The organism is Mesorhizobium silamurunense, from assembly GCF_014843905.1.
Classification (GTDB): domain Bacteria; phylum Pseudomonadota; class Alphaproteobacteria; order Rhizobiales; family Rhizobiaceae; genus Mesorhizobium; species Mesorhizobium silamurunense.
In genome coordinates, this window is sequence record NZ_LPVS01000102.1 from 55,112 (window position 1) to 103,320 (window position 48,209).

General features: G+C 64.1%; 55 protein-coding genes (1 of these 55 cut by a window edge). 29 read left to right on the forward strand and 26 right to left on the reverse strand.

Annotation, left to right across the window (positions count from 1 at the left end; all coding sequences use genetic code 11):
- The 3 genes from AU465_RS30240 to AU465_RS30250 all read left to right on the forward strand — a co-directional run.
- A protein-coding gene (locus tag AU465_RS30240; protein ID WP_059188911.1) for a response regulator crosses the window boundary here: on the forward strand, nt 1-286 show its 3' portion. 434 nt of this gene lie to the left of the window's left edge; 286 of the gene's 720 nt are visible here — the last part of the coding sequence; its start codon lies off the left edge, out of view; it ends in the stop codon at nt 284-286.
- A gap of 50 nt (nt 287-336) precedes the next feature.
- The gene (locus AU465_RS30245) at nt 337-1,752 is read left to right on the forward strand and encodes an ATP-binding protein (protein WP_192256200.1); all 1,416 of its coding nucleotides are present in this window, start codon (nt 337-339) and stop codon (nt 1,750-1,752) included.
- A 203-nt stretch (nt 1,753-1,955) separates the two neighbouring features.
- The gene (locus AU465_RS30250) at nt 1,956-3,020 is read left to right on the forward strand and encodes a glycosyltransferase family 4 protein (RefSeq protein WP_192256201.1); all 1,065 of its coding nucleotides are present in this window, start codon (nt 1,956-1,958) and stop codon (nt 3,018-3,020) included.
- Here the strand turns inward: AU465_RS30250 and AU465_RS30255 are convergent.
- The 3 genes from AU465_RS30255 to AU465_RS30265 form a co-directional block, all read right to left on the reverse strand.
- Nucleotides 3,012-3,371, reverse strand: coding sequence for a tRNA-binding protein (locus tag AU465_RS30255; protein ID WP_192256203.1), 360 nt, complete (start codon nt 3,369-3,371; stop codon nt 3,012-3,014). The genes AU465_RS30250 and AU465_RS30255 overlap by 9 nt on opposite strands.
- Before the next feature lie 18 nt (nt 3,372-3,389).
- A complete protein-coding gene (locus AU465_RS30260) occupies nt 3,390-3,890 on the reverse strand; it encodes a type III secretion system chaperone family protein (protein ID WP_192256205.1) in 501 nt (166 codons plus the stop codon).
- Nucleotides 3,891-4,205: 315 nt separating this feature from the next.
- Entirely contained in the window at nt 4,206-4,508 is a 303-nt protein-coding gene (locus AU465_RS30265) for an accessory factor UbiK family protein (RefSeq protein ID WP_126098780.1), read from the reverse strand.
- 130 nt (nt 4,509-4,638) lie between these two features.
- Here AU465_RS30265 and lgt point away from each other — a divergent pair, with 130 nt between their 5' ends.
- The 6 genes from lgt to AU465_RS30295 all read left to right on the forward strand — a co-directional run bounded on the left by lgt (nt 4,639) and on the right by AU465_RS30295 (nt 10,369).
- A complete protein-coding gene (gene lgt, locus AU465_RS30270; RefSeq protein WP_192256207.1) occupies nt 4,639-5,493 on the forward strand; it encodes a prolipoprotein diacylglyceryl transferase in 855 nt (284 codons plus the stop codon).
- Nucleotides 5,490-6,557: a class I SAM-dependent methyltransferase gene (locus tag AU465_RS30275; protein ID WP_192256209.1), complete on the forward strand. Its 1,068-nt coding sequence runs from the start codon at nt 5,490-5,492 to the stop codon at nt 6,555-6,557. The genes lgt and AU465_RS30275 overlap by 4 nt, the downstream gene beginning before the upstream one ends.
- Before the next feature lie 105 nt (nt 6,558-6,662).
- Nucleotides 6,663-7,451 (forward strand): peptidoglycan editing factor PgeF, encoded by a 789-nt coding sequence (gene pgeF / locus AU465_RS30280; RefSeq protein WP_192256211.1) that lies wholly within the window; start codon nt 6,663-6,665, stop codon nt 7,449-7,451.
- Nucleotides 7,451-8,602 carry a M24 family metallopeptidase gene (locus tag AU465_RS30285; RefSeq protein ID WP_192256213.1) on the forward strand — a complete coding sequence of 384 codons (1,152 nt, stop codon included), beginning with the start codon at nt 7,451-7,453 and terminating at the stop codon, nt 8,600-8,602. The genes pgeF and AU465_RS30285 overlap by 1 nt, the downstream gene beginning before the upstream one ends.
- Nucleotides 8,603-8,656: 54 nt before the next feature.
- A complete protein-coding gene (locus AU465_RS30290; protein ID WP_192256215.1) occupies nt 8,657-9,268 on the forward strand; it encodes a hypothetical protein in 612 nt (203 codons plus the stop codon).
- A gap of 165 nt (nt 9,269-9,433) precedes the next feature.
- Nucleotides 9,434-10,369, forward strand: coding sequence for a ribose-phosphate pyrophosphokinase (locus AU465_RS30295; protein ID WP_149790843.1), 936 nt, complete (start codon nt 9,434-9,436; stop codon nt 10,367-10,369).
- Here the strand turns inward: AU465_RS30295 and AU465_RS30300 are convergent.
- Nucleotides 10,366-11,250 (reverse strand): AraC family transcriptional regulator, encoded by an 885-nt coding sequence (locus AU465_RS30300; RefSeq protein ID WP_192256217.1) that lies wholly within the window; start codon nt 11,248-11,250, stop codon nt 10,366-10,368. The genes AU465_RS30295 and AU465_RS30300 overlap by 4 nt on opposite strands.
- A 128-nt stretch (nt 11,251-11,378) precedes the next feature.
- On the opposite strand from AU465_RS30300, the gene AU465_RS30305 reads away from it, so the two are divergent.
- Nucleotides 11,379-12,611 carry an MFS transporter gene (locus AU465_RS30305; protein ID WP_192256219.1) on the forward strand — a complete coding sequence of 411 codons (1,233 nt, stop codon included), beginning with the start codon at nt 11,379-11,381 and terminating at the stop codon, nt 12,609-12,611.
- A 31-nt stretch (nt 12,612-12,642) separates the two neighbouring features.
- On the opposite strand, the gene AU465_RS30310 is transcribed toward AU465_RS30305, so the two are convergent.
- Nucleotides 12,643-13,236, reverse strand: a complete 594-nt coding sequence (locus AU465_RS30310) for a TetR/AcrR family transcriptional regulator (RefSeq protein ID WP_192256221.1) — start codon at nt 13,234-13,236, stop codon at nt 12,643-12,645.
- A gap of 95 nt (nt 13,237-13,331) precedes the next feature.
- On the opposite strand from AU465_RS30310, the gene AU465_RS30315 reads away from it, so the two are divergent.
- Nucleotides 13,332-13,826 carry a cupin domain-containing protein gene (locus AU465_RS30315; protein ID WP_192256223.1) on the forward strand — a complete coding sequence of 165 codons (495 nt, stop codon included), beginning with the start codon at nt 13,332-13,334 and terminating at the stop codon, nt 13,824-13,826.
- 127 nt (nt 13,827-13,953) lie between these two features.
- Here the strand turns inward: AU465_RS30315 and AU465_RS30320 are convergent, their stop codons facing one another.
- On the reverse strand, nt 13,954-14,817 hold the full coding sequence (locus AU465_RS30320; protein ID WP_192256225.1) for an alpha/beta fold hydrolase: 864 nt from the start codon (nt 14,815-14,817) through the stop codon (nt 13,954-13,956).
- Nucleotides 14,818-14,964: 147 nt separating this feature from the next.
- Between AU465_RS30320 and AU465_RS30325 the strand changes: the two genes are divergently transcribed.
- The gene (locus AU465_RS30325) at nt 14,965-15,408 is read left to right on the forward strand and encodes a MarR family winged helix-turn-helix transcriptional regulator (protein WP_192256227.1); all 444 of its coding nucleotides are present in this window, start codon (nt 14,965-14,967) and stop codon (nt 15,406-15,408) included.
- A 53-nt stretch (nt 15,409-15,461) separates the two neighbouring features.
- On the opposite strand, the gene AU465_RS30330 is transcribed toward AU465_RS30325, so the two are convergent.
- The 6 genes from AU465_RS30330 to AU465_RS30355 form a co-directional block, all read right to left on the reverse strand.
- Nucleotides 15,462-16,223 carry an ABC transporter ATP-binding protein gene (locus AU465_RS30330; RefSeq protein WP_192256229.1) on the reverse strand — a complete coding sequence of 254 codons (762 nt, stop codon included), beginning with the start codon at nt 16,221-16,223 and terminating at the stop codon, nt 15,462-15,464.
- Between the two features lie 17 nt (nt 16,224-16,240).
- On the reverse strand, nt 16,241-17,239 hold the full coding sequence (locus AU465_RS30335; RefSeq protein ID WP_192256231.1) for an ABC transporter substrate-binding protein: 999 nt from the start codon (nt 17,237-17,239) through the stop codon (nt 16,241-16,243).
- A gap of 47 nt (nt 17,240-17,286) precedes the next feature.
- The gene (locus AU465_RS30340; RefSeq protein ID WP_192256233.1) at nt 17,287-18,135 is read right to left on the reverse strand and encodes an ABC transporter permease; all 849 of its coding nucleotides are present in this window, start codon (nt 18,133-18,135) and stop codon (nt 17,287-17,289) included.
- Between the two features lie 25 nt (nt 18,136-18,160).
- Nucleotides 18,161-19,525, reverse strand: a complete 1,365-nt coding sequence (locus AU465_RS30345; protein WP_192256235.1) for an LLM class flavin-dependent oxidoreductase — start codon at nt 19,523-19,525, stop codon at nt 18,161-18,163.
- Between the two features lie 37 nt (nt 19,526-19,562).
- A complete protein-coding gene (msuE, locus tag AU465_RS30350; protein ID WP_192256237.1) occupies nt 19,563-20,120 on the reverse strand; it encodes an FMN reductase in 558 nt (185 codons plus the stop codon).
- Between the two features lie 247 nt (nt 20,121-20,367).
- Nucleotides 20,368-21,021 carry a glutathione S-transferase family protein gene (locus tag AU465_RS30355; protein WP_192256239.1) on the reverse strand — a complete coding sequence of 218 codons (654 nt, stop codon included), beginning with the start codon at nt 21,019-21,021 and terminating at the stop codon, nt 20,368-20,370.
- Between the two features lie 406 nt (nt 21,022-21,427).
- Here AU465_RS30355 and AU465_RS30360 point away from each other — a divergent pair, with 406 nt between their 5' ends.
- The 6 genes from AU465_RS30360 to AU465_RS30385 all read left to right on the forward strand — a co-directional run bounded on the left by AU465_RS30360 (nt 21,428) and on the right by AU465_RS30385 (nt 26,309).
- Entirely contained in the window at nt 21,428-22,072 is a 645-nt protein-coding gene (locus AU465_RS30360; protein WP_192256241.1) for a 50S ribosomal protein L25/general stress protein Ctc, read from the forward strand.
- 20 nt (nt 22,073-22,092) lie between these two features.
- A complete protein-coding gene (gene pth, locus AU465_RS30365) occupies nt 22,093-22,815 on the forward strand; it encodes an aminoacyl-tRNA hydrolase (protein ID WP_192256243.1) in 723 nt (240 codons plus the stop codon).
- A 197-nt stretch (nt 22,816-23,012) separates the two neighbouring features.
- Nucleotides 23,013-24,116 (forward strand): redox-regulated ATPase YchF, encoded by a 1,104-nt coding sequence (gene ychF / locus AU465_RS30370; RefSeq protein WP_192256245.1) that lies wholly within the window; start codon nt 23,013-23,015, stop codon nt 24,114-24,116.
- 174 nt (nt 24,117-24,290) lie between these two features.
- Nucleotides 24,291-25,265: a magnesium/cobalt transporter CorA gene (corA, locus tag AU465_RS30375; RefSeq protein ID WP_192256247.1), complete on the forward strand. Its 975-nt coding sequence runs from the start codon at nt 24,291-24,293 to the stop codon at nt 25,263-25,265.
- A gap of 115 nt (nt 25,266-25,380) precedes the next feature.
- Nucleotides 25,381-25,842 (forward strand): MaoC family dehydratase, encoded by a 462-nt coding sequence (locus AU465_RS30380; RefSeq protein WP_192256249.1) that lies wholly within the window; start codon nt 25,381-25,383, stop codon nt 25,840-25,842.
- The gene (locus tag AU465_RS30385) at nt 25,839-26,309 is read left to right on the forward strand and encodes a MaoC family dehydratase (RefSeq protein WP_192256251.1); all 471 of its coding nucleotides are present in this window, start codon (nt 25,839-25,841) and stop codon (nt 26,307-26,309) included. The genes AU465_RS30380 and AU465_RS30385 overlap by 4 nt, the downstream gene beginning before the upstream one ends.
- 44 nt (nt 26,310-26,353) lie before the next feature.
- On the opposite strand, the gene AU465_RS30390 is transcribed toward AU465_RS30385, so the two are convergent.
- The 5 genes from AU465_RS30390 to petA form a co-directional block, all read right to left on the reverse strand.
- The gene (locus tag AU465_RS30390) at nt 26,354-26,899 is read right to left on the reverse strand and encodes an adenine phosphoribosyltransferase (RefSeq protein ID WP_192256252.1); all 546 of its coding nucleotides are present in this window, start codon (nt 26,897-26,899) and stop codon (nt 26,354-26,356) included.
- Nucleotides 26,900-27,167: 268 nt separating this feature from the next.
- The gene (locus AU465_RS30395) at nt 27,168-27,863 is read right to left on the reverse strand and encodes an acid phosphatase (RefSeq protein ID WP_192256254.1); all 696 of its coding nucleotides are present in this window, start codon (nt 27,861-27,863) and stop codon (nt 27,168-27,170) included.
- A gap of 140 nt (nt 27,864-28,003) precedes the next feature.
- On the reverse strand, nt 28,004-28,861 hold the full coding sequence (locus tag AU465_RS30400) for a cytochrome c1 (RefSeq protein ID WP_192256256.1): 858 nt from the start codon (nt 28,859-28,861) through the stop codon (nt 28,004-28,006).
- A gap of 29 nt (nt 28,862-28,890) precedes the next feature.
- The gene (locus AU465_RS30405; protein ID WP_192256258.1) at nt 28,891-30,195 is read right to left on the reverse strand and encodes a cytochrome b; all 1,305 of its coding nucleotides are present in this window, start codon (nt 30,193-30,195) and stop codon (nt 28,891-28,893) included.
- Nucleotides 30,196-30,211: 16 nt separating this feature from the next.
- Nucleotides 30,212-30,772 (reverse strand): ubiquinol-cytochrome c reductase iron-sulfur subunit, encoded by a 561-nt coding sequence (gene petA / locus AU465_RS30410; RefSeq protein WP_192256260.1) that lies wholly within the window; start codon nt 30,770-30,772, stop codon nt 30,212-30,214.
- Between the two features lie 312 nt (nt 30,773-31,084).
- On the opposite strand from petA, the gene AU465_RS30415 reads away from it, so the two are divergent.
- Nucleotides 31,085-31,429, forward strand: coding sequence for a cupin domain-containing protein (locus AU465_RS30415; protein ID WP_192256295.1), 345 nt, complete (start codon nt 31,085-31,087; stop codon nt 31,427-31,429).
- A gap of 16 nt (nt 31,430-31,445) precedes the next feature.
- Here the strand turns inward: AU465_RS30415 and AU465_RS30420 are convergent, their stop codons facing one another.
- Genes AU465_RS30420 through AU465_RS36850 form a run of 4 tightly spaced genes read right to left on the reverse strand, consistent with a single transcriptional unit; the run spans nt 31,446 to nt 35,951 of the window.
- Nucleotides 31,446-31,757, reverse strand: a complete 312-nt coding sequence (locus tag AU465_RS30420) for a DUF6665 family protein (protein ID WP_192256262.1) — start codon at nt 31,755-31,757, stop codon at nt 31,446-31,448.
- 9 nt (nt 31,758-31,766) lie between these two features.
- Nucleotides 31,767-33,650, reverse strand: a complete 1,884-nt coding sequence (locus AU465_RS30425) for an ABC transporter ATP-binding protein (RefSeq protein WP_192256264.1) — start codon at nt 33,648-33,650, stop codon at nt 31,767-31,769.
- Nucleotides 33,647-35,527, reverse strand: coding sequence for an ABC transporter ATP-binding protein (locus AU465_RS30430; RefSeq protein WP_192256266.1), 1,881 nt, complete (start codon nt 35,525-35,527; stop codon nt 33,647-33,649). Before AU465_RS30430 ends, AU465_RS30425 begins: the two co-directional genes overlap by 4 nt.
- Nucleotides 35,528-35,552: 25 nt before the next feature.
- Nucleotides 35,553-35,951 carry a hypothetical protein gene (locus AU465_RS36850; RefSeq protein WP_246506556.1) on the reverse strand — a complete coding sequence of 133 codons (399 nt, stop codon included), beginning with the start codon at nt 35,949-35,951 and terminating at the stop codon, nt 35,553-35,555.
- Between the two features lie 485 nt (nt 35,952-36,436).
- Between AU465_RS36850 and AU465_RS30440 the strand changes: the two genes are divergently transcribed.
- A complete protein-coding gene (locus AU465_RS30440) occupies nt 36,437-36,895 on the forward strand; it encodes a tRNA (cytidine(34)-2'-O)-methyltransferase (protein WP_192256268.1) in 459 nt (152 codons plus the stop codon).
- Nucleotides 36,896-37,169: 274 nt separating this feature from the next.
- Complete coding sequence (soxR, locus tag AU465_RS30445; RefSeq protein WP_192256270.1) at nt 37,170-37,613, forward strand: redox-sensitive transcriptional activator SoxR; 444 nt, start codon at nt 37,170-37,172, stop codon at nt 37,611-37,613.
- Nucleotides 37,614-37,616: 3 nt separating this feature from the next.
- Here the strand turns inward: soxR and AU465_RS30450 are convergent, their stop codons facing one another.
- Entirely contained in the window at nt 37,617-37,874 is a 258-nt protein-coding gene (locus tag AU465_RS30450) for a hypothetical protein (RefSeq protein WP_192256272.1), read from the reverse strand.
- 121 nt (nt 37,875-37,995) lie between these two features.
- Between AU465_RS30450 and hemF the strand changes: the two genes are divergently transcribed.
- Together hemF and AU465_RS30460 are read left to right on the forward strand one after the other, a co-directional pair.
- Nucleotides 37,996-38,910 (forward strand): oxygen-dependent coproporphyrinogen oxidase, encoded by a 915-nt coding sequence (gene hemF, locus AU465_RS30455; RefSeq protein ID WP_192256274.1) that lies wholly within the window; start codon nt 37,996-37,998, stop codon nt 38,908-38,910.
- A gap of 242 nt (nt 38,911-39,152) precedes the next feature.
- Nucleotides 39,153-39,407 (forward strand): DUF1344 domain-containing protein, encoded by a 255-nt coding sequence (locus AU465_RS30460; protein WP_192256276.1) that lies wholly within the window; start codon nt 39,153-39,155, stop codon nt 39,405-39,407.
- On the opposite strand, the gene AU465_RS30465 is transcribed toward AU465_RS30460, so the two are convergent.
- A complete protein-coding gene (locus AU465_RS30465; protein ID WP_192256278.1) occupies nt 39,397-39,726 on the reverse strand; it encodes a hypothetical protein in 330 nt (109 codons plus the stop codon). The genes AU465_RS30460 and AU465_RS30465 overlap by 11 nt on opposite strands.
- Here AU465_RS30465 and AU465_RS30470 point away from each other — a divergent pair.
- The 3 genes from AU465_RS30470 to AU465_RS30480 all read left to right on the forward strand — a co-directional run bounded on the left by AU465_RS30470 (nt 39,725) and on the right by AU465_RS30480 (nt 41,831).
- On the forward strand, nt 39,725-39,910 hold the full coding sequence (locus AU465_RS30470) for a DUF1059 domain-containing protein (RefSeq protein ID WP_059188453.1): 186 nt from the start codon (nt 39,725-39,727) through the stop codon (nt 39,908-39,910). The genes AU465_RS30465 and AU465_RS30470 overlap by 2 nt on opposite strands.
- A gap of 273 nt (nt 39,911-40,183) precedes the next feature.
- Complete coding sequence (locus AU465_RS30475) at nt 40,184-40,762, forward strand: hypothetical protein (protein ID WP_192256280.1); 579 nt, start codon at nt 40,184-40,186, stop codon at nt 40,760-40,762.
- Between the two features lie 88 nt (nt 40,763-40,850).
- Entirely contained in the window at nt 40,851-41,831 is a 981-nt protein-coding gene (locus AU465_RS30480) for a S8 family serine peptidase (protein ID WP_192256282.1), read from the forward strand.
- Between the two features lie 28 nt (nt 41,832-41,859).
- On the opposite strand, the gene AU465_RS30485 is transcribed toward AU465_RS30480, so the two are convergent.
- Genes AU465_RS30485 through AU465_RS30495 form a run of 3 tightly spaced genes read right to left on the reverse strand, consistent with a single transcriptional unit; the run spans nt 41,860 to nt 44,386 of the window.
- The gene (locus AU465_RS30485) at nt 41,860-43,128 is read right to left on the reverse strand and encodes a CCA tRNA nucleotidyltransferase (protein ID WP_192256284.1); all 1,269 of its coding nucleotides are present in this window, start codon (nt 43,126-43,128) and stop codon (nt 41,860-41,862) included.
- Nucleotides 43,125-43,757: a CoA pyrophosphatase gene (locus AU465_RS30490; protein ID WP_192256286.1), complete on the reverse strand. Its 633-nt coding sequence runs from the start codon at nt 43,755-43,757 to the stop codon at nt 43,125-43,127. Before AU465_RS30490 ends, AU465_RS30485 begins: the two co-directional genes overlap by 4 nt.
- The gene (locus tag AU465_RS30495) at nt 43,757-44,386 is read right to left on the reverse strand and encodes a DUF1285 domain-containing protein (RefSeq protein ID WP_192256296.1); all 630 of its coding nucleotides are present in this window, start codon (nt 44,384-44,386) and stop codon (nt 43,757-43,759) included. Before AU465_RS30495 ends, AU465_RS30490 begins: the two co-directional genes overlap by 1 nt.
- Before the next feature lie 154 nt (nt 44,387-44,540).
- Between AU465_RS30495 and AU465_RS30500 the strand changes: the two genes are divergently transcribed.
- The 3 genes from AU465_RS30500 to AU465_RS30510 form a co-directional block, all read left to right on the forward strand.
- A complete protein-coding gene (locus AU465_RS30500; protein WP_192256288.1) occupies nt 44,541-45,545 on the forward strand; it encodes an AAA family ATPase in 1,005 nt (334 codons plus the stop codon).
- On the forward strand, nt 45,545-46,513 hold the full coding sequence (locus tag AU465_RS30505; protein ID WP_192256290.1) for a DUF58 domain-containing protein: 969 nt from the start codon (nt 45,545-45,547) through the stop codon (nt 46,511-46,513). Before AU465_RS30500 ends, AU465_RS30505 begins: the two co-directional genes overlap by 1 nt.
- The coding region (locus AU465_RS30510; RefSeq protein WP_192256291.1) for a BatA domain-containing protein at nt 46,510-48,209 on the forward strand (1,700 nt) is incomplete at its 3' end. The genes AU465_RS30505 and AU465_RS30510, both read left to right, overlap by 4 nt.

Below are 48,209 nucleotides of genomic sequence, written 5' to 3' on the forward strand. Positions count from 1 at the left end.
GCTCGTCTTCGGCCCTTACACGTTCCAGATCGCCAAGCGCGAGCTGAAGCGCGGCGGCGAAGCGTTGAAGCTGACCGACCGCGAGCAGGAGATCCTGGCGATCTTCGCCGCGCGGGCCGGAGAGACGATACCTCGCCATGAACTTGTCGGCGACGAATCGGATGTCGGCGAGCGTACCATCGATGTCCAGATCAACCGGCTGCGCCGCAAGATCGAGCGCGATCCGTCCAATCCGGTGTGGCTGCAGACCGTGCGCGGTATTGGGTATCGGCTCAGCGTGGAATAAATTACTCTCGAAGGCCCTTTGCTGAACGGCCATCGACGAGCGGAAGGCGAATGGCGACCACGCAACTGGAAAAGCCCAAGGGCGGCGGCCTCGGCGATCTCGCGATGCGGACTCTGAGGGCGATGCCGCGCGCCTGGAACCGCTTCTGGCGCCTGGTCGCGCTCTACATGCCGAAGCGGCTTTATGCGCGCTCCCTCATCATCGTCATCGCGCCGATGATCCTCCTGCAGTCGGTCGTCGCCTTCGTCTTCATGGAGCGCCACTGGCAGACGGTCACCCAGCGCCTGTCGCAGGCCACTATCGCCGACATCGCCGCCATCATCGACATGATGGAAACCTTCCCGCACGACGCCGATTACGCCAACATCATCCGCATCGCCCAGGACCGCATGCAGCTGAAAGTGGATCTGCTCCCGCCCGATCCGCTGCCGCCCCCAGGGCCGAAGCCGTTCTTCTCCATCCTCGACACGGCCCTGTCGTCGGAGATCACCAGGCAGATCAACCGCCCCTTCTGGATCGACACGGTCGGCAACTCCAACGTCGTCGAGGTCCGTGTCCAGCTCGAAGGCAAGGTCTTGCGCGTCTTCGTGCGCCGCAGCCAGGCCTATGCCTCGAACACCCATATCTTCCTGATCTGGATGGTCGGCACCTCGCTGGTGCTGTTGATGATCGCCATTCCCTTCCTGCGCAACCAGATCAGGCCGATCCTGACCCTGGCCGAAGCCGCCGAGAGCTTCGGCAAGGGGCGGCCGATGCCGCGTGATTTCCGGCCGCGCGGCGCGGAGGAAGTGCGCCGTGCCGGCTTCGCCTTCATCCAGATGCGCGAGCGCATCGAGCGCCAGATCGAGCAGCGCACCGCCATGCTGACCGGCGTCAGCCATGACCTCAGGACCATTCTAACCCGCTTCAAGCTGCAGCTGGCGCTGGCCGGCGGCAAGTCGGAAACCAAAGCCGCCCTCAACCAGGACATCGACGACATGCAATCGATGCTGGAGGGCTATCTTTCCTTTGCCCGCGGAGAGGCGGCGGAAGGCACCGGCCGCTTCGATCTCGATGCCTATTTCCAGAAGCTTGGCGAGGAAGCGCAGCTGCGCAAATGCAAGCTGTCGACGACACTGACCGGCGATCCGACCGTGCATGTGCGGCCGAACGCCTTTGCCAGGCTGATGTCCAACGTCATCGGCAACGCCTTCCGCTATGCCAAGACGGTCGAGGTTCATGCCAACCACGGCCGCGGCTCGCTCACCGTCACCATCGACGACGACGGTCCGGGGATTGCCCCCGACAAGCGCGAAGAGGTGTTCAAGCCGTTCCTGCGGCTCGACGAGGCGCGCAACCTCGACGCCAGCGGCACAGGTCTCGGCCTGTCGATCGCGCGCGACATTGCCCGCAGCCATGGCGGCGACATCACGCTTGAAGACAGCCCGCTCGGCGGCCTGCGCGCAGTGATCAAAGTTCCTGCCTAAATCGGGAAAGACGGGGTTCATCCGCCCGTCATGAAACCATGGTCAAGAGCGCGCATGAAGCGCGCGACCTTTATCGATTCGGCCATGCCGCCCCGCTTCGATCCCGCGCCTGCCCGGGTGCGCTGGAGCGAAGCGCGAGCTGCCGCTTGGTTGCCGTTCCGCCACCGCGCTGGCGCGCTCAAGAATCTCTCCGAAGGATCGTCATGCGGATCCTGATGGTCACCGATGCATGGCGGCCGCAGGTCAACGGCGTGGTCCACACGCTGGAGCGGCTGACCGAAACGTTGAAATCCTACGACGTCCAGGTCGATTTCCTGACGCCGAACATCTTCCGCACCTTGCCGCTGCCGACCTATCCGGACATCCGCCTCGCGTTGACGACCCCAGGTCATGTCGCGCGCCTGATCGATGCACGCAAGGCCGACCATATCCACATCGTCACCGAAGGACCGCTGGGCATCATGGCGCGCCGCTATTGCCGCAAGGCCGGGCGCCCCTTCACCACCAGCTATCACACGCGCTTTCCCGAATATCTCAGCGCCCGCCTGCCGGTGCCGGAGAGCTGGGCCTATAACTGGCTGCGCGACTTCCACAATTCCGGACAGGGCACGCTGGTCGCCACACAGTCGCTGGCGGACGACCTTGCCTCGCGCGGCTTCAACAAGCTGAGACCCTGGACGCGCGGCGTCGACACCGATCATTTCCGGCCGGATAAGCGCAAGGACACGGATTTCCCGCGCCCGGTCTTCCTCTGCGTCGGCCGCGTCGCGATCGAAAAGAACCTGACCGCCTTCCTCGACCTCGACCTCCCCGGCAGCAAGGTGGTGGTCGGCGAAGGACCGGAACTGACAAAGCTCAAGGCCCGCTATCCGAACGCGCATTTCCTCGGCCACCGCCCGAACGACGAACTGGCGGAAATCTATGCCTCGGCCGACGTCTTCGTCTTCCCGAGCCGCACCGACACGTTCGGCAACGTCATCATCGAGGCTTTGGCCAGCGGCACGCCGGTGGCCGCCTATCCGGTGACGGGACCGATCGACATCGTCGGCGACGGCGTTGGCGGGGTCGTGTCCGAGGATCTGGGCGAGGCCGCGCTCAAGGCGCTTCATATCGACCGCGCGGAGGCGCGCCAGCGCGCCATGCGCTACAGCTGGAAGGCCTGCGCCGAGATGTTCCTCGACGTGGTCGAGGAAGCGCTGGGGATGCCGCGCAAGCGCGCCGATCAGGATGTGGTGACGTCAGGCCGGCCCAGGCTCGTCCTAGAATAAGCGTCCGCCGTCCGGCACCGTGCGCTCGATGGCGCCGAGCACGACGGCGCCCTCTTCATCTGGAAAGCCCAGCGTCAGAACTTCCGACATAAAGGGGCCGATCTGGCGCGGCGGGAAATTGACCACCGCGAACACCTGCCGGCCGATCAGCGTCTCCGGCGTATAATATTTGGTAATCTGCGCCGATGACTTCTTCACCCCGATGGCCGGGCCGAAATCGATCTTCAATTTGATCGCCGGCTTGCGCGCTTCCGGGAAAGGCTCGGCTTCGACAATCGTGCCGGCCCGGATGTCGACGCGGTCGAAATCGGCAAAACCGATCTCGGGCTTGCGCTCGCTGCTGGAACTCATCGATGGTATTGGCTTCGCTCAGGCGTTTCCATGGGTCTCAAAGAGCACGCTGGACAACGCGTCCTTGGCCGATGTACCCGACCAGACGACGAACTGGAAGGCCTGGAAATAGCATTCGCAGGCTTCGAGTGCCGAGGACAAAAGCACCTCGACCTGCTGGCTCGAAGGCTCGACCCCGCCGGCAAGCAGCAGCGACTGGCGGAACATGATCGCGCCTTCCTGCTCCCAGAGGTCGAAATGGCCGAACAGCATCTGTTCGTTGATCAGCGACAGGAGCCGCATCACTTCGAGTGCGCGCGTCTCCGGCACCTTGATGTCGAAGGCACAGGCCAGGTGCAGCGCCTCGAAATCCTCCATCCAGGAGAAGGAGACGTGATAGTCGGTCCAGCTGCCGGCCACCGAAATCGAAATCTCATCGTCGCCGGCGCGTTCGAAGGACCAGTCATTGTTGTGGGCCACCTGCTCGATGACATCCACCGGGTGGATTTCGCGGGACAATTCGAGTTCGAGAAGTTCCATGGATGCTTCCTGTGTTCAGGGGAGCGCCACACGCTCCGCGGGGCACACACGACGAACAATCTTGTCTAGAACTCGGACGGCCAGGAACTTCTCAAACGCAAAGACCCCAGACCGGACCCACCGCCCGGCGCATGATCCCTGCTCCGAATCATGCAACAAATTCAGTCTATTGATCGGGAGTCGCGTGAACAGCCCAATTTTTCGCACTGCGTCATTCGCATGTGGAAAGGCGCTGTCAAAAAGATTCATGCAACGCCGGTAAGCGATTCACGGCAAAGCGATTTTTCGGATCGCGCTTTGTGGAAAAGTTTACGATTATTTTTTTGATCGAGGCTTCGCCGCGGCCGCCGGTGCGGCCTGACCGGTCAATTCGGCGAGCTTCGCCTCGAGCGCCTCGACACGCGCCGCAAGCTGGATGTTGTCTTCCCTGGCCTTCACCGCCATTTCGCGCGCCGCCTCGAACTCCTCGCGCTGCACCACATCCATGGAGTTGAGCAGGCGCTCGGCCTGGCTGCGGAAAGCAGTCTCCATCTCGCGTCGAACGCCCTGCGCGGCCCCCGCTGCATCCGTCATCAGCTTGGCGAATTCATCGAGAATGCGGTTCGGTCCGTTCGACATGGCAGATCCTCGCTTCGTCGTTTTGACGTAGTGGCGCGCAAGGCGGAATGCAAGCGAAGCTTGCCTTGACCCCGCCAAAACCCTGCCGCATGGTCCGCGCCCTAACGCGACCGTGCTCGGGAGACCCTGTTTGAGCGAATATTTCCTGCTGCCGCTGGCCTCCCTGCCCTTCCCCAATATCGATCCGGTCATCGTCAATATCGGACCGCTGGCGGTGCATTGGTATGGCGTCGGCTACATCGTCGGCATCCTCTTTGCCTGGTGGTACGCCAAGCGGCTCGCCACCAACACCGGCCTTTGGCCGGACGGCAAGCTGCCGATGAAGCCGGAGGACCTCGACGATTTCATCGTCTGGGCGGCCATCGGCGTGGTGCTCGGCGGGCGGACCGGTTACGTGCTCTTCTACGACCTGCCGCGCTACATCGCGCATCCGCTCGACATTTTTGCGGTCTGGCAGGGTGGCATGTCGTTCCACGGCGGGCTGCTCGGCGTCATCCTCGCCATGACCTTGTTCTCGCTCAAGCGCGGCATCCACACCTGGACGCTGTTCGATGTCGTCTCTGCCGGCGTGCCGGTCGGCCTTGGGCTGGTGCGAGTGGCCAATTTCATCAATGCCGAACTCTGGGGCCGGCCGTCGGACGTGCCCTGGGCGATCGAATTCCCCAATGGCGGCCCGTTTACCCGCCATCCCAGCCAGCTCTATGAAGCCCTGCTCGAAGGTCTCGTCCTGTTCCTGGTGCTGCGCTTCCTCACCCATTCGCGGCTGAAGCTGAGAACACCGCGCTTCGTCGGCGGCGCCTTCATCTGCGGCTATGGCCTGTCGCGCATCTTCGTCGAGTTCTTCCGCGAGCCCGACCAGCAGCTCGGCTACCTGCTCGGCACCAACTGGCTGACCATGGGCATGATCCTGTCCTCGCCGATGGTGCTCGCCGGCATCTGGGCGATGGCGACGGCAAAGCCGATGACGCAAACGCAGCCGGCATGACCCGGCTGAAGGAGCGCATCGTCAGCCTGATCGGCGCCGTGGGGCCGATCCCGGTCAGCGAGTATATGGCGCTTTGCCTGTTCGACCCCGAGGACGGCTACTACACGACGCGCGAGCCCTTCGGCGCCGCCGGCGACTTCGTCACAGCGCCGGAGATCAGCCAGATGTTCGGCGAGCTCGTCGCCGTCTGGCTTTACCAGGCCTGGCAGGGCGCTGGCCGGCCGCTCCCCGTGATCTTCGCCGAAATCGGTCCCGGTCGCGGCACCCTGATGAAGGACATGCTGCGCGCCTGGGCGCGGCTCGATCCGGCCTTTGCCGCCGGCGCTTCCTTCGCCATGATCGAGACCAGTCCGCGCCTGGCCAAAATCCAGCAAGCGACGCTCGCCGGGCAGAGTTCAGCCCTGAGCTGGCACCAGACCATCGACACGCTGCCGCAGCAGCCGATGTTCATCGTCGGCAACGAGCTGTTCGACGCGGTGCCGATCCGCCAGTTCGTCTATGTCGGTTCGGGCTGGCGCGAACGCATGGTCGGGCTCGACGATGCCGACAATCTCCACTTCTTCGCCGGCGCTGGCTCTATCGACCCGGCGCTGCTGCCGTCGGGCGTGGCGGGCGCGCCGCAAGGCACGATCGTCGAGGTGGCGCCGGCCCGTGCTGCGCTGATGGCGGCGATTGCCGAGCGCATCGCCGGCCATGGCGGCGCCGGGCTGTTCATCGACTATGGCCATCTTCAGCCCGGCATCGGCGACACATTGCAGGCCCTGCGCAGGCACGATCACGAAGACGTGCTGGCCAATCCCGGCGAGGCCGATCTCACCGCGCATGTCGATTTCGCGGCCCTGGCCGCAAGCGCCCGCGCGCACGGCCTCGACGCGGAACTGACCACGCAGGGCGAATTCCTGCTCGGCATGGGCCTGCTCGAGCGCGCCGGCGCACTCGGCGCCAAGGCCGACGACGGCGAGCGGCAGACGATTTCCGAGGCCGTCGAACGCCTCGCCGGCCCCGATGCAATGGGTAAGCTGTTCAAGGTGATGACGATCAAGCCGGCGGCGAAAACGGGCTGACATCTGCAGCCAGTCCGTGCAAGCTGGTCCCGCCACTTGCCCGAGCTTCGCCCCTTGCTGAACTTCACCTTGACGAAACGGCCTGCGCGGACAACAAACCCATCCATGCTGAATCAGACCAGACCCGATCCAGTACGCTCGCCTCTGCTTGAGAAGGCGCAAGGCATACGCCACGGCTATTTCACCCGCGTCGGCGGCGTGTCCGGCGGCATCTACCATGGCCTCAACATCGGCACAGGCTCCAGTGACGATCAAACACTGGTCGCCGAGAACCGTCGCCGTGTTGCCGACTGGATGGGCGTGCCGGCGGATCATCTCCTCACCGCGCACCAGGTCCATTCCCCCGATGTGGTCATCGCCAGGGAGCCTTTCGCAAGCCCTCGCCCCAAGGCCGATGCCATCGTCACCGATCGGCCAGGCGTCGCCGTCGGCGCCTCGACGGCCGATTGCGGCCCGGTCCTGTTCGCCGACGCTGAAGCCCGCGTCGTCGGCGCGGCACACGCCGGTTGGAAAGGCGCCTTCACCGGCGTGCTCGAAAACACGGTTGCCGCGATGGAAGGCCTCGGCGCCCGCCGCGAGCGCATCGTCGCCGTGCTTGGCCCTTCCATCGGACCCGACAATTACGAGGTCGGGCCCGAATTCGTCGCCCGCTTCGTCGAAGCCGATGCAGGCAATCAGCGCTATTTCAGGCCGTCGGCCAGTCCCGGCCACTCGATGTTCGACCTCAACCAATATACGGTCGACCGGCTGCTAAGCGCCGGCGTGACCGCCGAGGGCCTCGGCCGCTGCACTTACGCGGAAGAAGATCTTTTCTATTCCTACCGGCGCACCACTCACCGCAAGGAAGCGGATTATGGGCGCCAGGTTTCGGCAATCGTTCTGGAGAAAGAGTAATGGCGCTGCATTTCGAACGTTCGGAATTCGACGCGCGGCGCGACCGGCTGCTGATCGAGATGGCCGAGAAGAAGCTCGACGCCGTGCTTTTGTTCGCGCAGGAGAGCATGTACTGGCTGACCGGCTACGACACCTTCGGCTTCTGCTTCTTCCAGTGCCTGGTGGTTAAGGCCGACGGCTCGATGGTGCTGCTCACCCGCTCGGCCGATTTGAGACAAGCGCGCCACACCTCGACCATCGAGAATATCGTGCTGTGGACCGACCGCGACGGCGCCAACCCCGCGATCGACCTGCGCAACCTGCTCAACGACCTCGATCTGCTCGGCGCCCGCATCGGCGTCGAATACGACACGCATGGCCTGACCGCCTACAATGGCCGCCGCGTGGATGAACAGCTACAGACCTTCGGCCAGATCGCCGATGCGTCCGGCATCGTCGGCCGGCTGCGGCTCTTCAAGAGCCCGGCTGAAGTCGCCAAGGCGGAAAAGGCGGCAAGCCTTTCCGACGATGCGCTCGATGCCGCTTTGCCGCTGATCAAGCAGGGCGGCGACGAGGGCCTTATCCTTGCCGCCATGCAAGGTGCCGTTTTTGCCGGCGGCGGCGACTATCCAGCCAACGAGTACATCATCGGTTCCGGCGCCGATGCCTTGCTTTGCCGCTACAAGGCCGGGCGCCGCAAGCTTACCAAGAACGACCAGCTGACGCTCGAATGGGCGGGCGTCTTCCATCACTACCACGCTCCGATGATGCGCACGGTGTTGACCGGCAAGGTCTCGAAGCGCCACCAGGAACTGTTCGATGCTGCCCGCGCCGCGCTGCTTGCGGTCGAGAAGGCGATGATGCCGGGCAACACCTTCGGTGATGTCTTCGATGCGCATGCCCGCACGCTCGAAGCGCATAGTCTGACCAAGCACCGGCTGAATGCCTGCGGCTACTCGGTCGGCGCCCGCTTCACGCCATCCTGGATGGATATGCCGATGTTCTACCAGGGCAATCCGGAGCCGATCGCGCCCAGCATGACGCTGTTCGCGCACATGATCATCATGGATTCAGAAACCGAAACGGCGATGACGCTTGGCCGCACCTACCTCACCACGGAATCGGCGCCGAAGCCGCTCTCCCGCCATGATCTCGACTTGATCGTACAGTGAATCCATAATGGTTGGTTCACGCGGGCGCGTCGCCACCAGGGAGTGTTCGGGCAAATGAGACGATCGCAGGTGACGACCGTGTCATTGCTTGCGGCGCTGGCGCTTGCCGCTTGCACCAACGCCAAGGACGTTCTCGATCCTTCCGCCGTCAAGCCGCCGGCTAATTCGGCCCAGGCTTTGCCGGCCACCCAGGGCACATCGGCCACTACCTCCCCGACCACGACCTCGCCAGCCCCCGCGGCGACGGCGGCCGCTTCGACATCCGCCACGCCGGCCCAGACCGCCGCCATCGCCAAGACCCGGCTGCAGGTGGCGCCGATCGTCGGGGCCTCCGTGGAGGCCGCGGCACCCTTGACAGCGGAACTGCAGGTGCGCGCCAGGCAGCGCGGCGTGACGCTCGTCGGCAGCACCGACCAGACGGCGACGCATGTGCTGAAAGGTTATTTTTCGACGATGTCCGAGGGCAAGGACACCACCGTCATCTATGTCTGGGACATCTACGACCCATCGGGCAACCGCCTGCATCGCATCAATGGCCAGCAGAAGGCGCCTTCCGTCGGCAGCGGCGAGGGTTGGCCGGCGGTCGCGCCGGCGACCATGCAGGCGATCGCCGATCAGACGATCGACCAGTTCACCGCCTGGCTCGGCAGCGGTGGCGCCGGCTAGTGCGATCTGTTGTGTTGCCGGCTTGCGATGCCGACGGCCTTTGTTGCGCCTTGTCGAAGGATTCCCGATCACGAGGCTTGCAATACCGGCGCGGGCCGCTAAAAGCCCGCTTAAAAGGCTCATGAGAGTCTGTCGGGTCTCTCCATCCTTCACCAGGAACGGTGCATGAAGCTTTTCGCGGGCAATTCCAATAGGGTGCTGGCCGAAGCGGTCGCTCGCTATCTCAACATCCCGCTGGGTAAGGCCAGCGTCAGGCGCTTCGCCGATCAGGAGATCTTCGTCGAGATCCAGGAGAACGTGCGCGGCGAGGATGTCTTCATCCTGCAGTCGACCTCCTATCCGACCAACGACCACCTGATGGAACTGCTCATCATGATGGACGCCTTCATGCGCTCCTCGGCAAGGCGCATCACGGCGGTCATCCCCTATTTCGGCTATGCCAGGCAGGACCGCCGCGCCTCCGGCCGCACGCCGATCTCGGCCAAGCTGGTCGCCAACATGATCACCCGGGCCGGCGCCGACCGTGTGCTGACGCTCGACCTGCATGCCGGCCAGATCCAGGGCTTCTTCGACATCCCGACCGACAATCTGTTCTCGGTGCCGGTGATGGCCCGCGACGTGAAGGCGAAATACAAGCAGCTCGGCAACGTCGTCGTCGTGTCACCCGACATCGGCGGCGTGGTGCGGGCGCGCGCGCTGGCCAAGCGCTTCGACGCTCAGCTCGCCATCGTCGACAAGCGCCGTGAACGCCCCGGCGAATCCGAGGTCATGAACATCATCGGCGCCGTGGCCGGCAAGGACTGCCTCTTGATCGACGACATCGTCGATTCCGGCGGCACGCTCTGCAACGCTGCCGACGCCCTGCTCGCCAACGGTGCCACCAGCGTCACCGCCTATATCACCCATGGCGTGCTCTCAGGCGGCGCCGTCACCCGCATCGCCGGCTCGAAGCTGCAGGAACTGGTGATCACCGATTCCATCCAGCCGAGCCAGGCCGTGCTCGACGCGCCCAACATCCGCGTCATCTCGATAGCCGACCTGATGGGCGAAGCCATTTCGCGCACGGCGACCGAGGAATCGGTCTCGAGCCTTTTCGACTAGAGCGCGGCGCCGCTGGCCTGAACTGAACCGGTCAGGCGCTTGCTGCCTTCGCCAGCCTCACGCGCGCCGCGCATATAACCGCGTGGCGAGGCCCCAAGCATGCGCTTGAACATGGTGATGAAGGCCGGCACGCTGTCGTAGCCGAGGTCGAGCGCCACCCTGGTGATCGGCTCGCCATCGGCAAGCCTGGGCAGCGCGGCGAACAGGCAGGCCTGCTGGCGCCATGTCGACAGCGACAGTCCGGTCTGGCGATGGAAGGCGCGGGTGAAGGAGCGCCGGCTCATGCCCGCGGCATCCGCCCATTCGTCGATCGTGGCATGCGGCGAAGGTGACGCCACGAAGCGCCGGCAGAGCGCCGCGAGCTTCGGGTCCGACGGGAAAGGCAGGCCAAGCGGCCGCTCCGGCAGGTTCGGGATCTCGTGCAGCAGAAGCCCCATGATCAGTCCCGCGCGCCCTTCGAGCTCGCCGCCCTGCGGCAGCTTCTCCGATTCCACGATCAGGCTGTGCATCAGCTCCGTGATGCCGACGACGCGTAAGCCCTCCGGCAAGCCGGGAATAGCATCCGGCATGACATAGACCGAGCGCATCGAGACATCGCCCAGCATCTCGACGGAATGCTCGATGCCGGCCGGTATCCACATCGCATGGTCGGGCGGGACCATCCAGCGGCCGTGCCTAGTCGTCACCAGCACCACGCCGACCAGCGCGTGCAGCAACTGGCTGCGGCTGTGGCGGTGCCGCGGCACGTGGTAACCGTCGGGATATTCGGTCGGCAACGCGACCGCCGGCCCGACAGCCTGCTCCAGCCATTGCCAGCGGCTTTCGTGCAGCCGGCCGAGCTCGGCGGCGTCGCCCCTGAAGATTTCCCGGCCATGCGGCATCGGATGTGGCCCACTTGCGAAACTATTGGACCAAACCACGAAAGAAGTCGCCATTCAAGTACATTATAAGGCGAGCGTCCTATCAGACTGCCTGCGGTTCGCCGCCAAAAAGACCACGGAGCATTGCCTTGACCGATACGACAGCCACCTCCGTCGCCGCACCGGCGACGGCAAGCAACATCTCGGTGCAAGCCACGGCCTTCACCGTCATTCTTGCGGTGAGCTTCTGCCACTGCGTCAACGACATCATGCAGTCGCTGCTTTCGGCTATCTATCCGCTGCTTAAGGACAATTACGGTCTCGATTTCTGGCAGATCGGCCTTTTGACCTTCACCTTCCAGGTTACGGCTTCGCTGCTGCAGCCGGTGATCGGCATGGTCACCGACAAGCGGCCGATGCCCTATTCCTTGCCTTGGGGCATGGCCTCGTCGCTGGTCGGGCTGGTGGTGCTCGCTCATGCCGGCCATTACTGGCTGCTCCTGATCGGCGCCTCGCTGATCGGCATCGGCTCGGCGATCTTCCATCCGGAATCCTCGCGCATCGCCCGCTTCGCCTCCGGCGGCCGCTTCGGCCTGGCGCAATCGCTGTTCCAGGTCGGCGGCAATTTCGGCCAGGCGATGGGACCGCTGCTCGCCGCCTTCATCGTCGTGCCTTTCGGCCAGACCAGCATCTCCTGGTTCGCCGTCGGCTCGCTGATCGGCATCATCGTTCTGTGGCAGGTCGGCGGCTGGTACAGCCGGCTGCGCGCCACGATGGCCACCCGCAAGCAGGCGGCCCACGTCTCGCCCTTCCCGCGCAGCAAGGTCATGTGGGCATTGGCGGTGCTGACGCTGCTGGTGCTGACCAAGAACGCCTATATCGCCTCGCTCTCCAGCTACTACACCTTCTACGCCATCCATAAGTTCGGCGTTTCGGTGCAGATGTCGCAGGTGATGCTGTTCCTGTTCCTCGGCGCCTCGGCGCTTGGCATCCTGCTCGGCGGCCCGTTCGGCGACCGCTACGGCCAGAAGGCGATGATCTGGTTCTCGATCGTCGGCGTGCTGCCGTTCACCCTGGCGCTGCCTTACGCCAATCTGGAATGGACGATGGTGCTCACCGTGCTGATCGGCCTGATCCTGTCGTCGGCCTTCTCCAACATCGTCGTCTTCGCGCAGGAGCTGGTCCCCGGCCGCGTCGGCATGATCGCCGGCATCTTCTTCGGCTTCGCCTTCGGCATGGGCGGCATCGCCGCGGCGGTGCTCGGCATCATCGCCGACGTGAAGGGCATCGACTTCGTCTACCAGATCTGCTCGTACCTGCCCTTCCTCGGCCTGCTCACCGTGTTCTTGCCGAACATGAGGGAAGCCCGGAAGGCTGGATAGGCAAAGTCTTTGGCTGGCGGGCAGGTTAGCGCTAGGCCGTCGCCGCCAACTCGATCAGCCCTGCCGCGAGTTCCGCCGCCTCGTCGTCGTTGCCGACCGAAGCGAGCGCTCGCCATGTGTGGAAATTGATGACTGCGCGTACTGCGGCATTCACGTATCTCTGCCGCTCGCCACTGGTCGCGGTTGTTTCCGCCAGAATCCGGTGGACGGCATCGATGTACCGTCCGAGCCCTTGATCGAGGATTTGCTTGAGGGCCGGTCGCAACTCCGCGTCCCGCAGAACGTTGGCCGTCATCGGCTCCGTCTCCCGATACCATGCGTAAAGGTCTTGCAAAACGCGGCGCCGGCGCATGGGCAGTTCCTTGATCGCCAGCCACACCGCCGGGTCAGGCGCCGGATGAAGTGTACGCCAGTGAGATGAGCAAGCGGCAAGCAGCGACTGCTCGTCGGGGAAATGGTCATAGACGGTTACCCGCTGCACACCGGCGCGACTGGCGATTTCGCTGATCTGCGTCGCCGCCGGTCCGACGGTGCGATGGAGTTCGATCGTCGCATCCAGAATCGATTGCCGCGTCTCCGCTGCGCGCTCGGCACGCTTCTTCTGCTGGTATTTTCGCGTGCTCATAATTTCGCCTTACATCATGTTAGATGAAACTTGACAGCTTTCATGTGGTCATGCATTATCAGCTTACAACGTGTAAGATGAAAAGGAAAAGCGAAATGGAAACCGCTCGCAGCGTGCTCGGCTCCGATGAGGGCCAGCTCGTACATCTCTTTGCTCTTGGTGCTCGCTACATGATTGATGGCGACACGACCAATCGGGCATTCAGTCTCGTCGAACATCGATTGCCGGCGCGAGCTCTCGGCGCACCATTACACACGCACCGCAACGAGGACGAATACTCCTACATCCTTGAAGGCCGCATCGGACTGCAGCTTGGCGAGGACCTATTGGTGGCCGGACCGGGAGACCTGGTCATGAAGCCGCGCGGCATCCCGCACGCCTTTTGGAACGCCGGTGACGAGGAGGCGCGCCTGCTCGAGTTGATATCGCCAGCCGGGTTCGAAGGATATTTTCGCGAACTGGCACCGCTGCTGGCCGCTCAGCCTATGGACGAGGCTGCAATCGGCGAGATTGTCGCCCGCTATCAACTCGATATCGACTTCAGCAGCATCCCCGTCCTCGCCGAGCGGCACGGGCTGCGTCTCGGATAGATCGGATTCATCCGCTCGCATGAAGGAAGCGCGGAAGGCCTAGGCTGAAGCTGCAATCCGATGAACCTGAGTTTCCTATGAGAAAGCACCCGCCCCGGGGCGGGTGCTTTGTTTTTGCCTATGGAACCTAAGCCTTGAAGAAGGCAAAGAGGTCGGCGTTGATCACGTCGGCGTGGGTCGTGGCCATGCCGTGCGGAAAACCCTTGTACACCTTGAGCTCACCCTTCTTGAGCAGCTTGATCGAAAGCAGCGCCGAATCCGCGATCGGAACGATCTGGTCGTCGTCGCCATGCATGACCAGCACCGGCACATCGATCTTCTTCAGGTCCTCGGAGAAGTCAGTCTCGGAGAACGCCTTGATGCAGTCGTAATGCGCCTTGGCGCCGCCCATCATGCCTTGGCGCCACCAATTGTCGATCACGCCCTCCGACACCGTCGCGCCCGGACGGTTGAAGCCGTAGAACGGACCGGCCGGAACGTCGCGGAAGAACTGGGCGCGGTTGGCAGTCAGCGCCGCGCGGAAACCGTCGAACACCCCGATCGGCAGGCCGCCGGGATTGGCATCGGTCTTGAGCATGATCGGCGGCACTGCGCCGATCAGCACGGCCTTGGCGACGCGGCCGCCGGAACCATACTGGGCGACATAGCGCGCCACCTCGCCGCCGCCGGTCGAATGCCCGACATGGATGGCGTCCTTGAGGTCGAGATGCGCGGTCAGCGCCGCCACGTCGGCGGCATAGGTGTCCATCTCGTTGCCGGTGTCGGTCTGGCTGGAGCGGCCATGTCCGCGGCGGTCATGCGCGATGGCGCGATAGCCCTTGGACAGGAAGAACAGCATCTGGGCGTCCCAGTCGTCGCTGCTCAACGGCCAGCCATGGTGGAAGACGATCGGCTGACCGGTCCCCCAGTCCTTGTAGAAGATCTGCGTTCCGTCCTTGGTGGTGATCGTGCCGCTGCCGGAGCCGGCCTTGGTCTGCGAAGCTTCAGTCATCTCCATCTCCTATGTAATTTTCGCCATAAATAATATCGCGATAAGGATATGCGTAACGTCTTCGAGCTCGCTTGTCCATAAAATATGTATCACGATAATATTTTCCGTGGTACATGATCGGTGCTCAGTCGGCAAAAGGAACGCGTCGTGCCTCTTCCCTTGGACAATCAGCTCTGTTTCACGCTTTACGCCACCAGCATGACAATCAATCGTACCTACAAGCCGATGCTGGACGAGATGGGGATCACGTATCCGCAATATCTGGTGCTGAACGCGCTCAGCGAGGCGGACGGCATATCAGTGGGCAGCATCGCGCACCGGCTCGCCCTGGAATCGAGCACCATTACGCCGCTGGTGAAGCGAATGGAACAGGCTGGCCTGCTCACCCGCCAGCGCAGCCAGACCGATGAGCGTCAGGTGCAGGTCGATCTGACACCCGCCGGACGCAAGCTGCTTGTCCGGTGCAATTGCCTCAACGAGACGCTGATCGAGCGCTCGGGCATGACGCTGGCTGAGCTCGATGCCCTGAACCGGCAAATCCAAACGTTGCGCGATGCGCTGAACAGCGGCGAAACTGCCGACGTCGCCTAAGGTGTGTTGTGTTGAGATTCAGGTAAGGCCGGCACCGCCTGAATTTCAAAGCCTCAATGCAGGCCGAACTCGCGCAGCAATTCCTCGCGGTAGCGCACGAAGCGGCTTTCGCTGCGGTCGCGCGGGCGTGGAAGATCCACATCGATGAGCCGCTCCGCGCCGCCCTTCTCCTTGGGCAGGATCAGCACCCGGTCGGCGAGATAGATCGCCTCTTCCAGGTCATGGGTGACTACGACCATGGTGACGTTCTCCTCATTCCAGATGCGCGCCAGTTCCTCCTGCATGGAGATCTTGGTCATGGCGTCGAGAGCCCCGAGCGGCTCGTCGAGCAGCAGGATCTCGGGCTGCACCGTCAGCGCCCGCGCGATGCCGACGCGCTGCGCCATGCCACCGGAAAGCTGCCTTGGATAGGCATCGGCGAACTCGGCAAGGCCGACCAGCGCGATATAGAAGCGCGCACGCTTCTCGGCTTCCGCCTTGGATACGCCGCGCACTTCGAGGCCGAAAGCGACATTGCCGAGCACGGTCAGCCAGGGCAGCAGGCGCGGCTCCTGGAAGATCACCGCCCGTTCCTCGCCGACGCCCTCGATCTCTCTCCCGTCGATCGCGACGGCGCCGCCATCGGCCCGCTCCAGCCCGGCCAGGATGCGCAGCAGCGTCGTCTTGCCGGAGCCGCTGGCGCCGACGATGACGAGGCATTCGCCGGAGCGGATGTCGAGATTGAGCGAGCGCAGCACCGCAAGCTGGCGCCCGCCGAGGCTGAAGGATTTCGACAGGTCGCGTATCGTGACCTCGCCGCCGCGTGCGATAGCCATGGCGCCAGCCTCCTTGCTCAGTTGGTCTTGGTTTCGCCGGGGCGGTAGAGGATGTCGGCAGCCTTGAGCTTGCCCTTCGGCAAACGGCCGTCACGCTCGAGGATGCTCACCCAGAAGTCGACGTCGCGGTCGGTCACCGCCGCCTTTTCGCGCAAGCCGAAGCCCGTCCAGTAGCGCGCCAGCTCGCCATTCTCGCCGCGTTTGTTGAGGACATCGGCGAGCACCTTGCGCGCCTCGTCCGGATTTTGCCGCGACCAGTCGGCGGCGCGCGCCGACTGTTCGACGAAGTTGCGGGCGGCGTCGGGATTGGCCGCGATGAAATCGCGCCGCAGCACGATGAAACCGCCGGCGATCTCGCCGAGCACATCGGTGTCGTTGAAAACGCCGCGCACGCCGCCATTGCTGACCAGCTGGCCGGCGAAGGTTGCCTGCCAATAGCCGAGGCCCGCGACATCGACCTGGTGCGAGCGCAAGGTCTGCTCGAGCTGCGGCCCCGGCACCACGACGAGCTTTGCGGCGTCCGGCGGCAGGCCGATGCCGTGCAGCGCCTCGCGCACCGTATAGTCGAGATGAGCGCCGAGCGTGTTGACCGAGATCGTCTTGCCGGCAATGTCGGCGATCGATTTGATCGGGCTGTCCTCGAGCACGTAGAAGACGCTTTTGACTTGGCTGTTGATGCCGTTGCTCGGATAGGCGGCGACGAAGTCGTTGCCGCCGGCGATGGAGTTGATCACGGCCGGCGTCGCAGCCGAGCCAAGGTCGACGCTGCCGGAAGCGAGCGCGAAGAGCGACTCCGGGCCGCCCGCGGCATAGCCGACATTCTCGAGCTCGATGCCGAGGCCCTTGAAATAGCCGAGCTCAGCGGCGAGCTCATGCGGGGAGAAGCTGCCGCGGCTGGCGAGATAGCGGATTTTGATGGAAGCGGCTTGCGAGCGCGCGATCGAAGGCAGGCCGGCGGCGATGATGCTGGCGGCAAGCGGGGCACGCAGGAGAAGCGAACGTCGTGTGATGGTCATGGTCCGGCCTTTCATGGTTTCAGGAACGACGGTGAAAGATTGGCGACTTAGCCGACGGTGCTGCTCCAGCGGCAGAGCCGCCGCTGCAGGCTGACCAGCGCCTGGTTGGCGATCAGGCCGAGCGCTGCGAGGATGACGATCGCCGCGAACATCAGCGGGATCTGGAAGTTGTACTGCGCATTCATCACCTGGAAGCCGATGCCCTTGTTGGCGCCGATCATTTCCGAGGCGATGAGCAGCAGCAGCGCGGTGGTGGCGCCGAGCCTCAAGCCGACGAAGATCGAGGGCACGGCGCCCGGCAAAACGACGCGGCGGAATATGGTCAGCCGCCGGGCGCCATAGACCCGCGCCATCTCGAGCAGCTTCGGATCGACCTCCTTGACGCCGCTGATCGTGTTGAGCAGCAGCGGAAACAGCGTCGCCCAGAAGATGACGAAGACCTTAGAGGCCTCGCCCAGTCCGAGCAGAAGGATGAACACCGGGTAGAGCGCCAGCGCCGAGGTCTGGCGGAAGAGCTGCAGGATCGGGTCGAGCGCGGTTTCCACGGCCCGCACCTGGCCCATGACCAGACCGAGCGGGATAGCGACGACGACGGCCGCCGCGAAGGCAAGGCCGGCGCGCTGCAGGCTGATGGCGATATCACCGAGCAGGCTGCCGCCGGCGAGCCCCTTCCACAGCGCTACGACAATCGTGTCGATCGGCGGCAGCACCGCTGCGTTGACCCAGCCGGCGCTCGCCGCCGCCTGCCACAGCGCGAGGAAGCCGAGAAGCACGCCATAGCGCGACAGGATCCGCGCCGAGGCGCGACCGGCCAGCCGCACGGCCTCCGTCCCGAAGCCGTTGCCGCCGTTGCGCCCGCCGATGCCGATTGGACGTTCGATGTGCTGCAAAGTCATCGTCTTGCCTTTCCTTTTCAGGGGATCATTCGGCGGCGAGCACGGTCGAGCGGGCAACCGTCCACGGATTCTCCGGCCGCCTGAGGCCGAGATTTTCGCGCAGCGTCCTGCCTTCGTAGGCGGTGCGGAACAGGCCGCGCCGCTGCAATTCGGGGACCACCAGATCGACGAAATCGTCGAGCGCGCCGGGCAGCCATGGCGGCAGGATGTTGAAGCCGTCGGCGGCTTCGCTGGTGAACCATTCCTCCAGCTGATCGGCGATCTGGGTGGCGCTGCCGATCACCGTGTAATGGCCGCGCGCGGTCGCCACCCACTGATAGAGCTGGCGGATCGTAAAATTGTGCTCGTCGGCGATCTGGCGGATCAGCGCCTGCCGGCTCTTCATGCCTTCGGTTTCTTTGCTCGGCGGCAGCGGCCCGTCGAGCGGATAGTCCCGGAGGTCGAGCGTCTGGCCGGCAAGCGCGTTGAGCAGCGCCACGCCATCTTCCGGCAGGATCAGGTCGTTCAATTGCTGGTATTTGGCGCGGGCTTCCTCTTCGGTGCGGCCGACGAAAGGCGCCACGCCCGGCATGATCAGCACCTGCGTCGGATCGCGGCCGGCCGCCGCCACGCGCGCCTTGATGTCGCGATAGAATTCCTGCGCGGAGGCGAGGTTCTGATGCGCTGTGAAGATTACCTCGGCCGAGGCCGCGGCTAACCCGCGGCCGTCCTCGGACTGGCCTGCCTGCACCACCACGGGGTGCCCTTGCACGGGGCGCGGCACGTTGAGCGGCCCCTTGACGCTGAAATGCTCGCCCTTGTGATTGATGTCGTGCAGTCTGTCCTTGTCGTAGAAGCGGCCGGTCTTCTTGTCGCGGATGAAGGCGTCGTCTTCCCAGCTGTCCCACAGCGCCTTGACGGTTTCGACATGCTCATGCGCCCTTGCATAGCGCTCGGCGTGGCTGGGCTGGACGTCGCGGTTGAAGTTGCGCGCCGTGTCGTCGCCCGCCGAAGTGACGACGTTCCAGCCGGCGCGGCCGTTCGACAGAAGGTCGAGCGAAGCGAATTTGCGGGCGAGCGTGTATGGTTCCTCATAGGTGGTCGAGGCCGTGGCGATGAAGCCGAGATGGGTGGTGAGCGGCGCCAGCGCCGCAAACAGCGTGACCGGCTCGAAACCGGCGATCTTGGCGTTGCCGCCCTCGCGGGCGCCGAGGCCGACCGTCAGATTGTCGGCCAGGAAATAGGCGTCGAACAGGCCGCGCTCGGCGGTCAGCGCGAGCTTTCTGTGGAACTCGAAATTGGTCGCGCCGTCGGCCGGCGAGTCCGGGTGGCGCCAGGCAGCGACATGCTGGCCGCCGCCCGGCAGGAAGGCGCCGAGCTTGATCTGTCTGGGCTGGCTGGGGATGGTCATGGCTGATCCTTCCGTTCGGAAAACGACTGCTTCGGAGTCAGGCGGCGAGGCCGACGCTGCGGGTGGCGCCGACGACTTTGACGACCTCGGCGACGGCCTGGCGGGAACGGGCATGGATGGCTTCCGACACCAGCACGCCATCGGCAAAATCCTTGTCGGAGGCGTAGATCGCGGTCGGTATTGTCAGCGCTTCGAAGAAGCCGAACAGCGGCCGAAGCTGGTGCTCGACGATCAGCGAATGACGCTCGCCGCCGCCGGTCGCTGCCAGAACGACCGGTTTTCCACGCAGTGACGATGGGTCGAGAAGATCGAACAAGTGCTTGAAAAGGCCGGTATAACTGCCTTTGAAGGTGGGCGACCCCGCCACCACCACATCGGCATTGACCAGTTGATCGATGATGGCGCGAGCGGTCGCGTCGAGATCGCCGAGGCGGCGTGCCGCAGGAAAGGATGAACCGAGGTCTTCGATGTCGAAGACTGCCGGGGCCGCACCGATCCGGCCTGCCACCTCGCCGGCAATATGGCTGATGAATGACTTGGTCTTCGACGGTCGGGTCAGGTTGCCGGATATCCCCACCACCAGCTTCTTCGTCATCTCGGCTCTCCTCGTGGCATTTATTCATTAAGACTACCGATTTTATAGAATTAAATGAGCGAGAAGATTTCAAAACGGGCCCGGCAGAGGGATTGAGTTTGCGTCCTTTCGCCGTTCAATGGTTCAGCGGATCCAGAGTCCGGGCCATGCTCGCAACGCCAAGACGGCGCGGCTATCGGCCATTTCCGCTACGGGTCGGCCGGCCGCCTCGGCGGCGATCCCTCAAAAAGGGCGGTTCAAATGGGGCTCAGTCCGGCTCGGCCTCGCTGTTGACCAGTGGCAGTGGCGGCGCTTCCAGCCCATGGAACGGATCGCGCCAGGCATCGATGTCCTCGAGCCGGCGATACCAGCGGCTGATGGACGGATAGTCGTCGAGCGGCAACCTGGCGACATCGTTGAACGCGAGAAACGTCGCCATGCGGAAGTCGGCATAGGAGACGGAATTGCCTACCAGCCACTCCCTTTTCGAAAGCACGACATCGAGGATGGCAGCCGCCATGTGGAACAGCCACAGCCCCTCCTCGACCAGGGCCTTGTCGATCGGTCCCAGCCTCCAGCGCTGTTTCGTGCCACGCTCGAAATGCACCATGTCGCAGGCCCTGGCGAAATTCTCCTTGCCCCAGCTTATCCAACGGATCATCTCTGGCTCGTCATCGCCGCCGCGCCAGAAATCGGAACGCATGTCGCGCGAGAGCCGGCAGGCGATCGCGTCTGTTTCCCACAGGCTCCATCCCGGGCCGACCAGTATCGGCAAGGTCAAATTGGGGTTCAGCGCGCGATAGCGCTCGGCCTGCCCCGGCGCCGTCGGCGAGGCGAATTCAAAGGCGATATCCGCCTTCAGATAGCGCGCCGCCGCGACCGCGAGGCGGGGATTGGGATTGCGGCTGAACAGAAGTTTCATGTCGATCTCCAAAAGTTCTTCGAATGCCTGCCAAGGACGATTGAAACCTGCCCGATGCGACATGACGGGCGCAGACGGAGACCCCGGCGCAACCCGCCATATCCAATTTGCACCGGCCGGTGGCGTCGACTATGCTCTGTCCGTCAGGCCAGATGTTTGCGTAGACCTTGGCTGAGGCTTGCGGTTCAACGGCTTGCGCCCCTCGCCGCCTTCCGCTATAGAGCCGCCACCCGCGTAGACACCCTTGGAGGCAACGCGGAGGAAGGCCGGCCAGGCCTGCATGATCCCCAGACGCATTTGGATCGCCAAACGCATCGGACAGATCGTGCAAGGCCGCGACGGCTTTCGACGTTTACGGACGGGCTTGCCCGCCGCGAACGCTCCATAACACGCGAAAGGAAATGCCATGAGCCACGAGGCTTACGAGCTCAAGGCCGAAGCGCGCGAACAGGTCGGTAAGGGGTCCGCCCGTGCAGTTCGCCGCAACGGTAAAGTGCCTGCAGTTATTTACGGCGACAAGCAGCCCCCCCTGGCGATTGCGCTCAACTACAAGGACGTCTTCTACAAGATCCACGGCGGCGGGTTCCTGACCACGATCGCCACGATCGATGTCGATGGCAAGAAGATCCAGGTACTGCCGAAGGACTTCCAGCTCGATCCGGTCAAGGACTTCCCGGTCCATGTCGACTTCCTGCGCATCGGCAAGGACACCGAGGTCAATGTCGACGTGCCCGTCCACTTCATTAATGAAGAGAAGTCGCCCGGCATCAAGCGCGGCGGCGTGCTCAACATCGTGCGTCACGAAGTCGAGTTCCACTGCCCGGCCAATGCGATCCCGGAATTCATCACCGTCGATCTCACCGGCACCGAAATCGGCGACTCGATCCACATTTCGGCGGTTGCCCTGCCGGCCGGCGTCAAGTCGGTGATCTCCGATCGCGACTTCACCATCGCGACCATTGCCGGTTCCGCGGCAATGAAGCCGGAGACCGAGGAGACTGCCGAAGCAGAAGCGCCTGAAGCTGAGGCCGCTGAGGCCGAAGAGAAGTAATTTTCTGCCTGGAGTCGACGATGCTTGTTTTTGCAGGCCTCGGCAATCCGGGCGCGAAATATCAGAACAACCGGCACAATGTCGGCTTCATGGCGGCGGACGCGATTGCCCGCCGCCATTCCTTTTCGCCCTGGTCGAAGAAATTCCAGGGGCTGATTTCGGAAGGCACGCTCGGCGGCGAGAAGGTCCTTTTGATCAAGCCGCAGACCTTCATGAACCTGTCCGGACAGTCGGTCGGCGAGGCGCTGCGCTTCTACAAGCTCGACGCTGCCGCCCTCACCGTCTTCTACGACGAGATCGACCTTGCCGCAGGCAAGGTCAGGGTCAAGGTGGGCGGCGGCTCCGGCGGCCACAACGGCATCCGTTCGCTCGACCAGCATGTCGGCAACGCCTATCGCCGCGTGCGCATCGGTGTCGGCCATCCCGGCGTCAAGGAGATGGTGCACGGCCATGTGCTCGGCGACTTCGCCAAGGGCGATCGTGAGTGGCTCGATGTTCTGCTCGACGCGATCGCCGATGACGCAGGCTTGCTTGCCAAGGGCGACGACAATTCCTTCATGAACCGCATCACGCTCGCGCTGCGCGACAAGCTCGTCCCGACCGGCGACGACGACCGGCCGCCACCGAAGGCGCCGAAACAGCAGAGCCACATCCGCCAAGCACGCCCGCAGCAGCCGCCGGCGAAGGTTCCCGAAAGTGGACCGATGGCCGCCATGCTGAAGAAGCTGTTCGGCAAGGACTAATGCATGTCGCCCAACAGTGCGCAGCGGTTTTGGGAGAACGACATGCATCAAAACAAGGACTTAAAGCGCGTCGCCCGACTCCGTTTCAACGCGACGCGCTTTAGGCTCAGTCACGATCAGGGCATGGGGCTTGACGTTCGTCGTCCCTTTCGCCCATAGCCCTCACCAAAATCAAATTCCCGATAGGACCGGACAAGATGGGTTTCAAATGTGGCATCGTTGGCTTGCCCAACGTCGGCAAGTCGACGCTGTTCAACGCGTTGACCAGGACGGCCGCCGCGCAGGCCGCCAACTATCCTTTCTGCACCATCGAGCCGAACACCGGGGAAGTGGCGGTGCCGGACCCGCGCCTGCAGAAGATCGCGGCGATCGGCAAGTCGAAGGAGATCATCCCGACCCGCATCTTCTTCGTCGACATTGCCGGCCTGGTGCGCGGCGCCTCCAAGGGCGAAGGGCTGGGCAACCAGTTCCTCGCCAATATCCGCGAAGTCGACGCCATCGTCCATGTCCTGCGCTGCTTCGAGGATGACGACATCACCCATGTCGAAGGCCGCATCGATCCGGTCGCCGACGCCGAGACCGTCGAGACCGAGCTGATGCTTGCCGACCTCGAAAGCCTGGAGCGCCGCATCGTCCAGGTCCGCAAGCGCGCCTCGGGTAAGGACAAGGAAGCAATGGCCGTGCTGCCGATGATGGAGGCAGCGCTCGAATTGCTGCAGGCCGGCAAGCCGACGCGCTTCCTGCTCAAGGGCATCGCGCCGGAGGACCTGCGCATCCTGCAGGGGCTGAACCTGTTGACGTCGCATCCCGTTCTCTACGTCTGCAACGTCGCCGAGGCCGACGCCGCCACCGGCAACGCGCACACGCAAGCGGTGGAGAAGATGGCTGCCGCGCAAGGCGCCGGCACGGTGGTGATCTCGGCGGCGATCGAGGCGGAAGTCGCTCAGCTTTCCGACGAGGAGGAAATGGAATTCCTTGCCTCGATCGGCCTGGATGAGCCGGGCCTCAACAAGGTGATCCGCGCCGGCTACGAACTGTTGCAGCTCATCACCTATTTCACCGTCGGGCCGAAGGAGACGCGCGCCTGGACGATCCACAAAGGCGATAAGGCACCGCAGGCGGCCGGCGTCATCCACACCGATTTCGAACGCGGCTTCATCCGCGCCCAGACGATCTCCTACAACGACTTCGTCACGCTGGGCGGCGAAGTGGCGGCCAAGGAAGCCGGCAAGGCGCGCGACGAAGGCAAGGAATATGTCGTCCAGGACGGCGACATCATGCTGTTCAAGTTCAACACCTGACAATCTCGGCGGATCGGTTGCGGAGTCGGCCCGCCTTGGGCCGGGCACACTTGTCGCGCGTCTTGACCTGGCAAGATCGCGGGTCTAATCCGCTGGTGCTCGCGGGCTCCTCGAAGCCCATGCAATCCTGACGACGCTTCGAAATCTCTTTGGTCCAGCAAGGGAGACCCGGCGATGATCAAGGCCTTCGTCGTGGACAATGATCGCCTGCGCGTCACTGACAACCTCGCCGCGGACGGCGACAGGGTCGTCTGGGCGGACCTTTTCAATCCGACCAAGGAGGAAGAGGCCGCCATCGAGAGCTGGCTGGGCATCGCCATCCCGACGCGCGAGGAGATGGAAGAGATCGAGATCTCCAGCCGCCTCTATGTCGAGGACGGCGGCTACTTCATGACCGCCGTGCTGCCGGCCCAGACCGAGGTCGACGACCCGTTGATGTCGCCGGTGACTTTCGCGCTGGCCGGCAAGAGGCTGATCACCATCCGCTATCACGAGCCGAAGGCCTTCAAGACCTTCCCGCTGCGCGCCGAAAAGGTGGCGACCGGCTGCACCAGCGGCGACACCATCCTGATCGGCCTGCTGGAAGCGATCGTCGACCGCCTCGCCGACATCCTCGAGCGCGCCGGGCGCGATGTGGAGGCGATCTCGCGCGACATCTTCGAGGCGCGCTCGACCAAGGCCTCGAAGCGCAACCGCGATTTCCAGGAGCTGCTCAAGGGCATCGGCCGCAAGGAGGATCTCGCGTCCTCCGTCCGCGACAGCCTGATCTCGCTGCAGCGCCTGGCCGGCTTTCTCGCCCATGTCGCGGCCCAGACCAAGATGAGCAAGGATGTGCGGGCCCGCATCAAGACGCTGTCGCGCGACGTGCTGTCGCTCGCCGACCACGCCACCTTCCTGTCGCAGAAGATCTCCTTCCTGCTCGACGCCACGCTCGGCATGATCTCGATCGAGCAGAACGCCATCATCAAGATCTTCTCGGTCGCCGCCGTCATCTTCCTGCCGCCGACCCTGGTCGCCTCGATCTATGGCATGAATTTCGACATCATCCCCGAGCTCAAATGGGAATTCGGCTATCCCTTTGCCATCGGCCTGATGGTGGTCTCGGCGATCCTGCCCTTCTGGTATTTCCGCCGCCGCGGCTGGCTCTGACACTTCCAGCCGGAAACGACTGGCTCACCAGAAAGGACTTGACCAAATTGGCTCGGGCCGTCATCCGGGATGCCCGACCTTAGGGATTCACGCGTTCGTCAACCGGATTGCCGACATGACCGGAAAGACCTGGGCCTATGAGGACTTCGTCGAGGGTGCTTCGCTCGACCTCGGCAGCAAGAATGTAAGCGCGGCCGAGATCATCGAATTCGCCAGCGAATTCGATGCCCAGCCGATGCATCTCGACGAGGAGGCCGGCAAGGCGAGCATCCTGGGCGGCCTTTCGGCTTCGGGCTGGCACACCTGCGCGATGTTCATGCGCATGCTGTGCGACGCCTTCCTGCTCAATTCGACCTCGCAAGGCTCGCCGGGCATCGAGCATGTGAAATGGAAGAAGCCGGTACTGGCCGGCGACCGGCTCACCGGCAAGGTCACCGTGCTTTCCAAGCGCCAGTCCAAATCGAGGCCTCAGCTCGGCCTCGTCAGCATGCGCAGCGAGTTGTTCAACCAGCGCGGCGAATGCGTCTTCGAGCTCGAGAACACCGGCATGTTCCTGACCCGAGAGGCCATCGCGTGACCCTGGACGAGTATTTCCTCATCGGCGAAACCGTCACGCTGGGCTCGCATAAATTCGAAGCGGACGAGATCAAGGCGTTCGCCAAGAAATACGATCCGCAGGTCTTCCATGTCGACGAGGAGGTGGCGAAGAAGAGCGTGCTCGGCGGTCTGTGCGCCTCCGGCTGGCACACCGCCGCCACCTGGATGAAATACAACCTCGAAAAGCGCATGGAGACCGAGGGTGTGCGCTGGACCGGTCCCGGACCGCAGCCCGAATTCGGCCCCTCGCCGGGCTTCCGCAACCTCAAATGGCTGAAGCCGGTCTATGCCGGCGAAACCGTGACCTTCACCCGCACGGCGCTCGCCCATCGCCCGCTTGCGGGGCGCCCGGGCTGGAGCCTGCTCACGCTGCGTTCGGAAGGCTTCGATTCGACCGGCGACAAGGTCATCGAGTTCGACAGCGCGGTGCTGGTGAAGGTGGAGTAGCGGCAGCTCTCCTTCTCCCTTTGTGGGAGAAGGAAGAGGTTGGCTCAATGCCCCTCGAAACCGATCAGCGTCCTTACCGGCACACCGAGCGCTTCCAGCTTCCGGCGCCCGCCGAGATCCGGCAGGTCGATGACGAAACAGGCCGCGACAATGTCGGCGCCGATCTGCCTGAGCAACTTCACCGCCGCTTCCGCAGTGCCGCCGGTGGCGATCAGGTCGTCGACCACGATCACCTTCTCGCCCGGCGAGACACCGTCCTTGTGCATCTCCATCTCGTCCAGACCGTATTCGAGGCTGTAGGCGACACGCACCGTCTCGTAGGGCAGCTTGCCCTTCTTGCGGATCGGCACGAAGCCGGCCGAGAGCTGGTGCGCCACGGCGCCGCCAAGGATGAAGCCGCGCGCCTCGATGCCGGCGATCTTGTCGATCTTCAGCCCGGCATAGGGATGCACCAGCTCGTCGATGGCGCGGCGAAAGGCGCGCGCATCGCCAAGCAGCGTAGTGATGTCGCGAAACAGGATGCCGGGTTTGGGGTAATCTGGAATGGTGCGGATCGCGGCAAGCAGCGTGTCTTCGAGGGAAGGTTTCATGAGACGAGGCTCCGCGTGTCCGGCTGTCGGGTATGAACGGCGTCAACGCGCCCGGCGCAACGCAACCAACAACGGCTACCGCGACGCGGCGTCGGACACAAGCGCGTCCGGCAAAGGATTGGCGTCGCTGCTTTGTCCCAGCTCGCGTGGTCTTCCAGCGGTTCTCGGCCTGTGCATGGCTGCGATGGAAACTCTGGACCTGCCCTCACCTTCCGCGCATGAAAAAGGGCGCCCGCGGGGCGCCCTTGCTGACAACCATGAGGCCGGATCACATGCCGAGGTCGGAACGCAGTTCGGAGCGCGCCACTTCGTACTCGGCCTTGAAATCGGGGCGGCTGAGCAGAACGGCGGCAATGACACTGCCGGAAATCTTGCCCATCTCGATATCGGACGGATAGTGGATGCCGCCGACCACGCGGTTGTGGGCATATTCGGCGGCGCGGGCCATGATCTCGGCGCGCTTTTCCGGCACCATGTCGGACAGGATGATGCCCATCATCGTGCCGACCGTCGCATGGCCCGACGGCCATGAGCCGGAATTCGACAGCTTCACCACGGGCTTGACGAGATCGCTGAGCTGATGCGGGCGCGGGCGCTTCCAGACATCCTTGGCCGGGTCGACGACCGCGCCTTCTGTGGCCACGACGCGATCGAAGAAGGCGCTGAACTTCGGCAGGGTCCCCTTGTTGAACTTCGGCCCCATGACGTCGGCAAAGCGCCAGACATTCTCTTCGGCATCGGCGATGGCGCGCTTTTCCATTTCGGGCGTCCGCGTCACCTGCAGGGTCAGCACCTCGCCGAGTTCCGCCTTCGTCTCGGCCGAATCGTTGGCCGGCGGCGGCGGCAGGATCAGCGTCAGGTCGATGTCCTTGCTGGTGACGAAGGGCTGGGCGTCCTCGGCGCGGACTGCCGGACTGGCGACAAGAAGCAGCAGCACGGCTGCAAGCGGTGCGAATCTTTTCATGGGCGTGATCCTTTGAGGTGGGGCAAGGCAGGATCGCCACGCGTGATGACGGCCATGTGACATGGCCGGCCGCAAGTGGTCTCGAGATGCAAAAGGGCGCCTTCGCGGCGCCCTTTTTAAACTTCTCGAATATGGGGGGCTCAATGCGCCACGTCGGCCCACACCTTGCGCTTGGTCATGTAGACGAGCGCGCCGAAGATCAGCAGGAACACCAACACGCGGAAGCCGGTCTTCTTGCGGTCCTCGAGATGCGGCTCCGCCGCCCACATCAGGAACGCGGCGACGTCACGCGAATACTGGTCGACCGTCTGCGGCGAGCCGTCGTCATAGGTCACCTGGCCATCGGAAAGCGGCTTCGGCATCTTCAGCGACACGCCGGACAGGAAGTACGGATTGTAGTGCGTGCCTTCCGGGATCGCCATCCCGGCCGGCGGCGTCTGGTCGTAGCCGGTGAGCAGCGAGTGGATGTAGTCCGGGCCGCCCTGGGCGTACTGGGTGAAGATGTCGAAGACGAAGCGCGGGAAGCCGCGCTCGACGCCGCGCGCCTTGGCAAGCAGCGACATGTCGGGCGGCGCGGCGCCGCCATTGGCGGCCGCGGCTGCCTGCTCGTTCGGGAACGGCGCCGGGAAGTGGTCCGACGGCTTGCCGGGCCGGTCGAACATGTCGCCGGCATCGTTCGGGCCGTCATGGATGGTGTATTCGGCGGCGAGCGTCTTGATCTGCGCCTCAGAATAGCCAAGCCCTTCCAGCGTGCGGAACGCCACTAGGTTCATCGAGTGGCAGGCCGAGCAGACTTCCTTGTAGACCTTCAGGCCGCGCTGCAGCTGGGCCTTGTCGTAGGTGCCGAACGGGCCGGCGAAGGTCCAGCTCATTTCCTTCGGTTCGTTGATCGGGAAATGCGTCGGCGCGGCTTCGGCGTGCCCCTCCTGGGCCATGGCGGCTCCAACGCCTGTCGCTAGAAGGCCAAGCACCGCCAGCGAGGTGAGAATCTTCTTCATGCCAAATCCCCTTGGATTCTCTTTATCGCTCAGCCCTTGGTTTCCGGCGCGCTCACCGCGCCTGCCGGATGGCCGCCGGCCCCCTTGTTTTTCTTTTCCAGCACCGCCTCGGTGATCGAGTTCGGCAGCCGCCGCGGCGTCTCGATCAGGCCGAGCACCGGCATGACGACCAGGAAGAAGGCGAAGTAGAACAGCGTCGCCATCTGCGCCATGAACACATAGCTGCCTTCCGCCGGCTGCGAGCCCAGCCATCCGAGCAGGATGGCGTCAGCCACGAACAACCAGAAGAACAGCTTGTACCAGGGCCGGTAGACCGCCGAGCGCACCTTGGAGGTGTCGAGCCACGGCACCAGGAACAGCATGGCGATGGCGCCGAACATGCACAGCACGCCGCCGAGCTTGGAATTGATCGGCCCGATGTTGAAGGTGATGGCGCGCAGGATCGCGTAGAACGGCAGGAAGTACCATTCCGGTACGATGTGGGCCGGCGTCTTCAGCGGGTTGGCGACAGTGTAGTTGTCCGGGTGGCCGAGATAGTTCGGCAGATAGAAGACGAAATAGGCGAAAATGAACAGGAACACGATCATGCCGAACGCATCCTTGATGGTCGCATAAGGCGTGAAGGCGACGGTGTCGGTCTTCGACTTGACCTCGATGCCGGTCGGGTTCGACTGGCCGACGACATGCAGCGCCCAGATGTGCAGCACGACGACGCCGGCGATCATGAACGGCAACAGGTAATGCAGGGCGAAGAAGCGGTTCAGCGTCGGATTGTCGACGGCGAAGCCGCCAAGCAGCAGTTCCTGGATCCAGTTGCCGACCAGCGGAATGGCGCTGAAGAAGCCGGTGATGACGGTGGCGCCCCAGAAGCTCATCTGTCCCCAGGGCAGCACGTAGCCCATGAAGCCGGTGGCCATCATCAGAAGGTAAATGATGCAGCCGAGGATCCACAGCAGCTCGCGCGGCGCCTTGTAGGAGCCGTAGAAGAGGCCGCGGAAAATGTGGATATAGACGGCGACGAAGAAGAAGGAGGCGCCGTTGGAATGGAGATAGCGCAACAGCCATCCCGAATTCACGTCGCGCATGATCTTTTCGACCGAATCGAAGGCGAGATTGGTGTCGGACGTGTAGTGCATGGCCAGCACGATGCCGGTCAGGATCTGCGCGGTCAGCATGATCGACAAGATGCCGCCGAACGTCCACATGTAGTTGAGGTTGCGCGGTACCGGATAGGCGACGAAGCTGTCATAGATCAGCCGCGGCAGCGGCATGCGCGCGTCGAACCAGCGCTCGATGCCGGTCTTCGGCGTGTAGGTGGAATGTCCCTCGCTCATCGAAATATCCCCTGCCTCAGCCGATACGGATCTTGGTGTCGGAAATGAACTGATAGACCGGGATCGCCATGTTCTCGGGCGCCGGGCCTTTGCGGATGCGGCCGGCGGTGTCGTACTGCGAGCCGTGGCACGGGCAGAACCAGCCGCCGAAATCGCCTTCCTGGCCGAGCGGGATGCAGCCGAGATGGGTGCAGACCTGCACCATGACCATCCAGGCTTCCTTGCCGGGCGTTGTGCGGTTGGCGTCGGTCGCCGGCGCGTCGGAGGCAAGGTTGGCGTTGCGGGCGATCGGGTCCTTGAGATCGTTGAGGCTGACCGCCTCGCCGTCCTTCATTTCCTTCTCGGTGCGGTTGCGCACCACGACCGGCTTGCCGCGCCACTTGACGATCAGCGAGCTGCCGGGCTGCAGCGAGGAGACGTCGACTTCGACCGAGGCCAGCGCCAGCGTCGAGGCGTCCGGGCGCATCTGGTCGATGAACGGCCAGGCGACGGCCCCTGCGCCGACCACGCCGGCCATGCCGGTGGCGATGTAGAGAAAATCGCGACGGTTGGGATCGTGGATTTCGGTTGCGCTCACGGGTGCCTGATCCTTTCGCCTCTTTCCGTGCCGGCGGCCGAGCCTTGTCCCCGCTCAATCGCGCCGGCCCGACAGCGCATGGCGAACAGGCTAGCGAATTCCTCCGGCATTTGGAGTTGGGTTTATGCGTGAAGCCCGTTTTTGTCCAGTCGGGTGAAGGCACAAGGGCACATTGTCGCGGCTGCGTGGCGCGGCTAGGTCGGATGCCCCGCCGGCAGACCGGCGAAGGCCATGAAATAGCGGGAAATCGGGAGCGAAAACGGTGGCTTGTTCGCCTCGACAGCACTCGTTGGCCCGGTCTATTCTCCGCCCATGGCGCATGTCATCGACCGCGACAAATGGGCTGAAGCCCCCGACCGCTGGCAAGGCGAGCTGCAATGCGGCGCCTGGGGTTCCAAAAGCTGCCTGATCTTCAACTATCTGCCGGAGATCGGCGGCGGCCCGCGGCTGCACAAGCATCCTTATGCGGAGATCTTCGTCATCCGCTCCGGAACCGGCCTGTTCACCGTCGGCGACCAGCAAATCGAGGCGTCCGCTGGCCAGATCCTGATCGTGCCGCCCGACACGCCGCACAAATTCACCAATCTCGGACCCGGCCCGCTTGAGACCACCGACATCCATGAGAATGGCCATTTCATCACGGAATGGCTGGAATAGATTCGGATCGGCCTTCCTAGCTCGCGCCGAGCCTGACCAGCACTGCCCTTGGGATGTTGTATTCGCGGATCACGACGTCGTGCCGGCGAAGGCCGCAGAGTTCGCGCTGGATGAAATAGCCGTGGACGGCCGCCGCAGCCTCCTTGAGCAGCCGGTTGCGATCTCCGCCCTCGCCGTTTTCGCGCAGCTTCGCCAGTGTCTCCTCGACGCGCTGGCCGGCGCGGCCAAGCGCGGCCGCCTTTTCGGCGAGGATTTCGTGGCCGAGTAGGTCGAGCGCGCTTTCCTGCGCGCCTGACCGTCCGAAATTGCAGGGCATTCTGACCGACATGGCTGCGTTCTACCCCGCCGGGCGCGTCTCTTCCAGCACGCTTTCCTCATTGAACAGGAAGCCGCCGGACTGGCGCTTCCAGAGCCGCGCATAAAGGCCGTCGAGCGCCACCAGCTCGTCATGCGTGCCCTCCTCGACGATGCGCCCGTCGTCGAGCACGACCAGCCGGTCGAGCGCGGCGATGGTCGAGAGCCGATGGGCGATGGCGATGACGGTCTTGTCCTCCATCAGCCGCGCCAGATTCTCCTGGATGGCCGCCTCGATGTCGGAATCGAGCGCCGAGGTCGCCTCGTCGAGGATGAGGATCGGCGCATCCTTGAGGAAAAGGCGGGCGATCGCCACGCGCTGGCGCTGGCCGCCGGAGAGCTTCACGCCGCGCTCGCCGACATAGGCCTCGTAGCCGGCCCGCTCGCGGTTGTCGCGCAGGCCCATGATGAAATCATGCGCCTCGGCTTTGCGCGCCGCGGCGATCACCTCAGCATCGGTCGCGTCCGGCATGCCGAGCTTGATATTGTCGCGCAGCGAGCGGTGGAAGAGTGCGGTATCCTGGCTGACCACGCCGATATTGGCGCGCAACGAATTCTGCGTCACCCCGGCGATGTCCTGGCCGTCGATCAGGATCTTGCCGCCCTCGAGGTCGTAGAGGCGCAGGATGAGATTGGCCAGCGTCGTCTTGCCGGCGCCCGACGGGCCGACCAGTCCGACCTTCTCGCCCGGCCGCACGACAAGGTCGATGCCGTCGAGGACCCCTGCCCCCTTGCCGTAGTGGAAGGTGACGTTCTTGAGGTCGATGCGGCCACCGGCAACCACCAGTTCCTTGGCGTCCGGTGCGTCGGTCAGGCCGAGCGATTGCGAGATCAGCGCCTTGGAATTCTCCAGCACGCCGAGATTCCTCAAGATGCTGTTGAGCTGCATCATTACCCGTCCCAGCAGCATGTTGAGCCGCAAGACGAGAGAAAGCGTGAAAGCGACGGCGCCGACGGTGATCGAGCCCTCCACCCAAAGATAAACGGCAAAGACGGCGATTGACGTGATCATGATGCCGGAAAGCGTCGTCAGCGCCATGCGCACGCCAGTCAGCCGGCGCGTGAACGGCCGCAGCGCATCGAGATAGATGTCGAAGCCGCTGCGGATATAGCGGTCGTCGCCGTCGGCGGCGAACAGCTTCAGCGTCTGCACATTGGAATAGGAATCGACGATTCGGCCGGTGATCATCGAGCCGGCCTCGGCGGTCGCCTCGGCATGCTTGCGGATCGCCGGCAAATAGAGCCTCGCCAGCCAGGCGAAGGCGGCGATCCATATCACCACCAGCACCGCCAGCCTGAGGTCGAGGCCGGCGACCAGCGCCAGCGTCGTCACCGTGTAGACGATCATGAACCAGATCACCTCGATGAAGCTCTCCATCAGGTCGCCGGTTGCCTGCCCCGCCTGCCAGACTTTGGTGGCGATGCGCCCGGCGAAATCGTTCTGGAAGAAAGCGTAGGACTGGCGCGAGACATGCCGGTGCGCCTGCCAGCGCACCAGGCTGTAGAAGCCCGGCGTGATCGTCTGCTCGTCGACCAGCGCCGAAAGGCCGACCACCAGCGTGCGGATGACCAGCACCACCGCGCCCATGAACAGAAGCTCGGGACCGGCGGCGGCCCAAAGCGCATGCCAGCTGCGCTCGCCGGGAAGCTGGTCGAGGATGTCGACCAGCCGCCCGACGAAATAGAACAGCCCGGCCTCGACCAGCGGCGCGATGCCGCCGATGATCAGCATGGCGAAGAAGGCGAGCTTCGCCTGTCCGACATAGTGCCAGAGGAAGCCGCCGACGCTGGCGGGTGGCCGAAGATTCGCGGGCTCGCGGAACGGGTAGACCCAGCTTTCGAACCAGCGATAGACGGCCTTCATCATTCCGCGGCTTCACCCTTGGCAATAGCGTCATTGGCGGCCTCGGCTGGAACCTCGTCGAGCAGGAAGCCGCCCGACTGGCGCCGCCATAGCTGGGCATAGAGCCCGCCCCTGGCGACGAGTTCCTCGTGCGACCCTTCCTCGATGACGCGGCCCTTGTCCATGACGACGAGCCTGTCCATCGCGGCGATGGTCGACAGCCGGTGCGCGATGGCAATCACGGTCTTGCCTTGCATCAGCTTGTAGAGGTTCTCCTGGATCGCCGCCTCGGCTTCCGAATCGAGCGCCGAGGTCGCCTCGTCGAGGATGAGGATCGGCGCATCCTTCAACATGACGCGGGCAATGGCGACGCGCTGGCGCTGGCCGCCGGACAATTTGACACCCCGGTCGCCGACATGGGCGTCGAATCCCTTGCGGCCGTTGTGGTCCGAAAGTCCGCCGATGAAATCGAGCGCCTCCGCCCTCCGCGCTGCCTCGATCAGCATCTCGTCAGTCGCGTCGGGTCGGCCGTAGAGGATGTTCTCCCGCACCGACCGGTGCAGCAGAGATGTGTCCTGCGTCACCATGCCGATCTGCGCGCGCAGCGAATCCTGCTTCACCCCGGCGATCTCCTGGCCGTCGATCAGAATCCGGCCGCCTTCCAGGTCGTAGAAGCGCAGCAAGAGGTTGACCAGCGTCGACTTGCCGGCGCCGGAGCGGCCGACGATGCCGACCTTCTCGCCGGGCTTCACGGTGAGCGACAGGTTGTCGATGACGCCCTTCTGCTTGCCGTAGTGGAAGCCGATGTCCTCGAAGCGGATCTCGCCCCGGCTAACGGCGATGTCTCTGGCGCCAGGGCGGTCCTCGACCAGCCGCGGCAGCGAGATCGACTGGATGCCGTCCTGCACCGTGCCGATATTCTCGAACAGGCCCGACATCTCCCACATGATCCACTGCGACATGCCCCACATCCTGAGCACCAGGCCGATGACCACGGCGACCGCGCCGATCGTCACCGCATCGGCGAGCCACAGCCACAGCGAGATCGCCGTGACAGTGAACAAAAGCAGCGAATTCAGGATGTAGAGCAGGCCGTAGAGCACCGTCACCAGGCGCATCGAGCGGTACACGGTATCGAGGAAGCCCGCCATGCCTTCCCGAGCGAAGGCCGCCTCGCGGCGCGCGTGGGAAAACAGCTTCACCGTCTGGATGTTGGCATAGCTGTCGACGACACGACCAGTCATGGTCGAACGCGCATTAGCCTGTTCCTCACCGACCTTGCCGAGCCGGGGAATAAAATACCGCAGCAGCGCAATATAGCCGATCAGCCATACGCCCAAGGGTGCGGCCAGCCGCAAGTCCGCCGAGCCGACGATGAACAGCATGCCGAGAAAGTAGACGATGACGTAGTTGAGGACGTCTATAACCTTCATGACGCAGTCGCGCACGGCGAGTGCGGTCTGCATCAGCTTGGTGGCGATGCGGCCGGCGAACTCATCCTGGTAGAAAGCCATCGACTGTTTCAGCAGGTAGCGATGCACCTGCCAGCGGATGCGCATCGGGTAGTTGCCCATCATCGTCTGCTGGTTGAACAACGAACGCACCCAGACCGTGCCGGGCAGCGCAAACAGCACGATGAAAGCCATGCCGGCCAGTTTCCAGCTCTCGGTCTGCAGGAAGGTTTCCCGGTTCTGCGCCGACAGCCAGTCGACGATGCGGCCCATGAAACCGAACATCCACACTTCGGTGATGGCGATCGCCGCCACCAGCACTGCATCCACGACGATGTAGGGCCAGACGCCGCGCGTATAGTGCACGCAGAAGGCGACCAGCGTCTTCGGCGGCTCGACCGGCTCCGCGGCGGGAAACGGGTCGAGCCTCTTTTCAAACCAGCGGAACATTCCGGGCACTCGACTGTCTATGCGCTCACGCAGCGCGGGATTGATGGGCAAGGCCGTTCGGCCGCGCTGCGCGACGGGCCGGCGATACGGAATCAACTGAATCGCCGGCCCTGCTTCGCGCAATATAGGGTGTCGCGGGCTTTTCGCCGACAGGCTCGTTTGGCGATCCTGACGACACGTTGGAGCCAGCCCGCGCTTTCTCACCGGGCCGGAACAGCCTGACGACACGGCGCACCAGCGAAGGCCGGCCGGGATCGGGCACGGCGCGCGAGAAATCAACGTCGGGCAACATGCCGCGATGCGGACGCCGGCGCGTCTCGGCGTGCACCGCCGACGAATAGGTCTCGCCGATCAGCAGCGCCCAGGTCGCCATCTTGCGCTCGTGCAGGCTTCTTGAACCCGGTATTTTATAGGGATCGAACATCGGTCCGTCCTCCATGTGCAAATGCGTTAAAAAGGGTGATACGAACTCAACCTCCGGCATTCGGCCGGAGGCGCGAAATGCGTCGGTCGGGACATGACGGCAAGCGTCAGCCCGGACATGACGGCAAGCGTCGGTCCTGACACGTTCGGGTGGGGCGCGGCGGCCCTTTGGCAGTTTGAAAAACATCGCGAGATTCCTTCGAAAACCGAAAACTGGGTTCGGCGGGAATCGGTGCGATGAGGTCTTAAAGTGTCAGAAGAATCGTCGTACCGAAACCGCCGTTGGGCATACAAGAGCCCCGGAGAGGCGCTGCCCGGAGAGGAACTGGAAGTGCATGGTAATCATCTGGTCCCCCTCCTTCGGTTCGGGTTGACGATGGTGGGCATATACTCGACTTCGCAGAAAATGGCCACCCGCCAGTCCAGAAATCGCCAAAAGCGGGAGACGCCTGTGGCCGATCTGCCACTTATTAGAAAGATGCGGAAATGAACGACCGTCTCCGCATCGCGCTCTACCAGCCTGATATCGCCGGCAACACCGGGACAATCCTGCGCTTCGCCGCCTGCCTCGATCTCAGTGTCGACATCATCGAGCCGGCCGGCTTTCCGCTCTCCGATCGGGCGCTGAAACGGGCCGGCATGGACTATCTCGAAATGGCGGCGCTTGCCCGTCATGCCGACTGGCACGCCTTCGAGGAATGGCGCAGGGCGAACGCGCGCCGCCTTGTGCTGCTCACCACCAAGGCCGCGACCGCCTACACGGAGTTTGCTTTCGCCGCCGGCGACATCCTTCTGTTCGGCCGCGAATCCGCCGGCGTGCCGGAAGAGATTCACGAGGCGGCGGATGCGCGACTGACCATTGCGATGCGGCAAGGCGCGCGCAGCATCAATGTCGCGCTGTCCGTCGCGATGGTCGCGGGCGAAGCGCTCCGCCAGCTCGGCTAAAGCAATTCCAGGAAAAGTGTGAAACGGTTGGGCTCGGCGACTTCGCCGTAGCCTTCCGTCCGGAATTGCGTCAAAACAAAGAGCTTGAGCGGTTCTGCGTTTTCCCGAAACGATAAACCGCTCCAGCATCCTCAGCCCTTGCTCGCCGTCGCGGATCGCCTCCCCTTCTGCCGTCATTTTCACCCAGGCGCACATCGCCTTCTCCTGCATTTGCCGTATCAACGTTTCTTCGCTACAAGCTCAACCTAACTTGAGGTCAAGCGGAAATTGCGAAATGGCTCCGGTACGGGAATTGACGGTCGGCCAGGTGGCGATGCGCAGCGGCGTGGCGGTGTCGGCGCTGCATTTCTACGAGGCGCGCGGGCTGATCCGCAGCCATCGCACGGCGGGCAACCAGCGGCGCTACAGCCGCGACGTGCTGCGACGGGTGGCGATCATCCGCGTCGCGCAGGAGGTCGGCATCTCGCTCGCCGAGATTGCCGCGGCGTTCCGGTCCCTGCCCGAGGGCCGCACCCCAACGCGCGAGGATTGGAATCTGCTTTCGACGGCCTGGCGCGACGGGCTCGACCACAAGATCAGCCAGTTGAAGAAGTTGCGCGACGGGCTGACCGACTGCATCGGCTGCGGCTGCATGTCGATCGACAAATGCCCGCTCAGGAACAAGGAAGATCGGCTGGCGCGGGAGGGCACCGGGGCGAGGCGGCTGGTGGTGGGCTGACGGCTAGTCTGCCGCCGGCAGCCTCCGCATGGTGAACTCGATGACATCGCCCGGGCGTTCGAACCAGCTTTCGATCTCGGTCCAGTAGGCCTGCTTGGGAAAGCGCTCGAACCATTCCTTCGCCTTGAGGCGCGCGGCCGGACGGGGCAGCACGAAAGTCTCGCGCAGGAATCCGTCGCGCGGCTGCCCTTCGCGCTCGGCCCGCGAGCGCTCCAGCCTCTTCCTCAAGCCATCCAGCGGCGGTCTTGCCGGGGTGCGCACGAAGGAACTCCCTTGCACCTTGGTCAGACAGGACTTGACCCTTGCCCTTAAGAGATTAGGGATCGCGCGCGGAAAAAACGAGTCATTTGTCGGGCAAGCAAGCCCGTGACTGGAGACGGAATTGGAACGACCTGACCTTCCCGTGGGCCTGCCGGCCGACATCGAACAGAAGAAGATGAAGGCCCGCCTCTGGTTCGAAGCGCTGCGCGAGCGCATCTGCGCCACATTCGAGCAGATCGAGCAGGAACTCACCGGACCGCAATCGTCCTGGTCGCCCGGGCATTTCGAGAAGACTCCCTGGGAGCGCGACGAGGGCAAAGGCGGCGGCGGCACCATGTCGATGATGCGCGGCCGCGTTTTCGAGAAAGTGGGCGTACACACATCGACCGTCTACGGCGAATTCTCGCCCGAATTCAGGAAGCAGATGCCCGGCGCTGAGGAGGATCCGCGCTTCTGGGCGAGCGGCATTTCGCTGATTGCGCATCCCTGGAACCCCAACGTGCCGGCCGTGCACATGAACACGCGTATGGTCGTGACCACGCGCCACTGGTTTGGCGGTGGCGCCGACCTGACGCCGGTGCTCGATCGCCGCCGTACCCAGGACGACCCCGATACGCTCGCCTTCCACCGCGCCATGCAATTCGCCTGCGAGAAGAACGCCGCCGTCGCCGACTATGCGAAATACAAGGCATGGTGCGACGAGTACTTCTTCCTGCCGCACCGCGACGAGCCGCGCGGCATCGGCGGCATCTTTTTCGACTGGCTGCATTCTGACGAGGACAAGGGCGGTTGGGACGCCGATTTCAATTTCGTCCAGGATGTCGGACGCTCTTTCCTCGTTGTCTATTCCCACCTGGTTCGGGCCAATTTCAACGAGAACTGGACCGACGGCGACCGCGACGAACAGCTCATCCGGCGCGGCCGTTACGTGGAATTCAATTTGCTTCACGATCGCGGCACCATCTTCGGCCTGAAGACCGGCGGCAATGTCGCCTCGATCCTGTCCAGCCTGCCGCCCGAGGTAAAGTGGCCGTAAAAATCCGGTGAGCGGGACGCTGGCCGCATTGATGTTCCATTCGCCGAATCTTGGCGGACAATGTGGCGGCGGCAATTTCTTTTTCGTCTAATATCCTTTTGAAAAAATTGAGTTATTTAACGTTTCCGGGTCGGGAAGCGCCGGCGGTCCATCTCCCATGGGCCGCGACCCGACGCGTCCGGACGGCCTGATCGAGAGGGGTGCCTTCCCAAACGGTGCCCGCATTCCAGGAGAGCATGCCAATGCGCAAGCTTATTGTGACGGCAGCAGCCGCTGCCTTTCTCGCCTCCGGTGGCGCCGCGTTCGCCGCGGTCAAGCACACCACGGGCACGGTCAAGAGCTTTGATGGAACGGCCATGAGCCTTGTTCTGGACAACGGATCGACCTTCACGCTGTCCAAGGCCTTCAAGGATCCTGGCATCAAGCCGGGCGAGAAGGTCCGCGTTTCCTGGGATATGAGCGGCAAGATTGCCGAGGCCGTCAAGATCATGAAGTGACGGCCTGCGGCCTTGGCAAGATCATGAAGTGACGACCTGCGGCCTTGGCAAGATCATGAAGTGACGGCCTGCGCAGCCTTGGCAAGCTTAGGCAACAGAAGGCGGAGCCCTGGGGCTCCGCCTTTTTCGGCTTCAGCACTTTGACCGCCCTCCGAACGGCATGACTCTTGATGCAACCGAAGCCGGCGACATGTGTTATGGTTGTCCACTTGAGCAATTCCAGGAAAAGTGCCCGGCGGTTTTCCGCGCGGGATTGCGCAAAACAATAGCTGGAGCGGTCAAGGCTGAACCGCTCCGCAGCAAGGAAAGGAAAACCCATGAAGGAATTCCAATGCGGAACACTCGTCCCTGGCTGTGACTGGCACACGCGCGCCGAGGAAGAGGCGGAGGTCATGCGCCGTGCCGTCGAGCACATGCGCGAGACCCACGGCGAAACCATCATCCGCGAGACCATGATCGAGGCGATCCGCTCGCGCATCCAGAAGGTCCGCGACGCGGCCTGAGGCATCCGGTCGCCATTTCGTACGACCACCAACAAAGACGGTGAGCGGGATGCAGCATTCAGGCGCATCTCGCTTCGTTTGCGTCCCGATCGCCGGCAACGGCCCGGCTTCGCCGAATTCAAACAAAAACTTATATTCGTATCGGCTTGGATAACCCTACGGTAACGGTATGCATGCGATCGTCGCGCGCATGATCCGGTCACAAGCGGCTGTCCGAGGAGCCGTTCGCCACCAGGGCGCTGGCCGGGTTCGGTGGGACGAGGTGCTTCGCGCATGCGCGAAAAATCGGACAATCGAGGCGGTTCCCGCACAGCGGCGCTCCTATTGTGCGCGTTCGTGGGCGCGTCGCCCGTGGCCGCTCAGGAGATGACCACGTCGCTCGTGGATATCCGCCAGGGGTCTTGGCTCAGCGACCGCGCAAGAGGCCTCGGCAATGGCGGCTACGAGTTGCAGGACGGAAGCTGGGTCTCGTTCAATCGGTGGTACCACAGCAATTGGGTCGACATGCATGTCGATTTTCTCACGCAGATCACCGAAAACAGCGGCATTCTGTGGGGTTTTGGGACCGGGGAACAAGCCGAGAAATACCGCATAGCGCCGAGCCTCAAGCTCGGTTTTCTCACCCAGACCCATCCGAGCCTGAACAGCACGCTGTCTCTTTCTGTTACCTCGACCTTCGGCGGCAACCTGACCGAAAAGCCCTGCGTGGCCGACTACGGGGATCTGGGCACCTACAGCGTCAACTGCCGGCTCGCGGCCGGCGAGACGGCGCCTGAGGAAACGCTGAAATATCTGGTTAACGCTACACCCGAGAGGTTGCGCCTGTGGCTCAATTACCGTGTTACTTTCTGACCGCCGGAAGGCCATACATGCGAAGTCTTCTTGCTTTCCGGATTCGCAAATCGTCCATCCTCGTTCCTGCTTGACCGGGAGTAAGACCATGTCTGGTAATATCTGGAAGTTCGGCATTGCCGCGGCACTCACCATTCTGCCGGCATGCCTGGCGTCGGCGCAGGAAGCTCTCGACGCGGACCAGACGGCCGCGATGTGCCACGGCGGCGGGTCCATATGCGTAAGCGCAAAGATACCGGCTGCGCGAACGACACAAGCGGTGCAGAGCTGGATGAGCCCCGATGTCGGTGCCGCATGGGCTGCGGGCTACAAAGGCAAGCGTGTCACCATCACCATCGTCGACGACTTCAGCAGTTCATCGCGCTTCTCCGGCAATTTCGGCATTGGCGTGCAGACCCAGCGGCATGGTGAATGGACGCGTGAAGAAGCAAGCATGATCGCTCCGGCCGCGACCATACGCTCCAAGGATTTCTCGACGGGCTCGGCCGTCTCGCTGGCAAGCGGTCTGAACGTGCTCAACCTCAGTTATGGCATGTACGCGAATGCCGGCTACAGCGTGAACCAGATCGGGTGGGCCCCGGAGGAGGCATCGATCATCTCCTACGCCACCAAGGGATCGGCCATAGTGTCGAAGGCGGCTGGCAACGACGCGGTCGCCGTAGGCGGGATCACCGGCGGCCAGCAGGACTATCTCGACCTCGCCCTGATCGGCAAGCCGACGGCGATCTTTGTCGGGGCACTGTCGACGAACGGCACGACATCGAACAAGGCTCAGCTTGCCTGGTATTCCAACTACGCCGGCTCCGACCCGCTCGTGCAGGGCCAATTCCTGGTGGTCGGCGTCGAAGGCGACAAGACCGGCCTTTACGGCACGTCCTTCGCCGCGCCGATCATCTCCGGATACGCCGCGATCATCGGTAGCAAATTCACGAAGGCAACGCCGGTTCAGATCACCAACGACCTGCTCAACACGGCTCGTACCGACACGCTGGTCAATTACGACCCGTCGATCTACGGCAAGGGCGAGGCAAGCCTTTCGCGCGCCCTGGCCCCTGTGGCGATCCATTGACCGGCACCGATCGATCCGGCCTGTCGCTCTAAGCCCCGAGAGCCTTCGCGGCGCGTTTGAGCAGCGCGCCGCGGTCCATGATGAACCCGGAATCCGCCCATTCCTTCTCGAGTTTTTTCAGCGTGGCGCCAAGCTTCGGGCCGGGCGAGGCGCCGAGGTCGGTCAGATCGGCGCCCTTGACCGGGAACACCGGTTTTTCCCATTTCAAGGCGAAATTGAGCAGGCGCGAGAAACCACCGGGTTCAATCATCGCCTGATTGTCCTCGACCGCGCGTGCGCGCGCGGCGGCGAGCGCGAGCCGCAGCCGATCGACGAAGCCTTCGCGATCGCCGAAATAGAGCTTTTTCGAGAATTCCGTCTCTGTCGTCTTGGGTTCAGGCTGAGCAGTCAGCGCCCAGCGCCGCAGGCGTTCCCCTTCGCCGGTCGAAAATCTCAGCCTTTCGGCAAGTGTCTTCATGCGCGCGGCATCCGGCGGAACCATTGCCTCCAGCCGGAGCAGCGGATCGGCATTCCAGCCGAGATCCTCTTCGGTCCTGACCAGCCCGTGGATGGCGTCGATGCCCCACTTCTCGCTCTCCGGCAGCACGGCCGTGAGAACGCCGGCCTGGCGCATCCACAGCAGGGCACGCGAAGGATCGGGCGCCAAAAGCAGCTTCTTCAGTTCGGACCAGACGCGCTCGGCCGAAAGCCTGCCGAGCCCGTCCTTCAGCCTGGCGCAGGCCTTCAGGCCCTCAGCGTCAGGCCGGCCGTCGCCGTACCAGGCAAAAAAGCGGAAGAAGCGCAGGATGCGCAGATAATCCTCGCGGATGCGCGCTTCCGGATCGCCGATGAAACGCAGCCGCCTCGCCTCGATATCGGCGACGCCGCCGACAAGGTCGACAACCGTCCCGTCGGCTTCGGCATAGAGCGCGTTGATGGTGAAGTCGCGCCGCTCGGCGTCCGCCTTCCAGTCGCGCCCGAAGGTCACTTTCGCCCGCCGGCCGTCGGTCTCGATATCGGCCCTGAGCGTCGTGACCTCATAGGCCTTGCCGCCGGCGATTGCCGTGATGGTGCCGTGCTCGATCCCGGTCGGCACGGTCTTGAAGCGGGCGGCCTGGGCGCGGCGGATTGTTTCCTCGGGCACGGTCGTCGTGGCGATGTCGATATCGGCGACCGGCTGGCCGATCAGCGCGTTGCGCACCGCTCCGCCGGCCACGCGCGCCTCCTCGCCGCCTTCCTTCAGCGCGGCAAGCAGCTTCTGCAGATGCTTTTCGCCCAGCCAATCGGCCTGGCCCAAGAGAGACACCTCAGCGCTCACGCATAGAGCCTTTCATAGAGTGTGCGGATGATGCCGGCGGTGACGCCCCAGATGCGCTGGCCGCCATAGGGCATCTCGTAGAAGAACCATTCGAGGTCGTTCCACATGCGGCTGTCGCGCGCGTGGTTGACAGGGTCCATCAGGAAGCGCAGCGGCACCTCGAAGGCGGCGTCGACCTCGTCGGCATTGAGCGTCAGCGAAAAGCCCGGCCGCACCACGGAAAGCACCGGCACGATGCGGTAGCCGCTGCCTGAGATATAGTCGGGCATACGGCCGATGATTTCGATGTGGTCGCGGTCGAGGCCGATCTCTTCGAAGGTCTCGCGCAACGCTGTGGCCTCAGGGCCGGGATCGGTCGGATCGATGGTGCCGCCGGGGAAAGCCACCTGGCCGGAATGGCTGCGCAGCCTCTCGGCGCGCTTGGTAAGCAGGACCGCGGCGCCATCGGCGTGATCGATGACCGGGATAAGCACAGCGGCGTCGCGCAGCGGCTTTATGTGCTTCAGCCTGGGATGGCCTGGATTGAAGCGATGATCGCCGAACTCGTTGCCGGCTTGCGCCTCCGGCTGCGCCGCGACACGGGCGCGAAAATCCGCGATCGAGAACGGCACCGGCGCCACCTGGTCCATCACGCGCTCAGCCGCTCGAGCTTTTCGACCGGCATGATCGGATAGACCTCGCCGCCGGAGCGGACGGCGAACATCGCTTTGCCGTCGATGTCGATCTCCTCGCCATGCTCGACCAGTTCGTACATCACCGGCCGCGCCACCAGAGCTTCCAGCCGACCGCGCACCAGCACGTAGGGCTTGAGCCCGCCCGTGGCGTCCTCGTCGACGAAGCGCAGCGGATGGCCGGGCCCGGCGGTGACCACGTCGCCGACATTGGTGCGGAAGGTGACGACCTGCCCGTCGCCGGTCCCCGACACGTTCATCTCGACGGCGATGAAGGGCGCGTCTACGACGCGGATCCCCACCCGCTCCACCGGCGTCACCAGATAGGTCTTGCCGTCGGCGTCCTTGCGCAGGACGCTCGAAAAGAGCTGTACCAGCGGCATGCGCCCGATCGGCGTGCCGAGATAGAGCCAGGTTCCGTCGGCCTTGATCTCCATGTCGAGATCGCCGCAGAAGTCCGGATTCCAGCGCTCTACCGGAGCCGGTCCCTTGTCCGCGCACGACGCCCGCGAGATCAGCGCTTCCAGACCACGCGCCTCTGTGGCGCGGGTCAAACTCTGTTCGCGATGCTCGACACGTTCGGTCATGGTCACGAAATAGTCACTGTTGTCCCGATTGTCAGCCTTGTCAGCCCAAGTCTGTGATTTAAGTTCGAATGCAGGCGCCAGGCGAGGCCGAATCGCGGCATTCTGCGACTTTGAGAGTGCAGGCCGGTATTTCCAACCACAAGGATCGAACGGCATGAGCGTGATGATCAAGGAAAGCCCGTTGAGTGACAAGGCGATGATCGAGCAGGCCGAGAAGGCGCTGGCCGACATCTCGAAGGTGCGCGATGCCGTAGGCCGCGTGATCTTCGGCCAGGAAGCCGTCGTCGAGCGCACGCTGGTTGCGCTGCTGGCCGGCGGCCATGCGCTGCTTGTCGGCGTGCCGGGCCTCGCCAAGACCAAGCTTGTCGAGACGCTCGGCATCGTGCTCGGCCTCGATTCCCGCCGCATCCAGTTCACGCCCGACCTGATGCCGTCCGATATCCTCGGCTCGGAAGTGATGGAGCAGGACGAATTCGGCAAGCGTTCCTTCCGCTTCATCTCTGGGCCGATCTTCACCCAGCTTTTGATGGCGGACGAGATCAACCGCGCCTCGCCGCGCACACAGTCGGCGCTGCTGCAGTCGATGCAGGAATATCACGTCACCATCGCCGGCGTTCGCCACGACCTGCCCTCGCCTTTCCACGTACTGGCGACGCAGAACCCGCTGGAACAGGAAGGCACCTATCCGCTGCCGGAAGCCCAGCTCGACCGCTTCCTGATGCAGGTCGACATCCTCTATCCGGAGATCGAAGCCGAACGCCGCATTCTGCTCGAAACCACCGGCGTCGAGGAGGCCAGGACCGACAATGTACTGCAGTCGGCCAGGCTGAAGGAGATTCAGACGCTGATCCGCCGCATGCCGGTGCCGGAAAGCGTCGTCGAGGCGATCCTCAAGCTGGTGCGCTCGGCTCGTCCCGGTCAGGGCATTGCCGACACCGACAAGCACGTCGCCTGGGGCCCGGGACCGCGCGCCAGCCAGGCGCTGACACTGTGCGCGCGAGCGCGCGCCCTATATGATGGAAGGCTGGCGCCGTCGGTCGACGACGTCCGTGCCTTGGCGGAGCCGGTGCTGCAGCATCGCATGGCGTTGACTTTCGCTGCTCGCGCCGAAGGCACATCCGTGCGCGACGTGGTGGCGAAACTGGCAAAAGGCATCTAATGGGTCGAATAGGCGAGGTCCAGGCACCGGTTGCGACGCGCGACGCGCTCGCCCGCGGCCGGTTGCGGGCCTCTCTGGTGCCGGACCTGCTGGTCGAGGCGCGCCGCATCGTCAACACCGTGATCGCCGGCTGGCACGGCCGCCGCAAGCGCGGCATCGGCGAGAATTTCTGGCAGTTCCGCCCCTATGTCGAAGGCGATGCCTCGCGCATCGACTGGCGCCGCTCGGCCCGCGACGACCACACCTATGTGCGCGACCGCGAGTGGGAAGCGGCTCATACCGTCTGGCTCTGGTCCGACCCCTCGCGCTCCATGCTCTACAAGTCCGCCGGAGCCGGCGTTTCCAAGGAATCGCGCGCGCTGGTGCTGACGCTTGCCCTGGCCGAGCTTCTGTCGCGCAGCGGCGAGCGCATTGCCTGGCCGGGCCTCACCGACCCGTTCACAGCCCGCAACGGCGCCGAACGCATCGCGGCCCAGCTCAGCCATGCCGGCAACCTGCCGGCCAAGCCCGACCTCTCGGCCATCCGCCGCTTCTGCGACATCGTCATCGTCAGCGATTTCCTCGATCCGGTCGGGGAAACCATGGCCTGGCTCGACGTGCTCGCCCGTCACGGCGTACGCGCGCATCTGATCGAGGTCGCCGACCCGGCCGAGGAGACCTTCCCTTATTCCGGTCGTACCGAATTCACCGATCCCGAGACCGGCGACAAGCTGACCGCCGGCCGCGCCGAAACGCTTAAAGACGAATACCGCCTGCTCTACACCGCCCGCCGCGAGGAACTGGCCGGCTGGTGCAAGCGCCTCGGCTGGAGTTTCACCGTCAACCATACCGACCGCCTCGCCTCCGAGGCGCTCGTGCGGGTCCACATGGCGATGACCGCCGACAGCAGCCGCCCAGGGCTGGCTGCCGGCGGCAGCCATGCAGGGCTGACTGCCGGCGGCAGTCATGCCGGAAAGGCGCTCGCATGAGCTGGCTGCCGCTCTCCTTCGGCGCGCCGATGGTGCTGTGGGGTCTGCTGGCCCTGCCGGTGATCTGGTGGCTGCTGAGGCTGACGCCGCCCAGGCCGCAGACCGAGGTCTTTCCGCCGCTGAGGATCCTTGCCCGCGTCCTGAGGCGCGAGGAGACGCCGCATCAAAGCCCCTGGTGGCTGACGCTGCTTCGCCTGCTGATGGCCGCCCTTGTCGTCACCGCGCTCGCCGAACCGGTCTTCAATCCGCGCGAAAAGCTGCCGGCGGAGGGCTCGGCGCTTGCGCTGGTCATCGACAATGACTGGGCGAGCGCGGCCGATTGGGGCAAGCGCGTCGCCACCGCCGAGCGGCTGATCGCCGACGCCGGCTCGAACGGCGTGCCGGTCGTCATCGCCTTCACCGCCGAGAAGCCGAATGCCGAGATCGGTCCCTTCGATGCATCGGCCGCGCTCGACCGCCTGCGCGCGGCAAAGCCGCGCCCGATCCCGGCCGACCGCCCCGCCGTCTATGCCCGCGTCGCCGCCACATTGGAGCGCCTGCCGGGCGCCAGCGTCGCCGTGCTTGCCGATGGCCTTGCGGCCAATGGCGACGAAGCGGCCTTCAAGACGCTTCTGGAAAAAAACGCCTCGCGGCTGGTCTGGGCCACCTCGGACCGGGTTTCGCTCACCGGCCTGACCGGTGCCGACAATCAGGTCGACGGTTTCACGCTGACCGCCATCCGTGCGCCGGGCGATCCGGCGCCGGCGCAAGTCACGGCGGGCGCTTTCGACGACAAGGGCCGCCGCATCGCCGACGCGACGCTGACCTTCGCGCCGGGCGAGACCACCGCCACCGGAACGATGAAGGTGCCGTTTGAATTGCGCAACGACTTCGCCTCGATAGCACTCGATGGCGAGCATCAGGCCGGAGCCGTGCGCGTGCTGGACGAGAGCTCCAAGCGCCGCCGCGTCGGGCTGCTTTCGCAGGCCGAGGCAGACCAGGCGCAGCCGCTGCTGTCGCCGCTCTATTACATTCGCCGCGCCCTGCAGCCCTTCGCCGATCTGGTCGAGCCGTCGAGCGCCGATCTGGCCGACGCCATTCCGCAGCTTCTCGACCAGAAGCCGGCCATGGTCATCATGGCCGATGTCGGTACCATCCCCGCGCAGGTCCGGCAGCGGCTGGTCGACTGGGTGAACAATGGCGGCACGCTGGTGCGCTTTGCCGGTTCAAGGCTGGCAGCCGCCGGCAATGACGATGATCTCTTGCCGGTCCGGCTGCGCGGCGGCGAGCGCGCACTGGGCGGTGCGCTGTCCTGGACGACGCCGCAACAGGTCACCGAATTCCCAAAGAACGGCCCGTTCGCCGATCTCGCGCCGCCGACCGAGGTGACGGTCAGCCGGCAGGTGCTGGCCGAACCCACGCCCGACATCGTCGAGCGCACCTGGGCCACACTTGCCGACGGCACGCCTCTGGTCACGGGCATGAAGAAGGACAAGGGCACGCTCGTGCTCTTCCATGTCACGCCGGAGGCGACCTGGTCTAACCTGCCGATCTCCGGCAGCTTCGTCGAGATGCTGAGGCGCGTCGTGCAATTGTCGCGCAACCAGGGCGCCGCGGTCGCCAATGCCGAGGCTGCCGCCGCGTCGCTGGCGCCCTATCGCATGATCGGCGCCGACGGCGCGCTGGTGCCGCCGACGCCCGATGCGCGGCCGCTCGT

What these genes read in the sequence shown, in the direction of transcription:
- AU465_RS30245 (WP_192256200.1), top strand. Translation starts at nt 337, where the DNA reads ATGGCGACCACGCAACTGGAAAAGCCCAAGGGCGGCGGCCTCGGCGAT.
- AU465_RS30250 (WP_192256201.1), top strand. Translation starts at nt 1,956, where the DNA reads ATGCGGATCCTGATGGTCACCGATGCATGGCGGCCGCAGGTCAACGGC.
- AU465_RS30255 (WP_192256203.1), bottom strand. Translation starts at nt 3,371, where the DNA reads ATGAGTTCCAGCAGCGAGCGCAAGCCCGAGATCGGTTTTGCCGATTTC.
- AU465_RS30260 (WP_192256205.1), bottom strand. Translation starts at nt 3,890, where the DNA reads ATGGAACTTCTCGAACTCGAATTGTCCCGCGAAATCCACCCGGTGGAT.
- AU465_RS30265 (WP_126098780.1), bottom strand. Translation starts at nt 4,508, where the DNA reads ATGTCGAACGGACCGAACCGCATTCTCGATGAATTCGCCAAGCTGATG.
- AU465_RS30275 (WP_192256209.1), top strand. Translation starts at nt 5,490, where the DNA reads ATGACCCGGCTGAAGGAGCGCATCGTCAGCCTGATCGGCGCCGTGGGG.
- pgeF (WP_192256211.1), top strand. Translation starts at nt 6,663, where the DNA reads ATGCTGAATCAGACCAGACCCGATCCAGTACGCTCGCCTCTGCTTGAG.
- AU465_RS30285 (WP_192256213.1), top strand. Translation starts at nt 7,451, where the DNA reads ATGGCGCTGCATTTCGAACGTTCGGAATTCGACGCGCGGCGCGACCGG.
- AU465_RS30290 (WP_192256215.1), top strand. Translation starts at nt 8,657, where the DNA reads ATGAGACGATCGCAGGTGACGACCGTGTCATTGCTTGCGGCGCTGGCG.
- AU465_RS30295 (WP_149790843.1), top strand. Translation starts at nt 9,434, where the DNA reads ATGAAGCTTTTCGCGGGCAATTCCAATAGGGTGCTGGCCGAAGCGGTC.
- AU465_RS30300 (WP_192256217.1), bottom strand. Translation starts at nt 11,250, where the DNA reads ATGCCGCATGGCCGGGAAATCTTCAGGGGCGACGCCGCCGAGCTCGGC.
- AU465_RS30310 (WP_192256221.1), bottom strand. Translation starts at nt 13,236, where the DNA reads ATGAGCACGCGAAAATACCAGCAGAAGAAGCGTGCCGAGCGCGCAGCG.
- AU465_RS30315 (WP_192256223.1), top strand. Translation starts at nt 13,332, where the DNA reads ATGGAAACCGCTCGCAGCGTGCTCGGCTCCGATGAGGGCCAGCTCGTA.
- AU465_RS30320 (WP_192256225.1), bottom strand. Translation starts at nt 14,817, where the DNA reads ATGACTGAAGCTTCGCAGACCAAGGCCGGCTCCGGCAGCGGCACGATC.
- AU465_RS30330 (WP_192256229.1), bottom strand. Translation starts at nt 16,223, where the DNA reads ATGGCTATCGCACGCGGCGGCGAGGTCACGATACGCGACCTGTCGAAA.
- AU465_RS30335 (WP_192256231.1), bottom strand. Translation starts at nt 17,239, where the DNA reads ATGACCATCACACGACGTTCGCTTCTCCTGCGTGCCCCGCTTGCCGCC.
- AU465_RS30340 (WP_192256233.1), bottom strand. Translation starts at nt 18,135, where the DNA reads ATGACTTTGCAGCACATCGAACGTCCAATCGGCATCGGCGGGCGCAAC.
- AU465_RS30345 (WP_192256235.1), bottom strand. Translation starts at nt 19,525, where the DNA reads ATGACCATCCCCAGCCAGCCCAGACAGATCAAGCTCGGCGCCTTCCTG.
- msuE (WP_192256237.1), bottom strand. Translation starts at nt 20,120, where the DNA reads ATGACGAAGAAGCTGGTGGTGGGGATATCCGGCAACCTGACCCGACCG.
- AU465_RS30355 (WP_192256239.1), bottom strand. Translation starts at nt 21,021, where the DNA reads ATGAAACTTCTGTTCAGCCGCAATCCCAATCCCCGCCTCGCGGTCGCG.
- AU465_RS30360 (WP_192256241.1), top strand. Translation starts at nt 21,428, where the DNA reads ATGAGCCACGAGGCTTACGAGCTCAAGGCCGAAGCGCGCGAACAGGTC.
- pth (WP_192256243.1), top strand. Translation starts at nt 22,093, where the DNA reads ATGCTTGTTTTTGCAGGCCTCGGCAATCCGGGCGCGAAATATCAGAAC.
- ychF (WP_192256245.1), top strand. Translation starts at nt 23,013, where the DNA reads ATGGGTTTCAAATGTGGCATCGTTGGCTTGCCCAACGTCGGCAAGTCG.
- corA (WP_192256247.1), top strand. Translation starts at nt 24,291, where the DNA reads ATGATCAAGGCCTTCGTCGTGGACAATGATCGCCTGCGCGTCACTGAC.
- AU465_RS30380 (WP_192256249.1), top strand. Translation starts at nt 25,381, where the DNA reads ATGACCGGAAAGACCTGGGCCTATGAGGACTTCGTCGAGGGTGCTTCG.
- AU465_RS30390 (WP_192256252.1), bottom strand. Translation starts at nt 26,899, where the DNA reads ATGAAACCTTCCCTCGAAGACACGCTGCTTGCCGCGATCCGCACCATT.
- AU465_RS30395 (WP_192256254.1), bottom strand. Translation starts at nt 27,863, where the DNA reads ATGAAAAGATTCGCACCGCTTGCAGCCGTGCTGCTGCTTCTTGTCGCC.
- AU465_RS30400 (WP_192256256.1), bottom strand. Translation starts at nt 28,861, where the DNA reads ATGAAGAAGATTCTCACCTCGCTGGCGGTGCTTGGCCTTCTAGCGACA.
- AU465_RS30405 (WP_192256258.1), bottom strand. Translation starts at nt 30,195, where the DNA reads ATGAGCGAGGGACATTCCACCTACACGCCGAAGACCGGCATCGAGCGC.
- AU465_RS30415 (WP_192256295.1), top strand. Translation starts at nt 31,085, where the DNA reads ATGGCGCATGTCATCGACCGCGACAAATGGGCTGAAGCCCCCGACCGC.
- AU465_RS30420 (WP_192256262.1), bottom strand. Translation starts at nt 31,757, where the DNA reads ATGTCGGTCAGAATGCCCTGCAATTTCGGACGGTCAGGCGCGCAGGAA.
- AU465_RS30425 (WP_192256264.1), bottom strand. Translation starts at nt 33,650, where the DNA reads ATGATGAAGGCCGTCTATCGCTGGTTCGAAAGCTGGGTCTACCCGTTC.
- AU465_RS30430 (WP_192256266.1), bottom strand. Translation starts at nt 35,527, where the DNA reads ATGTTCCGCTGGTTTGAAAAGAGGCTCGACCCGTTTCCCGCCGCGGAG.
- AU465_RS36850 (WP_246506556.1), bottom strand. Translation starts at nt 35,951, where the DNA reads ATGTTCGATCCCTATAAAATACCGGGTTCAAGAAGCCTGCACGAGCGC.
- AU465_RS30440 (WP_192256268.1), top strand. Translation starts at nt 36,437, where the DNA reads ATGAACGACCGTCTCCGCATCGCGCTCTACCAGCCTGATATCGCCGGC.
- soxR (WP_192256270.1), top strand. Translation starts at nt 37,170, where the DNA reads ATGGCTCCGGTACGGGAATTGACGGTCGGCCAGGTGGCGATGCGCAGC.
- AU465_RS30460 (WP_192256276.1), top strand. Translation starts at nt 39,153, where the DNA reads ATGCGCAAGCTTATTGTGACGGCAGCAGCCGCTGCCTTTCTCGCCTCC.
- AU465_RS30470 (WP_059188453.1), top strand. Translation starts at nt 39,725, where the DNA reads ATGAAGGAATTCCAATGCGGAACACTCGTCCCTGGCTGTGACTGGCAC.
- AU465_RS30465 (WP_192256278.1), bottom strand. Translation starts at nt 39,726, where the DNA reads ATGGGTTTTCCTTTCCTTGCTGCGGAGCGGTTCAGCCTTGACCGCTCC.
- AU465_RS30475 (WP_192256280.1), top strand. Translation starts at nt 40,184, where the DNA reads ATGCGCGAAAAATCGGACAATCGAGGCGGTTCCCGCACAGCGGCGCTC.
- AU465_RS30480 (WP_192256282.1), top strand. Translation starts at nt 40,851, where the DNA reads ATGTCTGGTAATATCTGGAAGTTCGGCATTGCCGCGGCACTCACCATT.
- AU465_RS30490 (WP_192256286.1), bottom strand. Translation starts at nt 43,757, where the DNA reads ATGGACCAGGTGGCGCCGGTGCCGTTCTCGATCGCGGATTTTCGCGCC.
- AU465_RS30495 (WP_192256296.1), bottom strand. Translation starts at nt 44,386, where the DNA reads ATGACCGAACGTGTCGAGCATCGCGAACAGAGTTTGACCCGCGCCACA.
- AU465_RS30500 (WP_192256288.1), top strand. Translation starts at nt 44,541, where the DNA reads ATGAGCGTGATGATCAAGGAAAGCCCGTTGAGTGACAAGGCGATGATC.
- AU465_RS30505 (WP_192256290.1), top strand. Translation starts at nt 45,545, where the DNA reads ATGGGTCGAATAGGCGAGGTCCAGGCACCGGTTGCGACGCGCGACGCG.